This window comes from Chitinophaga skermanii (genome assembly GCF_003259335.1).
GTDB lineage: Bacteria > Bacteroidota > Bacteroidia > Chitinophagales > Chitinophagaceae > Chitinophaga > Chitinophaga skermanii.
In genome coordinates this window covers 57,672-103,030 of sequence record NZ_QLLL01000015.1, presented here as the reverse complement: position 1 = coordinate 103,030, position 45,359 = coordinate 57,672, and the positions used below count along the sequence as shown (strand labels likewise).

Here is a 45,359-nt window from a genome sequence, read left to right as displayed (position 1 = left end):
TTTGTATAAGAAGAAGCCAGTAGGCGTAGAAGATTTATAGGTAGCAAGGGAGGCAATGTTGTGGTTTAACGTACTTTCCACGTTGCCATTACCAAACAAATACCGTGTACCATCAGGAGCAGTAATGGTATAAGCAGAGTAGGAGGCATTCACACTAATTTTAAGGTTGTTAAACCCTGTTTGAATGACGCGGCGTGTACCTCTTTCTACATAGAATTTACCAGAATAAGGTCCAAAGCTGTAGATAAATAAATCGGCTTCTGTATCGTATGATTTATTATCTACAATACCGTTGGCATAGTTGAAGTTAGCTACGGTGGGATCGCCCATATAACCTGGAGGTGGAAGCCAACTTGTTTTCTCATCAGGTTGGCCACGCACCACGCGGGTAATCACCCCGTTGGCATTCAAGTTCCAACCAAACCCAACGCGCGAAGTAGCTTCGTCGGTTTTGGTACCTTGGGAACTATAACCAATGGATATAGGCCATTGAATATCCCGTACTTTCAACGTGTACAAGGGAATATTACTACTAACAGCGCCGGTAGAATAGTTAACACTTCCTAATCCCGCCTTAATCAAGGCGCCCACTTCGGGCGAAGGAGGTAATAAGCTGGGTAGTTCCGCAGCATAGTTAGGGGTTGACTGGGCATAGGTTTCCTGGCATATGGCCATGCTACATAGAAGCCACATGCACAGCAGTTTGATATACTGTTGCATACGATTTAGATGGTGCATCATGCACCTTTTGGTTACGATTACTTAATTTTCTTTAAAACAGAATTGAATTTTATAGTTACTGTTGTTAGGTTGTTATTAATCTTGAGACATTCATAGATAATTGGATAGCGGTTAATGAACACAAGAAGAATAATATTTGGATATAAACTTAAACGATTTTTGTCATAATCAAGAATAATTTACTTGACATTTTATAAATTTAATTTGTACAATTCCAAATTATGCGCATCTATTTTTAGTACAATCTTGAACTAGATAACTGCGAGGTGTTATATTTGCTGGGTTTCCCAATTACCCCCATATCCCAATCGCCGCGCCTTCATCCCAAGGGGCAAAGTACCCAAGGCTTCCAAAGAAGCATCCAGTAGCAGCATTTCTTCCAACGACACCATCATGAAATCATCGGCCTGTAAGCAAATATCATCACTCCTAAACTCCCACATAGCATCCTCTTCATGATGCATCACGAGGGTAATTGGCTTCGATTCCCATAATACAAAACGGGTAGTTCGTACAGCGGTATGTACATTTTCTTGAAATGGCATAGACAACTAATATAAGTCATTCTAATCGATAAACAGTATATTGGCGGTAAACATCGCCACATGGAAGCTATCATCACCACAGAACGCCTAGTATTACGCAAAATGAACCACCAGGATGTCGACGATCTATTCGAAATGGATGCAGACCCCGCCGTACATCTTTACCTCTGGAATAAGCCTGTAAAATCGAAGGAAGAAGTGGTGGCGGTTGTTAACATGATCAATCAACAGTATATCGACAATGGCATTGGCCGTTGGGCTGTGATCGACAAAGCCACGCATGAATGTATCGGTTGGGCAGGTTTGAAGTTGATTAAAGAGCCTGTGAATGGACATGTGAATTATTACGACTTGGGCTACCGTTTCAAACAAAAGCACTGGGGGAAAGGGTATGCTTCGGAAGCCGCTAGGGCTGTTATTGCATATGGCTTCGAGGAACTAGGCTTAGACCTAATGTACGCCATTACCGATATAGGGAACGCGAATTCCCAAAAAGTATTAGAGAAAATGGGGTTCACCTTCAAAACAGTATTCGATTACGATGGCGATCCCACCAACTGGTTCGAGCTTACGAAAGCAGCATGGGAGGAACGGTCATAAAAAAAGCGGCTCCGAACAGGAACCGCCAAGGCTAACAAGGTTTACAATATCGATAGCTTACGAATTTTCTACTTGTACTACTTCGTATTTTGAATCGCCGTTCACTTGTACAGGTTGGTAATACGTTTCGCCTACCTGTACATACGTTTGCCCACCAATTTTCACCTCTTTACCACCTTCTGGCAATTTAGATACCACGGCTCCGGCAGGAGGGGCTACCACTTTGTATTGCTGACCATCCTTCTCGTAATAAGCACCACCATAATAGTAGTTCGTTGTATTATTCACTACCACGGGTTCATTGCCACTTGGAAGGGTTGTAACGGTTCCTCCCACTGGTGCCGACACTACTGTATACCCATTCCCCGAAGGTTGATACCACACCCCTTGGTCGTAATGATATTTTTGATTGTTCACCGATACCACGATGGCCGTTACCGCCAAAGTAGTAATGAAGAAACCCCAAGGATGCCATACGGGGCCCCATGAATAAGGGCGGTATGGATGGTAGTAATAAGGATGGTATGCATAATAACGCCTACCTCCATATACGTAAGGAGGACGAGGGTAGTAACTGAGGTTATTGCGTCGAACAACGGTATTGCGGTTATTGTGTACGTTGAAGTTGTTATTGACGTTGATATTGACGTTATTGTTGTTATGCCGATTATCGACATTGATATTTCGATTGTTGGAATTAAACTGGTTATTATTATTACGCGCGGTATGATTCGAATTATTATCCCGGTAACTCCGGTGATTGGGTTGATTATTCCGTGTTGTATTTGGCAAGTTTCTCGGTGTATTATTTGCCGGGCGTTGATGCTGGTTGAAGTTATTCTGCCGCTGGGTATTTCTTTGCGGTGCTTGGCGTTGCCTGTTTTGGCCGCCATGTGGCCGACCGCCACCACCACGTCGTCCTTGTCCATAGCTTAAACATGGTTCAAAGATGATTACCAGCATGAAAAAGTAAATAACAAGGCGTGGGCATTTTCGGATTGATTGAAGCATAACCAATGTTTATTTATTACAAGAGCGTTGATCGAGGTAATATTGATGTATGCAAGAAATTGTTATGCTTATGGAGGAATTTGATCCCAACTAAGGGGATGTTGTTATGTAAAACAATAGAAAGCTGTTTTTGTTAAAAAAAACCTGGATTGTTTTGATGTATGCTGCCCAGGGGATTAGAAAGAATACCCCACACCGAATACGATGCCATAGTCAATATTTGCAGCATTTATGCCGGGCGGTTGGCTATCGTAGTTGTCGTATAATGTAATGTTTACGGAAAAGTCGCTGATGACCTTCCATGTTACTTTTATTTGCCCATCATGCCGTATTCGACCTGCTTGGGTAATGCCAAAGTAAACGTTTTGGGTGGAAGAGATATTAATATCGGGTTTGGAAAGATTAAATAGGGTGAAGGTGTTCAGTAATCCTGCTTCCACCGTAGCAGCATTTACATTTTCCATGTTTTTTTCTTGGTTTAAAATGGCGCCCAAGATGGACTTTAACCGCAAGTTGGATGTCGATAATACGTTCACCCCGATACCGATACCTTCTTGGAAACGTCTTTTCAAGCCTAATTGAATATTTCGTTGGTAGTTCAACAAGGCTATTGCCTGCCAAGAATAGTTTAAATAATAGGCGCCCGACAAACTTAAGTTTTCGTTTTCCCTTACCCAGCCAGTATCCGTTTGGGTAACGATTTCCGACATGTTAGTAGCAAATTCTGCTTTGGGTAAATTGTATTTGAAACCTGCATCTGCATTTAATCGACCAATGTCGCTGGATTTTGTATAACTATAGCCGAGTGATAAGTTTCCTTCCCAAAGTCCTGCTGATGCGGATTTATAATACCGTGTATTGAGGATCGATAGTAAGGGGATGGAAATAATTTGACCCTCTTGTTTTATACCAACATGCCCGGCAGTGGAATCGGGGTATACACTGGAGTAATACAGTGTTTTTTGGGCAGTTTCAATGCGATACAAATGGGTGGTGGCCTTTAGCGTAGCCACTTTGCTGATTTTAATGGAGGAAAGACCAACATCATCGGCATCAAACTTCAACCTACCGTAGGCAATTTCTTTTAGTTCGCCGATGAGTATTTGTCCATTGCGCAAATAGAGCGTGTCTTTTTCTGCTGCTGATACATGCATAGTAAAGGTTACGATGAAAATGAGGAGTGTATATACACACTTGTTATTATTCATAGAAAACCTCCTTTGTGGTGAATGAAAATAAGCCCGTATTTAGTAGAAATGTGTTGGATAAATGAATCAATAGGTAAAACAAACAATTTTTCAGCTGAGTTGTTTTATCATATTAGCACGAGCATTTTCTTTTCTAACGCATAACTTCATTCTTGCACTTATCTTAAGTTTATTTTACATGCTTTATAGCCCCTATTGCTTTACTATATACCTGGAGGTAAAGTTGTTATAATTTCTATACAACTATGGTAAGGCTACAGTTCAAATCTTAGTTATCTACCCAAAATGCTTCCCAGCAGCATGCGTTTGAAAAGAGTTTTATATATCATTCTATCGATTCAATGTTGCCTGTTGGTTTGTTCCAACAGGTTGGTGTATGGCCAATACACAGCTCCGATAGATACAAATAACCAACAAATCGTACTCGACACCCAGAAAACATCCACCTTCGTTATACCAGACGTACCTCAAAAATGGATTAACTGGACGCAGTACGATGGCAAACATATCTCGTTCAAAATAGGCGCTGTATTCCTCTTAGATTACACTGCTTTCTTCCAAAACGATTCCAGCAAGGCCCAAGTATCTACCCAGGATAATACCGTTGAAATTCGGGCGGCGAGGCTTATGTTTTCTGGCTTGTTTAAGTTCAAAAATCCTTGGCAGTACTTTGTAAGTGTAGAATTCCGGGGATTTGGCAGGGATACCAGTGAACATGCATTTGGTTTAACAGATGCTTATTTAGCCATCCCGTTTGGGAAGGCTGATAAATTCGGGAAGCTCACCATTGGTAAAATGAAAGAAACGCACATTTACGAAGTGGTGGGCGATGCTGTGAATATTCCTCAAACCGAGCGGGTGATGAACCCGTTTTTCGTGTCGCGGAATATAGGGGTGAAGTATATGATTCGAAGTTTGCACGACCGGATGACGTACGCCATTGGTTGGTATAACGATGGCTGGGTTACGGGTGTACCCCTTAGCAAAAGTGGCAATGATGTTACCTTCCGGGTAAGCGGCTTACCCATTCTATCGAAAACGGGCGATCAATACCTTCACTTAGCTGCCAGCTCACGGTACATAGGAGCCGATAACCATACTTTACGCTATAAGGGTAAGGTGGAAAGTAATGTGTCGGATTATTATGTTGATACGAAAAGTATTGATGCTTCGCATAGTTGGAACCTGGGGGGGGAGTTTCTCTATAACTATAAAGGCTATTCTTTGACGGCCGAGTATGTACAAAACTGGACCCCGGCCGATATAGGTACGCTTACTTTCAATGGTTGGAATATCATTGCCAGTTGGGTAATTACAGGCGAACATAGGCCGTACGATAAAATGGCTTCCTATGCGCGGCGTATTATGCCGAAGAAGAAAAGCGGGGCATGGGAAGTGGTGGCCCGGTATTCTCATTTGGATCTAACGGACCGGTCGATTGATGGCGGTATATTGAAGAAATGGCATTTTGGGGTGAATTGGTGGGCTTCCCAGCATTATAGGGTAAGTGTTGGATATGGTGTGTCGACCTTGGATAGGTTCGCTAAAACCGGTCTTACGAATCAAATTTTAACGCGCATACAATGGGTACTGTGAGTGGTATAAAAAAATACAGGCTGTAAAAAATTACAGCCTGTGATTACTAATTATTGCCACGTAAACTAAACGTCTACCATCCTGTGTTTTGGAGCCAGCCCGTTACCGTAATTTCGGCTTGCGGGATAGGGTACCAATACATTTTTTCTTCGAACACGCGGTCTTCCAAGTTCTTCACTGCGTAAGTGAAAGTACCGTTGTTGTTCGTAATGTCCATACGGCGTAACGGCTTGTTGAAGTACGTTAAACCGAGTTTCCATCTTCTTACATCCCAGAAACGGTGTCCTTCGAAACCTAATTCCACGTTGCGTTCATGTACAAACGCGTTCTCGTTTAATTGGGCCGATGTAAGTGCCGGTAATTTAACACCTGTACGGTTGCGTACCGCGTTAATTGCTTGGAGGGCTGTCATGCCATATCCTTGTGGATCGGCATCTGGACCATAAGCATTGTACATAGCTTCTGCATAGTTCAAGAGAATTTCTGCGTAGCGGAAGTATATGTACTGGTGGTTAGCTTTCGTATTGTTGATTAAATCGATACCGCTTTGTACATATTTCAAAGTGTAGTACCCTGTTTTTGTAGCATTTTGTTTCGGCAAACCGCTCGAACCACCGCTGTAAGTTTGGATAACTTGTGATTTGAAGGTTTTACCATTGTAAATAACGGTGGCATCAAACCTTGGATCACGGTTAGCATACGGGTTGGCTGCGTGCACCGGGTTGTTCCAGTTGAATGGTTCGCTACCAATTACGGTACCATTGTTATCTTTCACTAATACTTCAAACTCGTCTACGAAGTTTTGGCTAGGCGTTAAACTTCTGCCGTTCGCGTTTTCGAATTGAAGCGGGAAGTTGGCGATTTCCAAGGTGTTTACAGAACCGTATCTTCTATAGAAGATCGCTTCTTTGGAAGCACTGTTGTTCGAACCAAACAGGTTACCATATGAACCATCTAAAGAATATTGGTTCAATTTGATTACCGCGTTAGCTGCTGCCGCTGCTGCTGCCCAAGTGGTAGTTGATCCTGCTTCTTTATACAGCTTACTAGCGCCGTATAAGAGGACGCGGGATTTTAATGCCAATACGGAACCGCGTGTAGCACGACCAGCTTCGTACCAAGAGTACGCCGCCATGTTCTCAGGGATAATCTCAGCCGCTTTATCGCATAATGTAGTGATGTACTTAATACATTCATCTACACTATTTCTTTGAATACCTTGCCAAGAAGCTTTCTCGGAGAAGTTCAACGCGTTGTCGATAATAGGTACACCACCGTAACGTTTTACTAATTCGAAGTAGAAATAAGCTTTCAAAAAGTTCATTTCACCTTCCATGAATTTCACGTTATCGCGGGCATTCCAATACGCGGTACTATCTGGTGAGTTAATACGATCCTTGATGTAGGAAATATCCACCATGTTCTTGTTTTTCAAGTACAAGTTCGCTTGGCGAATAGCAGTATAGTTACGCTCCCAAAGGTTGTCGTTGTTGCTATATTGGTTCCAAATACCGTAGTTGAAGTCTTGAGAACGATCACCTACCCATGTAGCTTCCGCGTTATCGGTAGCAGCTTCCATGTTGAATTTGTCGAACCCATCCGGTAAGAAACCGTAGGTGTACCACAATACTTGTTGTACGTAGTTATAGTTCGTGTATAGCATGTCGATGGGCACGTTTGCGTCCACGTTCTTCACATTCAGATAGTCTTTCTGGCAAGCGCAGAAAGTGCCTACAACGAATGCTGCTATGATATAAGACAGTTTTTTCATTTTCTCGTTTTGATTTAGTCAGTACTAAAATTTCGCATTCAAACCAAAGCTCACAGATTTCATCAATGGGTAACCCATCGACATTCTTTCAGCTTCCATGTTATCTAACTTATCCCAAGAGATCAAGTTGTTACCGATCACGAATACACGGATAAGGTCGATTTTACGCAAGAACCCGCGGTGCGGCAATGTATAGCCTAACTCTAAGCTGCGTACTTTCAAGAAATTACCGTTTCTCATCCAGAAATCGGATTGAACGTTGTTGTTGTCGTTGTTAAGTGTCGACAAGCGCGGAGAAGTTGCTGTAGTAGCAGTTTCTGGCGTCCAAGCGTTGTTTGAGAAGATGGTAATGTTGTTGTTGTTCACGAAAGGATGCGTGTAATCGTACGCATCATCCAATAAACTTACCGTACGGTTAGTTACTGCTTGGATGAATGCATCGAAATCGAAGCCTTTGTATTTGAAGCCGAGATTGAAACCCCAAGTCATTTCCGGTAATTTCGCATAGTTAATAGGCACTACGTCGAACATATTCACGATGCCATTACCGTCTTGGTCTTTAAATTTAAGATCGCCTGGTTTCACTACGCCGTAAGAAGATTTTACAACGCCTGGTAATAAGTTACCGTTTGCATCGAAATCAGCTTGTTGGTAGAAACCATCGTTCTGCAAGCCACGCATTTGGCCGATACGGTAACCTCTTTGGTAAAGGTAATCGTGTGGCATTGGGATATCGGAGCGGCGCTCGATTTTGTTACGAGCGAAGGCTGCTGTTACACCTGCGTAGTATTCGAATGATTGGATTTTGTCTTTGAACGTTACGCCTAATTCGAAACCTTTGTTCGATACTTCACCCGTGTTCACCCTTTGGAAAGCGAAGCCCGTGTAAGCAGGAATACCATTGATTTGATCGAGGATACCTGTTCTTCTTTCACTGAATACATCCGCTGTTACGTTAATCTTCTTCCACAATTTCATGTCGAAACCGAAGTTGAAAGATTTCTTTTCTTCCCAAGTGAAACCACTATTGGGCAAAGCACCTTCTGTTCTACCACCACGGCTTGCGTTGTTGGTACCAAGGATATAGCTACCAGAAGTAACGCCCCATTGTTCAAACAAGAAACGCGCATCTTCATTCATGTTACCGGTAATACCGTATGAAGCGCGTACTTTCAAGAAATCGATCGCTGCATTGTCTTTCAAGAAACGTTCGTTTGTTACGATCCAGCCTAAGCCAATAGCAGGGAATAAACCGTAGCGTTGACCGGCAGCATAATCGGCAGAACCATTGTAAGAAGCAGAGAGATCAACAATGTACGTGCTATTGTAATCGTATGTAACGGCACCGAGTAAACCTTGTGAACGCACTTGGTATACTTGGCCATCGTGGTTGAAGTTTTGGCGACGTGCTTGGGCAATACCACTGAACGTATGTTTACCGAAGCTTCTTTCGTAAGTTAAACCTACTTGTACGGCCGTTCTGTTCCAGTGTTGGTTACCACCATCGCTAATAGATTGCGAGCTAGCACCCAATACACGGTAAGTAGGATTGCCGGCTTGGTCTAAAATTGGTTCGTCTTGTGCATTCTTCAATAACTCGAATGATTGCACGGTGAAGGCCTTTTGGTAAGTACCTACGTATTGGTTGTTGAACGATACACCGCCCACCAAGGCTAAACCTGGCACCAATGCATCCAAACGTTCAGTAACGTTGAAGGCAGTTTGGAGGTTACGGGTGTGCGAGTTATAGATACCGTTCTGTTGTAAGAGTTGTACCGGGTTGAAGTTATATACAGCACTGTTACCCCATGTACCGTTCGGGTTTTTCACCGCGAAGGCAGCAGATGGTACGCGTAACAAGTTGTTGAACACCGTAGCAGCGGTAAAGCCGTTCGGGGTGTTTTTATCTTCCGTAACACCGCTTAAATTCACACCAATCGATAAGTTCTTGCTCAACTGGATATCTGCATTAGCGCGGAGATTCAGTTTCGTGTATTTCGCGTTCGTACCGAAATCTTTATCGATGGCGGTGGCGTTTTTATACAAACCTTCGAAGTTGGTATAGCTCATTAACACGAAATAGCGCGCTTTATCGGAACCACCTCTAAACGTAACGTTATAATCTTGAATGGTAGATGTTTTCTTTAAGAGTTCATCGTACCAATCTACGTTCGGGTGATAAGGATCGTTCTTGCTTTTATAGAGCTCCGGGTTAGCGAATTTAATTGGGAGGTTGTCGTTTTGTAATGCTTGGTTGTACAAACGAGTGTAGTCGTACGCGTTCATTACTTTCGGCAACTCGATAGGCGTTAAGATACCGTAACGACCGTTCGCGCTAATTTGGATTTTAGAGCTTTGGGTACCTTTTTTCGTGCGGATGCTGAGTACACCTGCGCCACTTTCTAAACCGTAGATAGCAGTAGCAGCAGCGTCTTTCATCAAGGTAACGGTTTCCACCTCGTAAGGAGAAAGGGCACCAATCGCGTTTAATTCAACCGGGTAACCATCTAACAAGATCAATAACCTGTTACCGGCAATGTTCCAGCTGCTTTGACCACGTACATAGAAAGTAGGGTTATCGTACCCTGGTTCACCAGAGCCGGTAGATACGGTTAAGCCTGGAATACGGCCTTGTAAAGTATTGAGCAAGTTACCAGCAGTCGTGCGTGCTAGTTCGTCGCCTGTAATGGTGTAGGTCGACGCAGTTGAGCGCCAAGCTTTTTCGCTGCGCAAACCGAGGTCGATCACCTGTTGCGCGTCTTTATTTTTGGTTGAATCTTTTACTGATTGCGCTTTGGCTTGTGTTCCTACCAGGAAGGCAATCGCAAAAAGAGGGATATATGTTCTTTTCATGTTTAGTTCTCGTAGATTAATGACCGAAACTTATTACCAACCTGGGTTTTGACCATCCCAAGTTTTACCATCGCCCAAGTAGTTCTTACTAATTTCATTCAGTGGGAATGGAACGTAGTAGTAGCGAATTGGGTAAATACGGTTGATGAATGGAACAATTTCCCAAGAGCGTTTCAATTGGTTGTTCACTCTTTTTGCTGTTGTAGCAATACCACGGAATTGTTTGTTCAACACGGTATGAGCAGTTAACCAACGGTTCAAGTCGTTGTAACGGTGACCTTCATATGCCAGTTCAATTGTACGTTCAAGTTGAATAGCTTCGCGGAAGGCAGCGCCACCACCTGGATGTTTCTCTGGCATACCTGCTCTTGACCTGATGAGGTTGAGGTATTGATCAGCTTCGCCGTTTGCACCGCTATACTCGTTGATTGCTTCAGCATAGTTCAAATAGAACTCGGCTAAGCGGAAAACAGGCCATGCAAAGTGAGCATCATCGAAGTTGTTGATACGTGCAACGAATTTGTATACTTCGAAAGCGTAACCATCAGGACCGGCATCGCTGCTAGATAAGCTACCAGCCGTGAAACCATCACCAGCTTTGTAGTAAGCTAATTGGCCACGTTGACTGTTGTAGTACATACCATCGTAAGCAATGGTTTGGTAGAAACGAGGATCGAGGTCGAGTGATTGCACATACACCGGTAAATCTTCACCACTAGGAGCGAAAGTGAACTTAGAACCATCACGTTTTTCATACAATTGCATGAAATCGATTGGCACGTTGTTTTTTACACCCCAGCTGTTCAAACGTAACTTGGAAGACATGTAGCGATCCCATTCGAATGCACCGGCAGTAGCTGGCGCTTGGGTTTCGGTATTTACGAGAATTAATTCTTGGTTTGCGTATACGTTGTATACGGATTCGTAATCGCCTAGCATAGCGTAGTTATCGCCGCCTGTAGTTAAAGGTTTGCCGGTATTGTATAAAGACACACCTGCTTGGCCGGCGTTCGTTAATACATCTTTCGCAGCTAGTGCAGCGCGGTTCCAACGTTCTTTATCGTAAGTAGGGTAGCATAATACAGAGTCGCGGGCATCATTGAAACGTGCCGCAGACACGATACCTTTCATATCGGCAGGCGTGTTGTATTTAGGGCTGGCAGCGTACAAGAGAACGCGAGATTTCAATGCTAAGGCCGCTAAGCGGGTAATTTTACCGTAATCGGTAGAAGGGCGTTGGGGCGGTAACAAGTTAGCCGCTTGATCGCACCAGCTAACAATTGAGTCAACCACTGCTGCAACAGAAGAGCGTGGAATTCTCAAATTGGCTGTACCATCTAAAGGAATAGAAACGATGGGAACACCGCCGTAATAGCGGAACAATTCGTAGTGCTGCATAGCTCTACAGAAAAGCGCTTGACCGCGCACATCTTGTTTCCAAGCCTCGTCGCCATCCGACACCATCGCTACGTTTTGGTATACCAAGTTTGCTTGGCGGATACCGCGGTAGTGAGCAGAGAAGCTAGGATCGATAGTACCGTTGGCACTCATATTACCTGTAACGTAAGTACCGGTATTAATCGTAGCCGCTGCCCAAGAGTAGGCAGGGTGGATGATGTATACTTGGTCGGTAATAGTTTCAGGGCGGGAGTTACCAGGATCGTTACCTGGGAAATAGCCTTTAATACAAAGGTTGTACATCTGCGCGATCGCGTAGTTCGCTTGGCGTACGGTATGGAAGATTGTATCTGTAGTAACGGCGCCACCTTTCGGTTTCTCGAGAAAATCTTTACTACAGCTAGAAATAGTAATGCTGCCAATCATCGCAACGCACAACAGCATTATTAAATATATTCTTTTCATTCTTTCGTTCTTATGAGATTAGAAATTGACGTTTAACCCCACGTTGTAAATACGTGTAAGCGGGTAACCAATGAAGCCCAAGTTCTCAGGATCGCCCCAGATTTTGTTCGGAGACCAGGTTAGCAAGTTGAAGCCGTTTACATAGAAACGTGCATGGCCGATACCTAATCTTTTGAATGCACGTGGTTGAAGGGTGTAACCAACTTCCATGTTTTTCAAACGGGTGTAAGAAGTGTTGATCAAGAAGAAGGTATTTCTTGCACCTTGCTTGTTGTAAGCGGCGATTGGGAAGTCGATTTGCTCACCATTTTTGAAACGTTCTTCAGTGAAACGGTTTCTATCTACTTCGAATAAAGATTCTTGCTTGTTGAAGTGCAATTGCGACATACCGTATTTCGCTACGCCACCTACACCTTGGAACAAAGCAGAGAAATCAAAACCTTTGTAGCTAAAGCCGAATGACACACCGTAGGTAACTTGTGGAATATCGGTATAACCAGAACGCATGTAATCTTTTTCATTGATCACACCATCTTCGTTTACGTCAATCAATTTCACTTCACCTGGTTGCAAAGGCACACCTGCAAACCCTAAGTCTTTAACATATACAGGTTGACCGCTAGCATTTGTATACGGCTTACCTTCTTTGTTCAACGCAGCTTTAGGTTGCGATAAGATAGGATTACCACTCGCATCTAAGTTGTAGAAATCGCCCCAAGAAGTATACAAGCCATTAGCTTGTAAGTAAGAACCTTGGTTAATAGGTTTACCTGTAGAAGCTTGGTATTCTAAACCTGGTGCAATCGCTTCATCTCTGAAAACGATCTCGTTTTTCGTGTTCGATACGTTACCTTTTACCCAGTAAGTGAATTTGCCTGGTTTGCTGTTATAGCCAACTTCCAATTCATTACCCCAGTTTTTCACAATACCTAAGTTGTAAGGCGGTAAAGTAGCGGCTACGATATCTGGAACGGTTCCTTTGTAAGAAAGAATGTTGATACGTTTCTCGTTGAAGTGGTCGTAAGTAACCGTCAAACGATCGCGCAAGAACCTGAATTCAGCACCGATGTTTGATTTAGTAGCGGTTTCCCAAGTAACGTTCGGGTTACCCAATACGCTTTCTTGTGCACCTTGTACCCAGTTACGATCGTTAAGGGTACCAAAGTTGTAACCACCTGTGTACGACCATGTATCTGGTAAGTATAAGTAACGTGCGTCGGTGTTAGTACCCGGGATTTTGATGTTATCGTTACCCACTTTACCGATCGAACCACGTACTTTCAAATAAGTGATGTAGTCGTTTTTAGGGAAGAAGTCTTCGTTACTAGCTACCCAACCGAGCGATACCGCCGGTAAGAGGCCGAAACGTTTACCTTCTGGGAAGTTCTCAGAACCGTTATAACCAACGTTTACCTCTGCTAAGTAGCGACCGGCATAACCGTAAGTTACCCTACCCGCCATACCGATGTAAGCGTGTGGAAGATCTGGAACGTAGTTAGGATCGTGGCGTTTTTCGGCGTTGTATAACAATAAACCTGTTACGGCATGTTTTTTACCGAATGTACGAGCATAGTTCAAAGAGAACTCGCCGTAGATTTTGCGCCATTTACCATTGTACCAATCGCTCCATCTTTCTGAAGGCGTTACTTCATTAAGCTGTACGAGGATTGGGTTTAATTTGTCGCCATTAGGGTTTTCGCGAACACCATACAATAATGGGTACGATTTACCACCAGAACGGCTAGAGAAATAACTATCGTAAGCAACACGACCGTTTACTGATAAGCCCTGTGTAATGAAGTCGAGTTTATACGAAGCTTTCATTGTAGAGTTCAGCGTACTGTTTTTCGTGATGTTGTAGTTGTTGGAAGCTGCAATCGCGTAAAGCGGGTTGAGCTGTTGGTTTTGGTTGTTGAATGGAAGTACGAATTTGCCGTCGATCATACCAGGAGAACCTAGCGGGGTAGACCACAAGATGCGTTTTTCCCAAGTGTAGCTATCGTTATCCATGCCCGTAATGTCTACGAATTGGGTTCCGATATCTACGGAAATGCGGAAGTCTTTATTTACATCAAAGTCGAAGTTACCGCGTAAGTTGTACCTGTTCTTTTTGAAATCCATTTCGTCGGAGAACGGTAAATAGTCTGTTTTGAACAAACCTTTTTGGTTCAAGTAACCGAAAGAAACGAAGTATTTCAAGGAGTTGGTGCCACCGCTTACGTTTGCGTTAAACTGGCTTTGTGGAGCGTAATCTTTGAAGATTTGTTTTTTCCAATCTTGGTCGGGGTGGAAGTAAGGATCGTAATAAGGGTTCGTAGAACCGTCGGCTAACTTAGGTTTGTTAGCGTTTGCGTAGTATTTCAAATCTTCATCAGAGAAATACAATACCGATTCTTTAACCCAGTTGGCTTCTCTTTTCTTCACAAACTCGTCCCAAGTTGTGATATCTGCATCTCTTGCGTGGTTGATCCAGTAGGTTTGGTACGACAATTCATTTTGCAAAGAAGCGTATTCGTAAGAGTTTACGAAGTTGGGCATTCTTGCGAATGAGCTGATCGCGGTTTGTGCAGTGGCGCTAATTTTAGGCGCACCTGTTTTACCACGTTTTGTCGTAATCAAAATAACACCGTTCGCACCGCGAACACCGTAAACAGCTGTTGCAGAGGCATCTTTCAAGATGCTGAGGGTTTCGATCTCGTTGGGATCGATGTCGTTGTACGTATCACGCGCCACACCATCTACCATGATTAATGGGCTGGTGTTACCGGTGTAAGTACCCACACCGCGCACATACAAAGTAGATGCGTCGGCACCGGGCTTACCGGAAGCTTGGATAGCAGTTAAACCCGAAAGGCGGCCAGCCAATGCGTTACTCAAATTCGAAACGGGCGATTGCACGAGCTCTTTAGAAGTCATTTGCGAAATCGCACCGGTCACGGATTCTTTCTTTTGTTGACCGAAACCTACTACCACTACGTCGGTTAAAGCAACCGAGTTGGGGAGTAATACTACATCGACCGATTGTTTGCCGGTGATCGTTACCTCTTGACGTTCATACCCGATGAACGTGATGATAAGCGTTTCGGCATTGTTAGGTACGCTGAAGGAGAAATTTCCTTTGATGTCTGTAGCAGCACCGAGGTTGGAGTTTTTCAGTTTCACTGAAACTCCTAGAAGCGGGGTGTTTTTTTCATCTTTAACGTTCCCGCTAATTGTCCTCGTTTGTGCAATAACCTGTGTGGCGGTTGCGCTTATTAAAAAAAATAAGAGCAGGCACCGAAGAAATTTGGAATTTTTCATACCGTAGAAGTCTGTAAAATTTTGGTTGACTTGAAAAATTTTGATAAAATCTAATAGACGTATTTTTTACATTTTTGAATCCTTTACGGAGGCTGTACGTAAAAATCCGGCAGTGCGCCATCGCTACGATGGCGTGTAGAAAGAAAAGGGATGACCTTCTTCACGAACGTGGATTATTTTTTATTCAACAAGAAACTTAATACTTCATTCAAATCCAGTGTATAGGATATACTGACTCTGGCCGGGAAAATTATATCGCAGATTTGATGTTTTCTAATAATGTAACTTCCAGTATTATTTCCGAATATATTCTCTAATTTCGAAACATTCTGGAATCGATTGCATACTTTCCAGAATTTGTGTAATTTGTTGAATTTAAATCCCTTATATGAAATGTAAATCTGGAAAAGAGGAAATCGTATTTCTTTTGACCAGGGTGCTAGAAAAGTACGAATTGGAGTCAGGAGAGAAGATTAACCGTAATTCGAATCGTAAAAACTATGAAGACGTAGCTGTTTTACTGAGTGAAATCAGCAACGAGTTGCCCAAAAACTATGAACATTGGCAACACCAGTATTACGAACCGGACTACAATCCTAACCAATTAGCGTACCCCCTGCGGAAGTACGATATTACCGGCAACCAAATTAAAGATGCCTATTACAACCAAATTGTTTCCAAGCCCCGCCCATTTCTTGTAGATGCATGCTATATATATTTATATGGTGTGGGTCGGAAAGGTTTTGAGAAGAACCCAACGGAGCCATTACTCCTGGAAACAAGCGAAGAACGAACGGAGGTAAGCACCACGAGCGAACCCGCCGTGCCGAAAAATCCGCAAGTGATTAGGATTCCCTTGGAAGGTAACACCCAACAAGAACTTCCACAGCCTACATTCGAACCAAAGTGGAAGCAACAAAGAAAAGTGTTACTCACGGCTTTAACTACTTGCGTAGCCGTGTTAGCCGGGTTTATTGCGTATCACTTTTACCAAAAGAAAGAGTGGACACGCGTAAAGCGCGACTTCAACATTTTGCCGTACACGCCTACGAAGGAAGAAATTGCCGCCGTAGAAGGTATTTGGTTGGCGTACACGGGATCGCCACAGGCGCGTACTTCGCAGCCATACCGCTACCACGTTGTAGTACCGAACATTATTGATGTGAAGTACGAACATGGTTATTTTACCTTCAAGCGGTACGGGGCCAGCTTCGATCACACGGGGTACATGCAGTACGAGGCGCCGGGCTTAGTGTCTATTCACTCGTTTTTAATGAGTAGAACAGGTGCTATTGAATCGCCGCGGCATTCTTTGATGCGCATGGAGCCAAATAGTACGAAGGCGAATGTTATTTCTGCGAGTTGGAATTATGATGTAGGTGCCTATAACCAAATCATCGGCATCCGCGAAGTATACTCGAAAGTAGGCAAGGGCGGCGCTATCAAGGAAATTATGAACACCTTGGAAAACGGTAGCTGCAATTGTAAGATTATCGAGTGGACGAAAGAAGACAACAAGGTGCATTCATTCTATTTAAAGAATCAACGCTTAGAATCATTACCCGACTCTTCTTTAGCAACGCTGCTGAACGAATCGAGCATCATCCCGGCTACACCGCGCGATGGTATTATATTAACGAGTGATACCGGTATCACGTTTCCTAGTAACTCATGAGTAAACTATACACAGCATAAGTATTCGATTTAATATTCATTCAACCAAAGTAGAATAATAAGATTAAACAGGTTCCACTATAACGCTGATATTATAAGTTCCATTAATTTTCACACAAGCCTTTCCACTGGGCGTATTGCCGGCTTGTTTCACATGTGCGTATTTGTAACTGTTTTTTCAACATACTAAATAATAACTACCTACCACCTTTTTCATGGCCTACGAGGCGATGCGGGTGTGTATTGGGTGAACTTCGGTAAGGGAATCAACTTCCCTTGCCACGCTCGCTTCAGCGATAGGAGGGCTATTTATCTAGCGTCAACTATTCCTGCATCCCGGCAAACTTTTTTGTATATTGATCATACAAAATCCCCAGCTACATGAAGAAGTTATTATCCGCCCTGTGCTTCAGCTTATTAGCGTTTGCTGCCGGTGCCCAGCAATATATCCCGGCCCTCATGCAACGCGATGTAATTCCGGGGCTAGCATTCGCCCTTATCGAAAAAGGGAAGATCTCCAAAGAGCAAGTATTCGGTATCCTCAACGATTCATCCAAAGCACCCGTTACACCCACTTCTCTTTTTGAAGCGGCCTCGCTTACGAAGGTGGTAACGGCTTACGCTGCGCTTAAAATGGTTGATGCCGGTACGCTCGATTTAGATAAACCGCTGACTGGGTATTTAGGCAATAACTACGACGTTGGCGACGATGCCCGTTTAGTAAATGTTACCGCCCGCCGCGTATTATCCCACTCCGCCGGTTTCCCAAATTGGCGCGAAGATCGTGAAGGCGGTAAACTCCCCATTCTTTTTACCCCCGGCGAACGGTTTAATTATTCCGGCGAAGGCTTCGTTATGCTTTCCCGGGTGATGGAGCATCTAACAGGTAAGAAAATCGAAGTAATTGTAAAGGAGATGGTATTTACGCCGCTCCATATGGAACATAGCAGCTTTGTGTTTGAAGAATCACACCGTGCAGCGTATGCATTCCGCCACCGTTGGAATGGTAAGAAACAGGGCTTGGCCGATTACCCGCATGCCAATGCTGCCGCCAGTATGCGAACAACGGCGCACGATTATGCTTTGTTTATATGCGCTATATTGAATGGAACCGGCCTTCAAAAGAAAACCCGCGACGCGATGTTTACACCGCAAATTAAAGTGGAAGCAAACGACCCCAAGGCTACGATTCATTGGGGTTTAGGGGTTGGCTTAGAAGTAGACCCAACTGCTCGCTATTGCTGGCATTGGGGCGATCAAGGTGATGCAAAGGCTTTATTCGTTGCCAACATCGATACTAAGAAAGGCTTCGTTTATTTTACCAATAGCGCCAACGGGTTGTCCATTGCGCAAGATGTAATGGATGAGGTATTCGGCAAAGGTCAACACGATATTGCTAAATGGGTAGGCTATGGAAAATTCAACCCGAATTTAATCACCTTTATGCAGGAAGTTGAAAAAGAAGGTGCCACTAAAGCGGTGGCGAATTACAAGCAAGCCGGTATTAAAAGCCTGAACGAAAACAACATGAACACGTTGGGTTACTATTACCTAAACGAAAAGAAATTCGATGATGCCATTACTATTTTCGAGTTAATGACGTTTCAATATCCTAATTCCAGTAATGCTTTCGATAGTTTGGCAGAAGGCTATGCCACCGCGGGTAAACGCGAACAAGCTATCACCTACTACGAAAAAGCGATTCAACTCGATCCTAATAATACCAACTCTATTCAAATGTTGAAGAAGTTGAAGGCATCTAAATAATTGATGTATCAATAAACAGCCGTTGAGTATATACACAACGGCTGTTTATTGTAATTAATCGATAGGGAATTGCCCCACCTTTTTTACGCAAATACAGCAAACCCGCGCAGCATCAATACCTCGAGCTGTAAATGGTTTTGGTAAATAACGGCTAATTGTGCTTGGTTATTCAAGGCCACTTTAGGATAATAACCTTGACCGAAAGGTACCGAGCCGGTGAAATTAATAGTTGCACCACCAGGTTGGATGGTACCTATTTGAACGTACATTTGAATTTCACCGGCCGATTGATGACAAGCTACTACTTGGCCATGATCATTAATAGCTACGGAAGGAAAAATGCCATAGTCGAGGAATTGTGCTTTTTGCCACGTAATATGACCATTGCTTAATTGCCCGATCCTGTAATAACAATCTTCCGCTTTATCATTTTGATGTACTTCAATTACTTGCCCTTTATTGTTCATGGCTACAACAGGCGATAGTCCCGAATCGAGGTATTCGTGTTCGGTTACTTGCCATGCATTGTCGCTGTTGATGAAGCCGGTGGTGTAATACAACGACATGTACGTTTCCGAGCGGTGTATTTCTACAAAGTTTTGATAATCGTCGATCGCTACGCTGGGATCTTTCCCGTTATCGTACCGGTCGGTGGAGATCCATTTTATACCATCGGTATTTGCTTGGCCGAAGTTGTAAAAGAGGCGTGATGTACGGTCGGATTCGTGAACGGATAATATGGCGCCCGTGCCATTCATCGCCACAGAAGGGCTATAGCCTTTATCGAATTCTACAGCGGGTTCGAACCAAGTGTCGAAAAAACCATTAGCAGCGTACATTCTTGGGCCGCTTTGGTTACGATGTACATTAATCATCGCTTCATCATTTATGGCTACTACCGGAACGGCACCTAAGCCACAATGATCGATTAAACCGTACCAAGTTACATGTGGCGTGGTATCGGAATTTACAGGAGGTATTGTATGCATGACTTCATCGATGCGGCATTCGCCGTACCCGAATAGGCAATAACCATCTTGCCCCCAATCTTTTCCCCAGTTGCTTTTTACCAGCCATGCTTGGTCGGCATCGGAATAACCAACAACGGCTACGCTTTGCCTAGTGCCGAGTAGTTCGCCATGGGGCACATACACACCCTTGGCATAATGTTGAATGTCGGAATACACATCAAAAGTAGCTACTAACGGTCCTTTTACCCGGAGATGTTGTTTGATTTCCAAAAGATCGTTTATACTTTTTGAGGTGGAGATACTTGTTGGGTCGAATGATAATAAACCCGGGCGAAGTTGTTGCGGCGATGGACGCCAATCGAATGCATCGAGTGGATGCGGCGTTAGCGTGGCTTTGTGCTTTTCCTTTGCTTTGGCGGTAAGAGCCGGTACCTCGTCCATGTTGTGGATGTGATGTTGTGCCGATTGCTGTTGAAATTCTTCGCGGGTTAAGTTGGATAAACTGGTAACACCGGCAGACCAAGTGGCGTTGTTGTTGTTGAGGAATTGTTGCAATGCAAAAAGCGGTTCAGCTTGTTGCGGTGTAAGATTCGGTAGCATTTTGGCGTTATTAAGGGGTGAATTAAAATTGATTCATTTCCCTTAAGCAAATCGTTTAGTGCGCTATACTACCTGCAATGTACAAATAGTATAGCGCACTGTAAAATATCTTTAATCGTGTAATACCTTATCGACCCATTGTACAAATTCTTTCGGATCTACCATTGCGAACCCATGGGGGTGACGATTACCATTCATTATGCCCTTGCCCAAACAGTTGACGTATTCTGCGTTTTTATTACCCAATGCTTGTAATAGTACAATACAAGCGGTTACGTCGGCCATGTTAGTCCATTCAACAGGAGTTTGTCGTTCCCGGATAAACCAATCTACATCCGGATCACCATAGAGGCGTACAGGTACGTTTTTCAAGTATTGTGCATCGCCGCCTAAGCTAAGATCGCGGGTGTAAGAACTTGCGGCGGCATAGGCACCTTTTTGTTCAGCCGGGGTACCGCCGAAGCGGGCTTTAAACATCTCGGAAATCATCAGTCCTTCCCGGGTAAGCGGGGCGTTGGGAATTACTTCTTGCATTCTGAAGTACCCGCGGTATAGCCTGCTTAGATCCATCGGAGGATCTACAGCGAATACGGCATTGGGTTTTACAATGGTTTTGTAGCCGGGTTTGTTGGCGTTCTCGGTATATTTTACCGCTTGGTGCCCGGCCCAACTGTGGCCACCGATAATGAACTTGTTTTTCGGCACTTTGTATTTCTCTATCCATTCGGGGATAGACTTTTCTAATAGCGGGGTGAAAATTTCTTCACTGTTGGGCGTGTCGGTACGTGTTAACCAAGGCAGCACAACGGTGTATCCTGCTTCGCAAGCGGTTTGGGCGATACGCGTATCTTTCAATGTTTCTTGGGGAGAACCGTAGCCGCTTAGGATCACAATTAAGCCTTTACTAGGTGTTTTAGGCATAAGTGTGAAGTAGAAGCGTTCCATTTGTTCGTTCTTAAGCTGTACGACGGTATCAATGGTTTGCGCTTTTACTTGGGTTGCTACGATGCATAACAATAGTAAAATAGGGAAACGTTTCATATTAGGATGCATGATTTAATTGGATGTATGGCATAGTCGTTAAGCCGGTGTTAATTGTAAACAGGCGCTTCTTCTTCATCGTCATCTTCAGCTTCATTGCTAACTGTAGGAATAGCCGTAGTGCGGCGTTCCCCAATTTGCTGGCGCCACATGGCGTAATATAGACCTTTTTTAAGGAGTAATTCATCGTGCGTGCCTTCTTCCGCGATTTGACCTTTTTCCAATACAATAATTTTATCGGCGTGCATGATGGTCGATAACCTGTGGGCAATAAGAATGGTTATTTGTTCGCGCATGGCCGATATGTCGCGTACTACATCGGTAATGGCTTCTTCCGTGAGGGAATCCAAAGCACTCGTTGCTTCATCGAATATGAGAAGCCGTGGTTTACGAATGAGTGCCCGCGCAATGGAAATCCGTTGTTTCTCGCCCCCCGATAGCTTTACACCACCTTCACCAAGGCGGGTGTATATACCACGACCATGGCGGTTGAGCAATTGTATAGCCGATGCTTTTGTTAAGGCAGCAATGATTTCATCGTCGGTGGCATCGGGTTTTACAAACAGGAGGTTATCCTTGATCGTACCGGCAAACAACTGGGTGTCTTGTGTTACAAACCCAATTTGCCTGCGTAGCGCATTGAAGCGGATATCGCCACTAGGTACATCGTTGAAATAAATATCGCCGCTAACGGGTTTGTAGAGTCCTACCAGTAATTTTACCATGGTGGATTTACCCGATCCCGATGGGCCAACAAATGCTATGGTATCGCCTGTTTCTACCGAGAAAGAAATATCGTCGATGGCATTCTCCGTAGCGGTTTTATGCCTAAATACAACATGGTCGAAACGCATTTTTTCGAGCTGGCCAATTTCCACGGGTTCAGGTGGGCGTTGTTCTACAGGGCGTTGCATAAGTTTATGGAAAAGTTGTAAGGAGGCTTCAGCTTCACGGTATTGAATAATGATGTTACCCAAATCTTGTAAAGGCACGAAGATAGCGGTTGTAATAAATTGCATGGTAATCAATTCCCCTGTAGTTAATACGTTGCGGAAGATGAGCCACAGCAAAATGAAGAGTATTGATTGTTTCAATACATTCAAAGTGGTGCCTTGGAGGAAAGAGAGGGTGCGTACTTGCTTGGTTTTCTTCATCTCCAAGTTGAATATCTGTTGCGTAAATTGTTTAAGCCTGCGTATTTCAGGGAAGGTTAATCCCAAACTTTTTACGAGTTCTATATTCCGCAACGATTCCGTAATAGCACCCGATAACTGCAATGTTTCGCGGTTAATGCTACGCTGCACGGTTTTCATTTTCTTACTTAACATGCCCGTTAATCCACCTAGCACAACCACCCCGATGAGGAACACGGGAATTAAAGTCCAGTGTTTCGTAATAGCATACCAAACAAGGAAGCCCATGCCTACGAGCGAGGTGAACAGGATATTGATAAAGGCTGTGATGAAGCGTTCCGTATCAGTGCGTACTTTTTGCAAGATGGCCAAAGTTTCGCCGCTGCGTTGTTCTTCATATTCTTCGAATGAGAGGCGTAAAGTTTGTTTGAGGCCGTCGTTGAAAACTTGCATCCCGAATTTCTGTACGACTAAGCGAATGAGGTAATCTTGAAACGACTTTGCTAAACGGGCTAAAATAGCAATGGCAATGGCAATACCCAGCCAAGTCAATACGCCTGAAACGAGCTCGTTTTCTGGCAATTCTTTCGTTTTACTGGCATAGTCGTCGATGATTTTACCGAAAATGAGCGGGTCTATCATAATGAGCACTTGGCTAATCCCTGCGAGTAATAGCGACCAAACAACCAGCCATTTATGTGGCTGCAAATAATTCCAAAGTATCTTCATAAAATAGTTAACGTTTGGGATGAGTTTCTGTTTATTATGCATATTTCAGGCCGTTTTTAGCGGGAAAGCCATTATACGCATGCGCTCAAAACTTGTTATGTATTCATAACGGCTATAAAGAAGTAGGAAAGTATCCTACGTGAAATTTCACATCCATACACTCGTTTCTCGGATCAGTTTAAATGGCGTTTTAGGCGCCATTTAAACCGATCGTTTACAAGTGTTGGCTTACTTGTTCAACATGCAAAATTGATGTGTAAAAACGGTTTGTTTTGGGCTTTTACCATCCTGCGGATAATTGGGTTAAAAAACAACCCTTGATGTCTATGATTGCGACAAGGAATCGAAAAAACATGAAAAAAGGGTCCCCTGGAACCCAATGTGGATAAGGTGCATGTCGACAAAATGTCGAGAAATGACGTGTAAAGTACCGAAAACACTAGGGGGTTGTCGGAAAAAAGTGGGAGAAGAGTCGACAAAATGCTTACTAAACCCTTAGTAATACCGGGTGCAAGTCGGAGAAGTGTCGGAGGGAGGTCGGTAAGTAGTCGAAATCATCCTGTTTTCAAGTCGAATCATCGTCGATTGATATAGAGGGATGTAAAACCTACTTGTTACGGTTGAACGTAATAATACCGAACTATCCTACCAGGCAGTCAATAGCTAGTAATTTACTTTTGCGGCATTCGAACAATTGCTTTCAAGGTAACCCCTTTTTCGGTATCGGCTACGGCTTCGTTAATATCTTCAAGATCATAGAACTTTACCAGTTTGTCGAAGGGAAATAGGCCGTTTTTGTATAGCGAGATTAATTGCGGTATAAATACTTGTGGAACACTATCGCCTTCAATTACATACGATAAACCACGGCCCATGGTAAATACAGCCGTATCTATTTCTAATTTCGGGGTGGGAATAACACCTACCACTGCACAGTGTCCCATAAAGCGCAAGGAGGCAACGGCTTGGTTGATGACGTCGTTGCGGCCCGTAGTATCGATGGAATAGTGTACGCCGCCATGCAGTATTTCCGAGTTGATCACTTCTGATACGACGGTAGTTTTACTATTGATAGAATGTGTAGCACCCAATTCTTCGGCCAGCTTCAGCCTATTGTCAAATACATCTACCGCAATAATGGTTGTACAGCCCGATGCTTTGGCCGCCATAATAGCTGCTAGGCCAACCGGCCCTACACCAAATACGGCAATCGATTCTCCTGCACGGGGACGTAATACGTTGATAACGGAACCTGCGCCGGTTTGGAGGCCACATCCCAAGGGGCCCAGTAGCTCTAATGGTGCGTCCTTTGGCACTTTTACAATATTCCGCTCGTGCGCTAAGGCATATGTTGCAAACGAAGACTGGTAGAAGAAAAAGCCGCCAATTTGCTTTTTACCGGCGTGGTAGGCGTAAGAGCCATCCAAGCGGTGGCCTAAAAAGTTTAGCGACATGAAGTTTTCGCAATAGGAGGGATGACCATCCAAACAAAATGCACAAGTACCGCAACTGGCGGGGGCCAACACTACATGGTCGCCCGGTTTTACATGTGTTACACTGCTACCCACTGTTTCTACGATGCCAGCTCCTTCATGCCCCAAAATAATAGGCATGCCAATGGGAATGTGTTCATCCCGAACGGCTAAATCGGTATGACAAAGTCCTGTAGCCACAATCTTTACAATTACCTCGTTCGCATTCGGATCATCCAAGGTAAAGTCTTTGATTTCGAATGGAGCATGTGCATGCTCTAACACAGCAGCTGTAATTCTCATATGCATGATTTTAACCAATTAAAACAGTATCCCGGGCGGCTTTGTTCACGGTACAATGCCTACCGCTAATGGAATTTTTTCGCGGTATTCTCGTCGTTGGGGCGTAATTTTATACATCGTTTCATCATACACAACAAAATCAATGTTTAATAAAGACACATACGTTCAACGTAGACAACAATTAATCGCAGACGTAAAAGAAGGCTTGATCGTATTGGTAGGTAACGAACCTAGCAGTATGAATTACAAAGACAATGAGTACCATTTCAGGCAGGATAGCAGCTTCTTGTATTTCACAGGCTTGCAAAGTCCTTCTTTGGTATTAGTAATAGATACGGCAGCTAACAAAACCACTTTATTCGGCGATAACCCATCCATCGATTATATCATTTGGACGGGCGCCGTATCCTCTGTAGAAGAAAGAGCGGCCAAAGCGGGCATCGAGCATGTGCAACCTTTATCGGCTTTACAACATGTATTGTCGACCGCGCAGCAACAAAAACAAACTATTCATTACTTACCACCATATAGAATGGATACCACCGTGTATATCGCGGAGTTACTGGGTATTCCTTACCAATCGGTGAAAGAGAAAGCGAGTTTACCGCTCATCAAAGCGATCATCAAGCAACGAGCAGTAAAATCGGCAGAAGAGTTAGTGCAGATTGAAGAAGCCGTGAACACAACCGCGGCTATGCACGCGAAAGCGATTCAACTAGGTGCGCCGGGTGTAACGGAAATGTATATCGCGGGTATTATCAATGGTATCGCGGTAAGCGGCGGCGGTAATTTATCTTTCCCGTCTATCGTTACGCAAAACGGTCAATATTTACATAACCATGCAAGCAATGCGCCATTGCAAGCCGGTAAATTATTGTTATGTGATGCGGGTGCAGAAAACCGTATGTGCTATGCGGGTGATTTAACCAGGACTTCACCGGTAGATAAAACCTTTACAACGAAACAAAAGGAAATCTATCAAATTGTACTCGATGCACAATTAGCTGCCATTGCCGCTTTAAAGCCAGGTACTTTGTTCCGCGACGTGCATACGATTGCTGCCGAGAAATTGGTAGAAGGCTTAATTCAAATCGGCTTGTGTAAAGGTGATCCGAAAGAAGCTGTGAAAAATGATGTACATACCTTGTTCTTCCAATGCGGTTTAGGTCATATGATGGGCTTAGATGTGCACGATATGGAGAACCTAGGTGAACAAAACGTAGGCTATACCGATCAACTTATTAAAGGCACCACCTTTGGTTGGAAATCGTTGCGTTTAGGACGTGCGTTGGAAGAAGGCTTCGTAGTAACCATTGAACCGGGCTTGTACTTCGTACCGGAATTAATGGATAATTGGTATGCTGAGAAGAAAAACGAAGCATTCATCAACTACGATAAAGTATTTGCCTATAAAGATTTCGGCGGTATTCGTATTGAAGATGATTTTGTGATTACACAAAATGGATCCCGGTTATTGGGTAACCCGTTACCGAAAACAATTGCAGAAATTGAAGCCATGAAAGCATAATAGCTTACAGCATATGGCAAAAGGCACCCCTACTAGGAAGGGGTGCCTTTTGTGTTTTATATCCTTAAAAGGGATTTGAAAGATGAAATACATTTTCTATCTTGCTATTACCTATTGAAAAAACGCGTACCTATGAAAAAACTAACTTTAGTTGTTATGCTAATGCTGGGTTTAATGACTATTACTAAAGCCCAAACAGCATCTTTACAATATGTTTTACCCGACAGTGTTGAAGTACACGTAAACAAATACCTATCGGTAGCCCTCCAGGAGAACCCCAGCAACTATAAAACGTATTGCCTACTCGAGAAAAACGATTCAGCCTACAGTTTCACTATTGTGTTTTATACAAACTCACAACAATTAGATATTAATAATTGGTTGAAAACAAACCGGGTTGTACTGATCAATGATAAAACATATCCTGTTGTATTGGATTATGATATTGCCTTTTTACCCACCGACGATGTGAAAGATTATGGCACACTGGGAAAGCGGGGGCATGTGAATGTGAAAATTTTCGGGGTAGGGGCGAGTAATTACAACATCCAGTTCAACTTGCATGGCCGTATTTTCTATGAATATGATCCATATGCACCAAGAAAAGCGCCCACAGGCTGGTAACCATGGGCGCTTGTAGGTATTATCTATTCTCCATCCATTGGAGGAATTGCGTCATTTTATCTTTACCAACGGTTAATTGTTCTTCCGTGGGAACACTTAACTGCAAGGCTAGTTTCCGCGAAGAATAATGTTCTACTTCCTTAATAGCGTCGAAATTAACGAGGTATTGGCGGTTTAAGCGGTAGAACTGTTTGCTGGAGAGTTGAGATTGCAATTGTTCCATTGTTTGAGAAACCGTGTATTTCTGTTGTTGAAAGGTAACGATGTAAGGTGCATCGAACTTGATGTAGATATACGCGATTTGATCGGTGCGAACGGTGATGTATTTGTTTTGATGTAAAACGAGGAAGGATGTTTTCCCTTCATTTCGTTCGAGCTTACTGATAAGTGCTTGCCAATCGGGTTGCGTGTGCTGTTGGAAGAAGTTACGGAAGTTGTCCATCTTTGCGAAGGCGGCTTCTAAGTCTTTGGCGGCAAAGGGCTTTAATAAATAGTCGACGCCGTTGGACTTAATAGCGTCCATGGAGTATTCGCCGAACGCGGTCGTGAAAATAACTGGGCAATCGATCTTCACCATCTTAAATATTTCAAAACACAGGCCGTCCGACAATTGCACATCCATGAATAGCAAATCGGGTTGCGGGTTCACTGATAAATACGCTACGGCACTTTCAATACTATGTAACATTGCTTCTATCGTTGCGCTAGGTTTGATCTTAGCAATCATACCTGCGAGCGATTTCGCGGCCTTAATTTCATCTTCAATAATGACTATCCTCATTGATTAGCGGTAATTTAACAGTAAAGGTTGTGGTGCTGGGTTGAATATCGATGTTCTTACCCAACAAATGATGGTATCTTTCGTTGATATTTTCTAACCCGATGCCGGTAGAAGCTTCTGGTGTAATTTTAGGTTGCACATTATTGCTAATAACAATATGCGCTCCCTCCTTATAAATGTTTACATGCAGGGTTTTGTTCGGTGCTACAATATTGTGTTTGATCGCATTTTCTACGAGCAGTTGCAATGTAAATGGCGGCATCATGGTTTGCTGTGTGGGCTTCTCTATTTGCACATTCACCTCGAATCCTTCTTCAAAACGCGCCTTCAGTAAGAACACGTATGCATCCAATATTTTCAATTCTTCCTCTACACGAATTAAATCCAATTTGCGATTCTCCAAAGTAAAGCGGTAGAAGTCAGACAACTTCAAAATGAAATCTACACTATGTTCATCGTTACTTTCCACCATGTACTTCAATGTATTCAATGTGTTGAATAAGAAATGCGGGTTTACTTGTTGCCTTAACAATTCGTATTGGGCAGCTAAGTTATCCATTTTACTGCGTTCTAATTCTATACTTACCCGCTGGTTTTGGTACGATTGGTAGATCATGTGAATGAACATGTAGAAGGTTAGGTTAATTAATACACCCCGTACTTCAAACATCAACATCACGGGCCCAAAGTTAATGTGGGTGAGAATTAATTGTTGAATATAGGATAGTAAAAACATGACAAGTATACCTACCAATAAGTTCTTCAACAAAGGATATACTGAAAACCCTCGTGCCACTTCATGATTTGAATACACTGGCAGTGTAAGCATGTTGTAATACCATACGAACAACGAAAACACGAAAGTAATCGTAGAGTTGGCAATTACTTCGTATATATTATACTCGTGTTGAATTAAGGTTGGTAGCGCCACTATTACGCCCAGGAACAAAGAACTGAGCCAAATGAGTTGTGCCGATATTTTAAAAGGTTGCTTTTTATTCATAGCAGTTCAAAGATAGTAGTAATTGGTGTTGATTGCAGCATCTTGCACTTGAAGCCGGCATTTCCTACCCCGAACCCGGCAGCTCAACCCTTGAAGACGGCTAAAGCCTTGATAGCCGCCTTTTACCGCTTAAAAAGCGCTTGCCGCTTCGGGGCTATTTCTGCCCAATTCGCCCCCTAATTTGCCGGGTACAAGTACTTCCGTTTTCTCCATGAACGGGGAAAGCTTCTCTTTGTGTCATAATACTTCGACACATGAAAATATCCAATCGCATCAAGATTTTCTCCCTATTCGCCGGGATTTGCACAGTAGGTGTAGTAGCTATGGCCTTTACTACGAAGGTAGTCGATAACCCACCTGTAACAGGCGAAGTAGAAGCGCCGGTAGTCGTGAAGAATATGTTGCAAAGGGCTTGTTATGATTGTCATTCTAATAAAACCGACATCAAATGGTTCGATAAATTACCTATTGCAGCTAGTATTGTTCGTAGAGACGTGGTAACTGCGCGGAAGCATTTGAACTTTACAGAATGGGATAAGCTATCAAAAGGAGAACAAGATTCATTTCTATGGGAGGCTTATAATATGATCAATGCAGGCAATATGCCTTTACCCGAATATGCAGCGTTGCATAGTAATGCGCAAGTAACGAAAGAAGAATTGGCTGCTTTCCGTGCATACCTCGAAACCAAACGTGTAAAAGTTACCAACACCATCGATACGGTACATACCGCTGCTGTAACAACTACGAATTACCCAATAGCGCCCACAGGTATACAGTTTTCCCCGGAATTTAGGAACTGGCAGGTAATGAGTACCACATCGCGTATAGATAACACCACCATGCGCGTGATGTATGCCAATCCAATTGCAATGAAAGCGATCAAGGAGCATAAAATTAACCCTTGGCCCGACGGTGCTATTGTAGTAAAAGTGGTGTGGGAAAAGGAAGTAGATAGCGAGGGAAATATGCATCCCGGCAAATTCTTAAACGTACAATACATGGTGCGCAATGCCAAGCAATACGAAAGTACCGATGGATGGGGCTATGCAAAGTTCGAAACCCCCACACTTAAACCTTATGGCACTTTGCTAACGGCTCAATCTTGCGCATCCTGCCATAAAGCAGCTAATGCAACCGGCGGCATATTCGATTTACCCACTTCAAACTAATTCTTATGCGTTTTCCAATCATCCTATTTATTGCAACCATGCTTACTGGCAGTTGCATGCAACAACAAAAAGAAAAACCGGCGATTCGTCCTTACGTGTTTAACGATAGCGGTTTGAAAGTAATTACCACCATTATCAATGAAAAGGCAGGCACGGTATCGATGTTATACGGGAATAAAGCGGCCATGGATTACCAAATAAATGGTTTCAAAGCGCATCAACCGAACGAGATGTTCCAGTTGGTAACCTTCCGTGAACAGGATAATAAATTTTGGTTTGGGTCTTATATCAATGGTGAATTATTACATGTGGAAACAGTGAAAACCCAAGCAGCAGGGCAGCCTACGTATAACGTGCAACACTACAACGGGCCTACTATCTCTGCGGCGGATCCTGCTCGTAGAACGGATTTTATTCTTTCTTTACCACCTGCCTTTTACCCTTGTGAACCACATTTATCAACCGATAAATTATAATTGTATGAAACCAGTCATCTTTTCTATTATAGCCGTAGGCGCCCTTTGTGGTGGTTTGTTATTCGGCGCATGTAATACCTTATATGGAAATGATACCCTAACAATTGATACATCAAATAATACGAAAGGCTTTGCCGTGGTGGAGTTGTTTACTTCCGAAGGCTGTTCCAGTTGCCCGCCGGCCGATAAGTTGTTAGCAACGTTAGCTCAACAAAGTAATGGAAAACCTTTATACGTGCTGGCTTACCATGTAGATTATTGGGATCACCAAGGTTGGAAGGATGCTTTTAGCCAGCATAAGTTTTCAGAACGCCAACAAGATTATGCCCAGTATTTACGCTCGGGGGTATATACACCGCAAGCTGTGGTGAATGGCAGCACGGAGTTCATTGGTTCTAATGCCGGTGATATGCAAGATGCTGTAGGGAAAGCTTTGGATGAAAACGGTACTTACCAATTGTCGCTTACCGGTAAAGTGGAGGCACAACAGCTAACAGTGAATTACGCAACGAACGCAACCGGTAAAGCAAAATTAGTGGTGGCTTTCGTGCGCAAAAATGGAACGAGCAATGTGAAGGCAGGGGAGAATGTTGGCAGGAAATTGTCGCACGTACAAATCGTAGAACAATTAACGGCAGTAGAGCTGGGGAAGAATAGGGAGATCGTGCTGCCGTTGCCTGCCGACTTTAATGCAGCAAACTTCGAGTTAATTGGATTTGTGCAACGCAACCAAGATTGGCATATCGTAGCAGCTGCTAAAATCAATTTCTAAACCCAACAATTACTTCCTTATGAACACTACGAAAGCATATAACCGTCGTCATTTTCTCGAAATAGGCACCTTGGCTTTAGGTGCGTTGGGACTACCTTTTACTTCCTTCGGTCAAATTGTACCAACGGTAAAACAACCGGGCACAGCCTTCGGTCCTGTAAAGCAAATCAACGCGGGGGAATTGAATGTTGGGTATGTAGAAATGGGACCGAGTGCAGGCGTACCTGTGATATTGTTACATGGTTGGCCCTACGATATCCATAGCTACCAAGAAGTAGCACCCGCATTAGCAGCAAAAGGATTCCGGGTAATTGTACCTCATTTACGCGGCCATGGTACCACTACTTTTTTATCTGCCGATAGCATGCGTAATGGTCAACAAGCAGCCGTAGCCTTCGACATCCTTGCATTAATGGATGCGTTAAAAATCCACAAAGCCGTTATTGCCGGCTACGATTGGGGTACCCGCTCGGCTAACATCATGGCGGCTTTATGGCCAGAACGTGTGCAGGCTACAGTATGTGTAAATGGCTATCTCATCAACAACCGCGAAAAGAACAAGCAACCATTGCCACCGCAAGCTGAGTGGGCTTGGTGGTACCAGTTTTACTTCGCTACCGAAAGAGGTAGAGAAGGATTGGAACAAAACCGCGAAGCATTGGCCCGGTTAATTTGGCAATACAATTCGCCGAAATGGAATGCGAGCGATGAACTGTTTAATACTTACGCCACTTCATTCCATAACCCCGATTATACCGGTATCGTTATACATAACTACCGCTGGCGTTTAAGCTTGGTAGAAGGCGATACTAAGTATGATGCCATCGAAGCGCAACTGGCCACTGCACCAACTATTCACGTGCCTACTATTACCCTTGATGGCGACGCCGATGGCATTGCAAAGCCTACGAACGGCGAAAGTTACAAGCAAAAGTTTGTAGGAAAACACAAACACTATATCGTTCCAAACGCAGGTCATAACCTGCCTGCAGAAGCACCTGCTTTCTTTACGAATGCAGTGATCGAAGCATATCAATTCAGTATGTAATCAACTTATAAAATATCAATATCATGAACACTTTGAAAGTATTATACACAGGCGAAACTTATACAACAGGCGGTAGAGAAGGGCAAGCGAAAAGTAGTGACGAGCAATTAGATGTAAAACTCGGTATACCGGGTTCTGGTAAAGGTACCAATCCCGAGCAGTTATTTGCCGCCGGCTGGTCTGCCTGCTTCATTGGCGCCATGGGTATTGCCGCGCAAACATTGGGTACTAAATTGCCCGAAGGTACCGCTGTGCAAGCCGAGGTTGACTTGGTATTATCCGGCACCGATTTCGGCCTCCAAGCAAGGTTAAAAATAGCCTTACCAGGCATCGATGAAGCACTGGCGCAACAGGTGGTAGACAAAGCGCATAACACTTGCCCGTATTCAAAAGCCATCCGTAATAATATACCGGTTGACATTCAATTGGTGTAAAAGAACAATAATAATAGAAAAAGCAAAGGTCGGCTCGTTAAGCCGACCTTTGCTATGTTTGATAAGTTATCCTATGGATTACTTCGTTTACCTGTAAACCTTTTGTCGAATAAGTAACGGCAAACGGTTGAATATGTTAAAATAGCATCACCTCGTACATGCATCGTAGAAATAAGCTAAAAACCCTCCAATAACTACCTATATACATGGTATATATATCTAGAACATTGGGATAACATTAGACAACCATTGGAAGAACATTGGAAGAACATTAGAAGATATTATAAGTGATAGGGAGTGTGCTTATAAACACTTCAGCAGCAATTGATTAAAAAAATATGTTACGCTGCACGTACAAATCACTTAATAAGCGTACTTTATTGCTCAACTTTGCGACTATTTCTTCTTACTTGGTTTCAAAGGCAATGCCTTCACACCTTCAAACGTCATCTTCACTGGGATTATTTTACCCGCTGCATCGAAATGCATTTCGTCGATACAAGTAACCCGGTGATCCCTGCCGTTATCGCCTAATGGGCGACGGTGATACACGATGAAATATTTATCGCTTTTGGGTTCGTGTAGAACCGAGTGATGCCCTGCACTGGTAGCGATGGTGCTATCTTGTTGTAAAATCTTCGCTTCGCGTTTGAATGGGCCTAACGGAGAATCGGCAATAGCGTACGATACACTGTAGTTAGGGCCACCCCAGCCACCTTCCGACCACATGAAATAATATTTGCCGTTACGGTTGAACATAAACGGTCCTTCTGTATATTTCTCCGGTGTAATTTCTTTGTATAAAGTACCATCTTCAAAAGGCACAATACCGGTAAAATCATCTTTCAACTTTACCACGTTACAATGCTGCCAGCCGCCGTAATACATGTAGTAGGTACCATCTTTATCGCGGTATACGAATTGGTCGATCGGTTGTGCGCCGTTAATGATTTTATCGATCAATGGTTTACCTAAATAATCTTTAAATGGCCCACCAGGATGATCGGCAACCGCTACACCAATGCCGCCGAAATCTTTCTTATCGTCTTGAATATCGTTGGCAGAAAAGAAGAGGTAATACTTTTTATCTTTCTCAATAATAGCCGGTGCCCACATGGCATACTTGGCCCAATGTACGCGGTTAGTATCGAGAATACGCTCGTGCTTTGTCCATGTAATTAAATCTTTCGACGAAAATGCATCTAGTTTAATTTGGTCTTCATACAGCGCTGAATAAGTTGGGTAAATCCAATATTGATTGTTCAGCAAACTTACTTCGGGATCGGCATACCAACCCTTTAAAATAGGGTTGCCACTGGTAGGAGCAGGCGCTTTTTGCGCTTGTGCACCCATAGAGCCGACCAAAAATAAGGCGAGTAAACGTAGCTTCATATGTTGGTTGTTTGTTGGCTAAAGTAAAGTGAAAGATTCGGTATTTACAAGGAAAAATCGATTTAGCAAGGCATTGTACTTTTTTTATAGTGTTGAAATGCTTGATATTGTTGCGTTTGGAAGGAATTCGAACTTTTATTCTTAAAATTTTGGCCTTTTTATTGTTAGTTTCTCGAAGAAATGAGTAGTTTGGTACTATCGATCTTCTTTACACGCGTTATGAGCAAGATCCTATTTGGTAGTTAACGGCCTTATGCCACACCATCCTCCTTCGTACTACTCTTCTTGTATTAAATATTATTGTGCGAAATGCTGAAGCATTCTCGTATGGTTATTGATTTTTGACTTATTGAATCAACTAAGATGAAAAAAGTAACTTGGTTATTATCCTTATTGGCTATGAGCATGCAGTTGCAAGCGCAACGGCAACAAGCACCCGCGTACCCGTTGATCACCCATCATCCCTATTTTAGTGTTTGGTCGGTAACGGACGAATTGAATAAATCGGTGACCCGCCACTGGACAGGCGCTGAACAAGCCATTGTAGGGTATGTAAAGGTCGACTCCACCGTTTACCGCGTACTAGGTGATTTACCGGTACAATACAAACCCATTATCGCCACCAGTGAAGAAGTGCCTTTCAATTTTCAATACACAGAAACAAAACCTGCCGATAACTGGCTGGAACAAGGTTTTGATGCCACTGCATGGAGTGCTGCACCAGCCCCTTTTGGCGATGCTTCCACCAGTGCTAAAACACTGTGGAAAACCGCCGATTTATGGACACGCCGCACTTTCGATGCACCGCTTACGATTGAGGGTGATTTGATGTTAAAGATTTGTCATGATGATAACGCCGAAGTATACCTCAACGGCGTAAAGATATATGAATACAAAGGCTGGCTGATGCGGCCGAAATTTGTGCCCATCCCCAAAAGCGTTCAGCTCCAACCCAAAGGCAATGTACTCGCTGTGCATGTAGCTAACACGGCTGGAGGCGCATTTTTAGACGCCGGTATTTATATCGCTGCGAAAGCCAATGAAAGTCATGTAGTAGCTGCCCAACAAACAGGGGTTACACTCAGCGCTACCCAAACGAAGTACACCTTCAATTGTGGTAAAGTAGATGTAGAACTTAGTTTCAGGGCACCACTATTAATGAGTGATATTGATGTAATGGCCAGGCCCATTACATACGTGAATTTTAATGCGAAGTCGAACGACCAGCGGGCACATACCATTACTGCATTCCTTGGGGTAACATCCAACCTTGCTACCAATGTTAGCACGCAACCTGTGCAAGTGAGCGTACCACAAGTTGCCGGTTTCTCTGTGCTGAAAGTGGGCACCAAAGAACAGCCGGTATTACAAAAGAAAGGCGACGATCTACGGATCGACTGGGGATACCTCTATCTCGCATCTGCCACCTCTAAAACGGCCCCGGTACAACAAGCCAGCATGACTGCCGCAGATGTTATTCCATTACTCCGCGATAACAAGCAACCTGCGGGTATAAGCGAAGGCACCAACATTGTATTAGGTCAATGGGCGCAATTGAAAACCAATGGCGTAGCAGCCAGTAAAACATTTATGGTAGCCTACGATGAGGATTATGCTGTACAATATTTCGGTGACAACCTCCGCCCATGGTGGAAGCATAATGGTACTACCATGGAGGAATTGCTTGTAAAAGCGCATACTGATTACCCAGCATTAACGAAGAAATGCGATGCTTTTGATAAGGACATGTGGTATAATGCCGTAATGGCCGGCGGCAGTGAATATGCTCATTTGTGCGTATTGGGATATCGTCAATCAATTGCCGGCCATACGCTTGTAAAAGGACCGAAGAACGAGCTCCTTTTCCTCTCTAAAGAAAACTTCAGCAATGGTTGTATTAATACGGTGGATATTACTTACCCATCGTCGCCATTGTTTTTGTTATACAACCCATCCCTTTTGAAGGGTATGTTAAACGGGATTTTCCACTACAGCGAAAGCGGTAGGTTTACGAAGCCCTTTGCAGCCCATGATATTGGAACATATCCCATGGCTAATGGCCAAGTTTACGGCGAAGATATGCCGGTAGAAGAAACGGGTAATATGTTGATTTTAACGGCCGCCATTGCAAGAGTTGAAGGCAACGCGGCCTATGCGAAAGAACATTGGCCTATACTTTCCACTTGGGCTGAATATTTGATCAAAGAAGGCTTCGATCCTGCTAATCAATTATGTACCGACGATTTCGCCGGTCACCTCGCTCGTAATGCCAATCTTTCTATTAAAGCCATAATAGGTTTAGGTGCTTATGCCCAGTTAGCGAAGCAATTGGGATATACCGACGTAGCAGCGAAGTACCTAACCAGCGCCCAAGAAATGGCCCGTAAATGGGAGCAATTAGCGAATGAGGGAGATCATTATGGCTTGGTGTTTGAGTCGAAAGACACTTGGAGCCAGAAGTACAACCTTGTGTGGGACCGCTTATTGGGATTGGATCTCTTTTCGCCGAGCGTAGCGAAGAAAGAAATCGCGTATTACTTGAAAAAGCAAGAAGCATTTGGGTTACCATTGGATAGCCGGAAAACGTATACCAAATCCGACTGGATATTATGGACTGCTACTTTAACCCAAAATAGCGCCGATTTCCGGGCCTTGATGTTGCCCTTGTACAAATATGCTACCAGCACCACCAGCCGTGTACCCATCAGCGATTGGCACGAAACCACGAACGGCAAACAAGTTGGTTTCCAAGCAAGAAGTGTAGTAGGCGGATATTTCATGCAAATGTTGGCTAAGCACTTACAAGCCACGCAATACACAAGCGGTAGATAATATGTCAAGATAAAATAATAGATTTAGGGCCTCGAAAACAACCAATTATTATGAAACAAGCGGTATTATTAACCTTAGCAGCTGCACTGCCTTTGATTGCCAGTGCACAAGAAAAACCGTACACGGTTACCGGCAAAATCGGTAAAGCCAACGCGAAAGTGTACTTGGATATTAGAAAGAAAAGTGGCAACACGGTAGATTCTGCCGTTGTGAAAGATGGCGTTTTTACTTTCAAAGGTAATGTTGAAGGCCCTACTTTAGTAGTATTATCTATGGATCATGCAGGTACCGGTAAACCACAAGGACCCAGCGATGCACGTAGAATTTACTTAGAACCAGGTAACATCAAAATCGTAGGTAAAGATTCAGTAAAAACAGCTGACATCGTTTCACCTATCAATACCGAGTTCGCAAAGTATAAAGCAACTTTCGCTGCACAGACAGCCGGTATCGATCAAATCAATGCCGACTATATGGCAGCGCCAGACGATAAAAAGAAAGATGAAGCCTTCCAAAATTCTTTAGGCGAACGTTACGAAAAGATCGCGAAAGAGAAAGAAGCGATTCAAAATACATACATCGATCAAAACCCGAACTCTTACTTTAGCTTAGTAGCATTGCAAGAGATTTCTAGCGGCGATTTCAATGTAGCTACAATCGAACCTCGCTTCAACAAGTTGTCGGACAAATTGAAAACTTCTACTGCAGGTAAAAACTTCAAAGAAGTCATCGAGAAAGAAAAAGCAGTAGCAATGGGTGCTGTTGCGCCTAACTTCACGCAGAACGATGTGAACGACAAACCTGTTAGCTTAACAGATTTCCGTGGTAAATATGTATTGATCGATTTCTGGGCTTCTTGGTGCGGTCCTTGCCGTAGAGAAAACCCGAACGTGGTAAAAGCTTTCAATGCTTATAAAGACAAAAACTTTACTATTCTCGGTGTTTCCCTCGATCAACCAAATGCAAAAGACAAATGGTTAGCAGCTATCGAGAAAGACAATTTAACTTGGACACAAGTGTCTGACTTAAAATTCTGGAACAATGCTGCAGCTGAATTGTACAATGTAAAAGGTATTCCTGCTAACTTCTTACTCGACCCAAGTGGTAAAATCGTAGGTAAGAATTTACGTGGTGAAGATTTAGAAAAGAAATTAGCTGAATTGTTACACTAATTCTTGCTAAAGAAACTATAAAAAAGCCTTGCAATCTATGTTGCAAGGCTTTTCCTTTTATGATACTTTCCCACGGAAATCCAGCGGTGTTAGCTTCATTTTACGTTTAAACAGTTTATTGAAGGAATACGGATGTTCCAACACTATTTCATAATCAATCTACTGCGCGGGATGGTGTAGCCCCAAAGAAGGCTTTTTGCAACTCGTTGATAAATAAGCAGGTTAATACAGTTGTTATATGCACAAGTTTATTTATTTTACCCTTGCCGAAAACCGGAAACCTACAGGCTCGTTTTCTCGTAAATAGATTTCCGAGTATGGAAATTGATCGTTAATTTTAAATGAGTCAACATTTTTAACCTATAGCGCTAGCCTAATACCGCGGCCAAGAACCGATTTAATGGGATTTGGATGACCATATCCGCGGGCGCGTTAAAGTACTATGATGAACAAAAATCCAGTTCCACATAACGAAAAAGAACGGGTAAAAGCCCTCCGAAGCTACAAACTGTTGGATTCAGAGAACGAGGAAGCATTTGACAATATCGTGCAAATTGCTTCCGCGGTGTGTAAAGTGCCTATCTCACTGATTACACTCATCGATGAAAACCGCCAATGGATCAAGGCCAAGATCGGGATGGATATTGTTGAAACGGCAAGAGAAGATTCCTTTTGTCAATACACCATTCTTCATAACGAACTCCTCGAGATTCAAGATGCCACAAAAGATGATCGCCTCAACAAAATGGAAGCCGTTACCGGCGACGACCATATTAGATTCTACGCCGGCTATCCGTTAGTAGACCCGAAAGGTTACGCTATTGGCTCGCTTTGCGTGATCGATAAAGAACCTCATCAACTCAACGACGAACAACGAAGAATCCTTAAACTGCTCGCAGGCCAAGTGGTGGCGCTCGTGCTTATGCGGAAAGAAAATGAAACCTTTCGTAACTACCAACAACTGTTTGAACTCTCTAATGCTATTATTGTAGTACTAGGTTTCGATGGATATTTTAAAGAAATTAACCCTGCTTTTTGTCGCCTATTAGGCTGGAGCAAGGAAGAATTACTCGCCAAACATATTGTCGATTTCGTACATCCCGATGATCGGGATAGCGTGATCGAGAAAATGCAACAGCTAGGCGATAGTCAACCCACTTCCAATATAGAACGTAGGTACTTGAAGAAGTCGGGAGAATACGCGTATATCAAATGGGATACTACACCAGATATAGCAGGTGAACTGATTTATGGGATCGGCCGCGACGTAACCGCCGAGAAGCATGCACAAGAGTTAGTTCGCATAACGAACGATAAACTCCGTGCTTTCTTCGAGCATTCACAAGGGTTAATGTGTACCCACGATCTACAAGGTAATTTCATTTCCGTGAACCAAGCCGGGGCTTCCTTGCTAGGATATACGGTTGAAGAGGTGCTTGGGAAAAGTCTTTTTGATATTGTACCCGCCACGCAACATACCGGCTTACGTGCTTACTTACACGAAATGCTAACCGTGGGTAAGTCGCAAGGCCAGATGACCACCGTGCATAAAAACGGTTCTCGCCTTGTTTGGCTTTACAACAACATTGTAGAGCAAGGCATCAACGATGAACCATATGTAATCGCCAACGCAATTGATATCTCCGAACGTCACAAGTTGGAAAAGGACTTGGAACGTACCCGGGAAATGTTGGAACTAACCAATCACATGGCACGTATTGGTGGCTGGATGATTGATATGGCCAAGGATGTGGTATACTGGACAACCGTTACTTCTGAAATCCACGAAGTACCGCCCATGTTCGTTCCCACCTTATCCAACGCCATCAACTTCTTCAAGAAAGGTGAAAGCTACCAGCAAATTACCCGCGCTATTAACCAAGCCCGTAACCATGGTAAATCGTGGGACTTGGAATTACAACTTATTACAGCAAAAGGACGAGAAATTTGGGTGCGTACACAAGGTCATGCCGATATGGAAAACGGCACGGCCCGCCGCATGTACGGTACCTTCCAAGATATAGATCATCGTAAGAAAACGGAATTAGAAGCAGAACGCTCCCGTAAGCTCTTGCGAGAAGTATTAGCTGCCGCTTCTGAAGTAAGCATCATTGCTACTGATTTAGAAGGCCGTATTACCGTGTTCAACTCCGGGGCAGAACGCCTGTTAGGTTACCAAGCCGCGGAACTACTCGGAAAACAGTTCATCCCGGAACTCCACGACGCACAAGAAGTGGAAGAGAAAAAACTAGCCCTGTTAAAAGAATACAACATTACGTTGAACGAGTTCGAAGCCATGACCTATATCCCGAACCAAAAAGGCTCGGAGCAAGGGGAGTGGACCTTCATCACGAAGCACCGTGAACGTAAAACGGTATCCCTTGTTATTACACCCATCCGCGATGTAGACAATAACCAAATTGGTTACCTTGGCATTGCTACCGATATCAGCGAACGCAAAAAAGCAGAACAAGACTTCCTCCGTGAACGCGCCCGTTTGCTTTCTTTCGTAGAGCACGCCCCGGCCGCTGTAGCCATGTTCGATAAAAAACTTTGTTATATCGCTGCCAGCAAACGCTGGATGGAAGAGTACCATTTAAGTGGTAACATTATTGGCGAATCGCACTACGATGTTTTCCCCAATATCTCGGATGAATGGAAGGATATTCACCAGCAAGTACTGAAAGGAGTTGTGATGAAACGGGATGAAGAAGTGTGGCGCCCTGCCGGTTGGAAACATAACCAATACCTCCGCTGGGAAGTACGCCCATGGTTCTTACTCGACAACACGATTGGTGGTATTATGATGTTCACCCAGGATATTACTGAATCTGTTATACAACGCGAGGAACTAAAACATGCCAAGCAAATTGCCGAGCAAGTAAGCGTTGCCAAGTCGGAATTCTTAGCCAATATGAGCCACGAGATCCGTACACCGTTGAATGGCGTGATTGGGTTTACCGACTTGGTATTGAAAACGAAACTCACCGAAACGCAACAACAATATCTTACCATTGTGAACCAATCGGGGAATGTATTGCTGAGCATCATCAACGATATCTTGGATTTGTCGAAAATTGAAGCCGGCAAATTTGAACTGGACGAAGAACGTTGCGACTTATTTGAAATGGGTAGCCAGGCAGCAGATATCATTGCTTACCAAGCCCAGAAGAAAGGGGTGGAGATACTACTGAACATCGCCACCGACCTCCCTCGTTTTATATATATAGACGCGCTCCGCTTGAAACAGGTACTCGTAAACCTCTTAGGCAATGCAAGCAAGTTTACGGAAAGGGGCGAGATTGAATTGAAGATTGAAGCCTTATCGGATTTAGTTGAGGGGGAAATTGCATTAAGATTTGAAGTACGCGATACAGGTATTGGCATCAAACCTGAGAAACAGGCGAAAATCTTTGAAGCCTTCTCACAGGAAGACGCTAGTACTACGAAGAAGTACGGTGGTACAGGCATTGGGTTAACAATTTCCAACAAGATTTTAGCCCTCATGGGAAGTAAATTACAACTACTGAGTACCCCGGGGGTTGGAAGTACGTTCTATTTCGACGTAACTTGCAAGGCCGAAACCGGCGACGCGGAAGCGTGGACGCCGATAGAGGAGATAAAGCATGTATTGATTGTTGACGATAATCTACACAATAGGGAGATTCTGAAACAAATGCTATTGTTGAAAGGTATTCAATCTACAACCGTCAGCAATGGTTTAGAAGCTATTCAGCAATTGGCCAGCGGAACGGAATTTGATTTGTTGATGGTAGATTACCATATGCCGTATATGGATGGGTTGGAAACAATTCGTAAAGTACGGGAGAACTTCTTCGATCATGGGCTAGAAAAGCCTATCATCCTGTTACATAGTTCTTCCGACGACGAAACCATTATCAGCGGTTGCGAAACCTTGCACGTACGTCATCGCTTGGTGAAGCCGATTAAAATGTGGGAGTTGTACCAAACCTTGCAACGACTGTATAAGCCGATCGAAGAAGGCTTGCAACAGAACGCGATGCAAGATGTATTGGGTGGTGATTTAAGGGCGCAAATAATGGTGGTAGAGGATAATGCAGTGAATATGTTGCTGACTAAAACCATCCTCAAAAAATTTGCACCGAATGTGGATCTTATTGAAGTAACAAACGGGATAGATGCTGTGAAGCTTACTTTCCAACAGCGGCCGGATTTGATCTTGATGGATGTACAAATCCCTGAAATGAATGGATACGAAGCCACGCAGAAGATCCGCGAATGGGAACAACATAATAACTATCCACATATCCCCATCATCGCCCTCACGGCCGGTAACATTAAAGGAGAAAGAGAAAAGTGCCTCGCAGCGGGGATGGATGATTTCCTTTCTAAACCCGTAGTGGAAGAATCGATTATAGCCGTTTTGAAAAAATGGTTGAATGCTTCCATTATACAAGAAATTAAACCTATGCCTATTGAAAATCCTAGTGAGCACTTCAACATGGATGTGCTAACCATGTATCTCGGGGAAGATAACATCAGCCCTGAAATACTTGAACTCAGTGTAAATGAAATCACCAAATCCCTCCAAACACTCGAAGAGTCGATTGAAACGAAAAACTTAGAAGGTGTGAAGCGGATGGGGCATAAACTATTCGGCACCACCTCTATGGTGGGAATGAAAACCATGGCAGGGCTAGCCCGCGAGTTCGATACACTCGAAGCTTTCGATACAGCACACGTCATGCGCCTGTGGGCCGATACACAAGCGGCTTCTTCTATCGCGCTTAGTATGGTAGAGGAGCAGATCAAGAAATTGTCAATATAATTTTTAAATATAGGAGTGGGAAAGTCGTTGCTAACAAAGCCGAATCAATGGATCCCGGCATTTAACAGGTTTTTATTATTCTCGATCGGGTTTTTATCCTTGATTATTCTTTTGCATTGGATCGACCTGTTAAGCATTCAATGGAGCGGAAAAGCTAAAATAGATTGGGTACAAGTGCTACCGGTTGCACTCTGGGAGGATATACTTACCTTCTTTAGTATTACCCGTTGGATAGTATTACCCTTTGTATTATTGTACTTATTAGTAAACCGCGTAGTAGCGGATATATTGTTTATCCTCACTATTGCGATATATGCTATTGCCGCCTTCGTACTCGATATTTACTTCCATCAAACCACGGTGCCGCTGGGTGCCGATTTATATGGGTATTCTTCCAAAGAAATCGAACAAACAGTAGGGGCCGCTGCAGGTGGTTTTTCTAAAGCGACCGTTTTCCAAGGTATTGCCGTGTTCCTAGTTACAGTGGGTATGTTGGTGCTGTTGTATAGAAAGAAGATCGGTGGCGATAGGCGAGGGTTTTGGTTTGGATTGATTTGTAGCTTTATGCTACTTGTATCTTTCGTTCAACCCTTAACACATTCCTTCTTGGGTTCTGAATTCGAGTCGAATGTAGCCTTAAATAAAGCAGGCTTCTTCATCGCTAAAACCCAAAATTACTTTTTCCCAGCACCACCAGATAATAGCCTGTTGGCCGGTGAAGGAGATAATGGCGACGACCGAGATTTTGTAGATCCTAAACAATATCCTTTTTTACATACCAATACAGGCGAAGAAAATGTACTTACTACTTTTATGCCTGCACAGGGGCAACCTTTACCCAACGTGGTGATTATTGTCATAGAAGGTTTAGGCCGTGCTTTCTCCGGTAAGGATGCTTACTTGGGTAGTTTCACCCCGTTTATCGACTCCCTCGGGGAAAAGAGTTTGTATTGGGAAAACTTCTTGAGCGGTGGCGGTAGAACGTTTGCCATGTTGCCTACGATTACCGGTTCATTACCTTTTGCAAAAAATGGTTTCAACGAAATGGCGCCTAATTTCCCGAAAGCGATTAGCTTATGGAGCTTGGCGAAGTTCAATGGTTACCAAACAAGGTTCTTATATGCTGGCGACGCCGATTTCGACCAGATGGATGCCTATGCAAGAAGCCAAGGAATTAGTGAAATCATCGATAAATCCAAATTCGGCCAAGGCTACGAAATGTTGCCGGCTAATAGTGGTGGCTTTACTTGGGGGTATTCCGATAAATCGTTGTTCCAAAAATACTTGGATGCAACACCAACCACCGGGGCGCCGCGCATAGATGTGATGCTAACTGTATCTACACACTCGCCGTTTAAAATCCCCCACCAAGCTTACTACGATAAACTAACAGCGGATAAGTTCGCTGCATTGGGTTTAAAAGGCGACGAATTAGCTGCTCACCAAGAGTATAAAAACGTGTATGCTTCCGTGTTATACATGGATGATGCCGTTCGCTATTTCTTCCAAGAATATGCGAAACGACCAGATTACAACAACACGATTTTCCTCATCACGGGCGACCACCGTTTACCCGAAATCCCGATGCGCTCGAAAATCGATCGTTACCATACTTTACTCGTAATGCACTCTCCGTTATTGCAACGTACAGCAAAGTTCAGTTCAATATCTAGTCATTTCGATATTACACCCAGTTTAACCAGCTATTTAAAGAGCCATGGTAATTTCCAAGCACCGAACCTCAGCACGTGGATCGGTACAGGTTTAGACACTACCCGCGAGTTCAGTAACAGGCATCAATACCCTTTGATGCAAACGAAGAACGACTTGGTTGATTTTATATCAGGTACTTGGATGCTGAACCAGGACCAAGTATACCGCGTTTTACCTAACATGGATTTAGAACGCATGGACGACCAAGAAAAACTACACCGCCTCCAAAGTAGCTTCCAGGAGTTCTTGCGTAAAAACAAGTTGTTCTATGCTGCCAAAACATTAGTGCCCGACTCGCTCGTGAATAAATATACAAAGTAGAGCTTCCGGCTAACCACATAATACCCCGTGTAGGTCGAAATACAGGCCTGCATGGGGTATTTTCTTGCCAATAAGATAGCATGGAACAATACAGTCTGCACAA

The 45,359-nt window shown here is 43.6% G+C and carries 30 protein-coding genes; 15 read left to right on the top strand and 15 right to left on the bottom strand.

Annotated features, from left to right (window positions below; genetic code table 11):
- Positions 1-693: hypothetical protein (locus tag LX64_RS25225; RefSeq protein WP_211324897.1), on the bottom strand; the 693-nt coding region annotated here is incomplete at its 3' end.
- A 317-nt stretch (positions 694-1,010) separates the two neighbouring features.
- Positions 1,011-1,286: a hypothetical protein gene (locus LX64_RS25220; RefSeq protein ID WP_148707470.1), complete on the bottom strand. Its 276-nt coding sequence runs from the start codon at positions 1,284-1,286 to the stop codon at positions 1,011-1,013.
- Positions 1,287-1,346: 60 nt separating this feature from the next.
- On the opposite strand from LX64_RS25220, the gene LX64_RS25215 reads away from it, so the two are divergent.
- Positions 1,347-1,886, top strand: coding sequence for a GNAT family N-acetyltransferase (locus LX64_RS25215; protein WP_111600479.1), 540 nt, complete (start codon positions 1,347-1,349; stop codon positions 1,884-1,886).
- Positions 1,887-1,943: 57 nt separating this feature from the next.
- Here the strand turns inward: LX64_RS25215 and LX64_RS25210 are convergent, their stop codons facing one another.
- Positions 1,944-2,897, bottom strand: coding sequence for a DUF6515 family protein (locus LX64_RS25210; RefSeq protein ID WP_111600478.1), 954 nt, complete (start codon positions 2,895-2,897; stop codon positions 1,944-1,946).
- A 176-nt stretch (positions 2,898-3,073) separates the two neighbouring features.
- The gene (locus LX64_RS25205; RefSeq protein ID WP_111600477.1) at positions 3,074-4,105 is read right to left on the bottom strand and encodes a DUF481 domain-containing protein; all 1,032 of its coding nucleotides are present in this window, start codon (positions 4,103-4,105) and stop codon (positions 3,074-3,076) included.
- 300 nt (positions 4,106-4,405) lie between these two features.
- On the opposite strand from LX64_RS25205, the gene LX64_RS25200 reads away from it, so the two are divergent.
- Positions 4,406-5,701 (top strand): OprO/OprP family phosphate-selective porin, encoded by a 1,296-nt coding sequence (locus LX64_RS25200; RefSeq protein WP_158538738.1) that lies wholly within the window; start codon positions 4,406-4,408, stop codon positions 5,699-5,701.
- Positions 5,702-5,774: 73 nt separating this feature from the next.
- Here LX64_RS25200 and LX64_RS25195 read toward each other — a convergent pair whose 3' ends face one another.
- Genes LX64_RS25195 through LX64_RS25180 form a run of 4 tightly spaced genes read right to left on the bottom strand, consistent with a single transcriptional unit; the run spans position 5,775 to position 15,488 of the window.
- A complete protein-coding gene (locus tag LX64_RS25195) occupies positions 5,775-7,472 on the bottom strand; it encodes a RagB/SusD family nutrient uptake outer membrane protein (RefSeq protein ID WP_111600475.1) in 1,698 nt (565 codons plus the stop codon).
- Positions 7,473-7,496: 24 nt separating this feature from the next.
- Positions 7,497-10,325, bottom strand: coding sequence for a SusC/RagA family TonB-linked outer membrane protein (locus tag LX64_RS25190; protein ID WP_111600474.1), 2,829 nt, complete (start codon positions 10,323-10,325; stop codon positions 7,497-7,499).
- Positions 10,326-10,358: 33 nt separating this feature from the next.
- Complete coding sequence (locus LX64_RS25185; RefSeq protein WP_111600473.1) at positions 10,359-12,188, bottom strand: RagB/SusD family nutrient uptake outer membrane protein; 1,830 nt, start codon at positions 12,186-12,188, stop codon at positions 10,359-10,361.
- Positions 12,189-12,206: 18 nt separating this feature from the next.
- The gene (locus LX64_RS25180; protein WP_111600472.1) at positions 12,207-15,488 is read right to left on the bottom strand and encodes a SusC/RagA family TonB-linked outer membrane protein; all 3,282 of its coding nucleotides are present in this window, start codon (positions 15,486-15,488) and stop codon (positions 12,207-12,209) included.
- Between the two features lie 388 nt (positions 15,489-15,876).
- On the opposite strand from LX64_RS25180, the gene LX64_RS25175 reads away from it, so the two are divergent.
- Together LX64_RS25175 and LX64_RS25170 are read left to right on the top strand one after the other, a co-directional pair.
- Positions 15,877-17,163, top strand: a complete 1,287-nt coding sequence (locus LX64_RS25175; protein WP_111600471.1) for a hypothetical protein — start codon at positions 15,877-15,879, stop codon at positions 17,161-17,163.
- A 380-nt stretch (positions 17,164-17,543) separates the two neighbouring features.
- Positions 17,544-18,929: a serine hydrolase domain-containing protein gene (locus tag LX64_RS25170; protein WP_111600470.1), complete on the top strand. Its 1,386-nt coding sequence runs from the start codon at positions 17,544-17,546 to the stop codon at positions 18,927-18,929.
- An 83-nt stretch (positions 18,930-19,012) separates the two neighbouring features.
- On the opposite strand, the gene LX64_RS25165 is transcribed toward LX64_RS25170, so the two are convergent.
- From LX64_RS25165 to LX64_RS25150, 4 genes are all read right to left on the bottom strand, one after another.
- Complete coding sequence (locus tag LX64_RS25165) at positions 19,013-20,500, bottom strand: C1 family peptidase (protein WP_111600469.1); 1,488 nt, start codon at positions 20,498-20,500, stop codon at positions 19,013-19,015.
- A 111-nt stretch (positions 20,501-20,611) separates the two neighbouring features.
- Positions 20,612-21,541 carry a hypothetical protein gene (locus tag LX64_RS25160; protein WP_148707469.1) on the bottom strand — a complete coding sequence of 310 codons (930 nt, stop codon included), beginning with the start codon at positions 21,539-21,541 and terminating at the stop codon, positions 20,612-20,614.
- Positions 21,542-21,591: 50 nt separating this feature from the next.
- Positions 21,592-23,403 carry an ABC transporter ATP-binding protein gene (locus LX64_RS25155; RefSeq protein ID WP_111600482.1) on the bottom strand — a complete coding sequence of 604 codons (1,812 nt, stop codon included), beginning with the start codon at positions 23,401-23,403 and terminating at the stop codon, positions 21,592-21,594.
- Positions 23,404-24,074: 671 nt separating this feature from the next.
- A complete protein-coding gene (locus LX64_RS25150; protein WP_111600467.1) occupies positions 24,075-25,178 on the bottom strand; it encodes an NAD(P)-dependent alcohol dehydrogenase in 1,104 nt (367 codons plus the stop codon).
- 142 nt (positions 25,179-25,320) lie between these two features.
- On the opposite strand from LX64_RS25150, the gene LX64_RS25145 reads away from it, so the two are divergent.
- Together LX64_RS25145 and LX64_RS25140 are read left to right on the top strand one after the other, a co-directional pair.
- Entirely contained in the window at positions 25,321-26,706 is a 1,386-nt protein-coding gene (locus LX64_RS25145) for an aminopeptidase P family protein (protein WP_111600466.1), read from the top strand.
- A 132-nt stretch (positions 26,707-26,838) separates the two neighbouring features.
- A complete protein-coding gene (locus LX64_RS25140; protein ID WP_148707468.1) occupies positions 26,839-27,330 on the top strand; it encodes a hypothetical protein in 492 nt (163 codons plus the stop codon).
- A 19-nt stretch (positions 27,331-27,349) separates the two neighbouring features.
- Here LX64_RS25140 and LX64_RS25135 read toward each other — a convergent pair whose 3' ends face one another.
- Positions 27,350-28,111, bottom strand: a complete 762-nt coding sequence (locus tag LX64_RS25135; protein WP_111600464.1) for a LytR/AlgR family response regulator transcription factor — start codon at positions 28,109-28,111, stop codon at positions 27,350-27,352.
- A complete protein-coding gene (locus LX64_RS25130; protein ID WP_111600463.1) occupies positions 28,092-29,114 on the bottom strand; it encodes a sensor histidine kinase in 1,023 nt (340 codons plus the stop codon). The genes LX64_RS25135 and LX64_RS25130 overlap by 20 nt, the downstream gene beginning before the upstream one ends.
- 254 nt (positions 29,115-29,368) lie before the next feature.
- Here LX64_RS25130 and LX64_RS25120 point away from each other — a divergent pair, with 254 nt between their 5' ends.
- Genes LX64_RS25120 through LX64_RS25100 form a run of 5 tightly spaced genes read left to right on the top strand, consistent with a single transcriptional unit; the run spans position 29,369 to position 33,016 of the window.
- Positions 29,369-30,286, top strand: coding sequence for a heme-binding domain-containing protein (locus LX64_RS25120; RefSeq protein WP_111600461.1), 918 nt, complete (start codon positions 29,369-29,371; stop codon positions 30,284-30,286).
- Positions 30,287-30,291: 5 nt separating this feature from the next.
- Positions 30,292-30,762, top strand: a complete 471-nt coding sequence (locus LX64_RS25115) for a hypothetical protein (protein ID WP_148707467.1) — start codon at positions 30,292-30,294, stop codon at positions 30,760-30,762.
- A 4-nt stretch (positions 30,763-30,766) separates the two neighbouring features.
- Positions 30,767-31,534 (top strand): DUF1223 domain-containing protein, encoded by a 768-nt coding sequence (locus LX64_RS25110; protein ID WP_111600459.1) that lies wholly within the window; start codon positions 30,767-30,769, stop codon positions 31,532-31,534.
- A gap of 19 nt (positions 31,535-31,553) precedes the next feature.
- Positions 31,554-32,582 (top strand): alpha/beta fold hydrolase, encoded by a 1,029-nt coding sequence (locus LX64_RS25105; protein WP_111600458.1) that lies wholly within the window; start codon positions 31,554-31,556, stop codon positions 32,580-32,582.
- Positions 32,583-32,605: 23 nt separating this feature from the next.
- The gene (locus tag LX64_RS25100) at positions 32,606-33,016 is read left to right on the top strand and encodes an organic hydroperoxide resistance protein (protein WP_111600457.1); all 411 of its coding nucleotides are present in this window, start codon (positions 32,606-32,608) and stop codon (positions 33,014-33,016) included.
- Between the two features lie 396 nt (positions 33,017-33,412).
- On the opposite strand, the gene LX64_RS25095 is transcribed toward LX64_RS25100, so the two are convergent.
- On the bottom strand, positions 33,413-34,408 hold the full coding sequence (locus LX64_RS25095; RefSeq protein ID WP_111600456.1) for a glycoside hydrolase family 43 protein: 996 nt from the start codon (positions 34,406-34,408) through the stop codon (positions 33,413-33,415).
- A gap of 363 nt (positions 34,409-34,771) precedes the next feature.
- On the opposite strand from LX64_RS25095, the gene LX64_RS25090 reads away from it, so the two are divergent.
- The 4 genes from LX64_RS25090 to LX64_RS25075 all read left to right on the top strand — a co-directional run bounded on the left by LX64_RS25090 (position 34,772) and on the right by LX64_RS25075 (position 45,256).
- Positions 34,772-37,240 carry a glutaminase family protein gene (locus LX64_RS25090; protein WP_111600455.1) on the top strand — a complete coding sequence of 823 codons (2,469 nt, stop codon included), beginning with the start codon at positions 34,772-34,774 and terminating at the stop codon, positions 37,238-37,240.
- A gap of 50 nt (positions 37,241-37,290) precedes the next feature.
- On the top strand, positions 37,291-38,412 hold the full coding sequence (locus LX64_RS25085; RefSeq protein WP_111600454.1) for a TlpA disulfide reductase family protein: 1,122 nt from the start codon (positions 37,291-37,293) through the stop codon (positions 38,410-38,412).
- 445 nt (positions 38,413-38,857) lie between these two features.
- Entirely contained in the window at positions 38,858-43,222 is a 4,365-nt protein-coding gene (locus LX64_RS25080; RefSeq protein ID WP_211324896.1) for a PAS domain S-box protein, read from the top strand.
- A gap of 15 nt (positions 43,223-43,237) precedes the next feature.
- Positions 43,238-45,256, top strand: a complete 2,019-nt coding sequence (locus LX64_RS25075) for an LTA synthase family protein (RefSeq protein ID WP_148707466.1) — start codon at positions 43,238-43,240, stop codon at positions 45,254-45,256.
- Positions 45,257-45,359 lie beyond the last annotated feature (103 nt).

Bases quoted from the DNA above. Each gene is read 5' to 3' on its own strand.
- LX64_RS25220 (WP_148707470.1), bottom strand. From the start codon at position 1,286: ATGCCATTTCAAGAAAATGTACATACCGCTGTACGAACTACCCGTTTT.
- LX64_RS25215 (WP_111600479.1), top strand. From the start codon at position 1,347: ATGGAAGCTATCATCACCACAGAACGCCTAGTATTACGCAAAATGAAC.
- LX64_RS25210 (WP_111600478.1), bottom strand. From the start codon at position 2,897: ATGCTTCAATCAATCCGAAAATGCCCACGCCTTGTTATTTACTTTTTC.
- LX64_RS25205 (WP_111600477.1), bottom strand. From the start codon at position 4,105: ATGAATAATAACAAGTGTGTATATACACTCCTCATTTTCATCGTAACC.
- LX64_RS25200 (WP_158538738.1), top strand. From the start codon at position 4,406: ATGCGTTTGAAAAGAGTTTTATATATCATTCTATCGATTCAATGTTGC.
- LX64_RS25195 (WP_111600475.1), bottom strand. From the start codon at position 7,472: ATGAAAAAACTGTCTTATATCATAGCAGCATTCGTTGTAGGCACTTTC.
- LX64_RS25190 (WP_111600474.1), bottom strand. From the start codon at position 10,325: ATGAAAAGAACATATATCCCTCTTTTTGCGATTGCCTTCCTGGTAGGA.
- LX64_RS25185 (WP_111600473.1), bottom strand. From the start codon at position 12,188: ATGAAAAGAATATATTTAATAATGCTGTTGTGCGTTGCGATGATTGGC.
- LX64_RS25180 (WP_111600472.1), bottom strand. From the start codon at position 15,488: ATGAAAAATTCCAAATTTCTTCGGTGCCTGCTCTTATTTTTTTTAATA.
- LX64_RS25175 (WP_111600471.1), top strand. From the start codon at position 15,877: ATGAAATGTAAATCTGGAAAAGAGGAAATCGTATTTCTTTTGACCAGG.
- LX64_RS25170 (WP_111600470.1), top strand. From the start codon at position 17,544: ATGAAGAAGTTATTATCCGCCCTGTGCTTCAGCTTATTAGCGTTTGCT.
- LX64_RS25165 (WP_111600469.1), bottom strand. From the start codon at position 20,500: ATGCTACCGAATCTTACACCGCAACAAGCTGAACCGCTTTTTGCATTG.
- LX64_RS25160 (WP_148707469.1), bottom strand. From the start codon at position 21,541: ATGAAACGTTTCCCTATTTTACTATTGTTATGCATCGTAGCAACCCAA.
- LX64_RS25155 (WP_111600482.1), bottom strand. From the start codon at position 23,403: ATGAAGATACTTTGGAATTATTTGCAGCCACATAAATGGCTGGTTGTT.
- LX64_RS25150 (WP_111600467.1), bottom strand. From the start codon at position 25,178: ATGAGAATTACAGCTGCTGTGTTAGAGCATGCACATGCTCCATTCGAA.
- LX64_RS25145 (WP_111600466.1), top strand. From the start codon at position 25,321: ATGTTTAATAAAGACACATACGTTCAACGTAGACAACAATTAATCGCA.
- LX64_RS25140 (WP_148707468.1), top strand. From the start codon at position 26,839: ATGAAAAAACTAACTTTAGTTGTTATGCTAATGCTGGGTTTAATGACT.
- LX64_RS25135 (WP_111600464.1), bottom strand. From the start codon at position 28,111: ATGAGGATAGTCATTATTGAAGATGAAATTAAGGCCGCGAAATCGCTC.
- LX64_RS25130 (WP_111600463.1), bottom strand. From the start codon at position 29,114: ATGAATAAAAAGCAACCTTTTAAAATATCGGCACAACTCATTTGGCTC.
- LX64_RS25120 (WP_111600461.1), top strand. From the start codon at position 29,369: ATGAAAATATCCAATCGCATCAAGATTTTCTCCCTATTCGCCGGGATT.
- LX64_RS25115 (WP_148707467.1), top strand. From the start codon at position 30,292: ATGCGTTTTCCAATCATCCTATTTATTGCAACCATGCTTACTGGCAGT.
- LX64_RS25110 (WP_111600459.1), top strand. From the start codon at position 30,767: ATGAAACCAGTCATCTTTTCTATTATAGCCGTAGGCGCCCTTTGTGGT.
- LX64_RS25105 (WP_111600458.1), top strand. From the start codon at position 31,554: ATGAACACTACGAAAGCATATAACCGTCGTCATTTTCTCGAAATAGGC.
- LX64_RS25100 (WP_111600457.1), top strand. From the start codon at position 32,606: ATGAACACTTTGAAAGTATTATACACAGGCGAAACTTATACAACAGGC.
- LX64_RS25095 (WP_111600456.1), bottom strand. From the start codon at position 34,408: ATGAAGCTACGTTTACTCGCCTTATTTTTGGTCGGCTCTATGGGTGCA.
- LX64_RS25090 (WP_111600455.1), top strand. From the start codon at position 34,772: ATGAAAAAAGTAACTTGGTTATTATCCTTATTGGCTATGAGCATGCAG.
- LX64_RS25085 (WP_111600454.1), top strand. From the start codon at position 37,291: ATGAAACAAGCGGTATTATTAACCTTAGCAGCTGCACTGCCTTTGATT.
- LX64_RS25080 (WP_211324896.1), top strand. From the start codon at position 38,858: ATGAACAAAAATCCAGTTCCACATAACGAAAAAGAACGGGTAAAAGCC.